Here is a 53,904-nt window from a genome sequence, read left to right as displayed (position 1 = left end):
GCTCGTCGGCTCGGCGTCGCGGGTGTTCTGCTACGGCTGGGGCGTCAACGAGCTGAGCGCGCGCTACCTGGCGCTCAAGCTCAACCGCGCCGGCCAGGCCGCCGACGCCTCGGGCGCCACCGGCGTGGCTTTCGCCGACGACCTGGCGGACCTCTCGCCGGGCCACGTCGTCGTGGCCTTCGCGCCGGGCCGGCTGCTGCCCGAGCTGGAGCTGCTCGCCGCGCACGCGAAGAAGGTCGGCGCCCGGCTGGTCCTCGTCACCGAACACCTCGCCGGGGAGATCCCGGCGGACGTCGTCCTGCGCGACCCGGGCTCGCCGGGCAGCCTCACCGCCGAACCGCTGTGCTCCATGCTCGTCGCCGACCTGCTCGTGCTCGGCGCGCTGGGCGAGGGGCGGGCGAGCGGCACCTACGCGCTGCTGACCGAGCTGCGCGACGAACTCCAGGAGGACCGTCCGTGACCCTGTCCATCGTGGACTTGAGCGAGATCCGCGCCGTGGCGACCAGGGAACTGGTCTTCGGCGCGGTCCGCGAGGCACTCGTGGCGCACGCCGAAGGCCGTACCCAGCTCCCGCCGCCGATCGCGATGGTGTTCCCGGAGGTGGGCGGTGACTGCCACGTCAAGGCGGGGCACCTGACCGGCGCGCCGTACTTCGGCGTCAAGGTGGCCGCGGGCTTCTACCGCAACGCCGAGCGCGGCCTGCCGAGCAACAGCGGGCTCATCCTGGTGCTGGACGCGGCGACCGGGGTCCCGGCCGCGGTGCTGGCCGACGAGGGCTGGCTGACGGCGTGGCGCACGGCCGCGGCGGGGGCGCTGGTCACCCACGCGCTGACGCCGCCCGGCGTCGACGAGGTGGGCGTCCTCGGCACGGGGCTGCAGGCCCGGCTGCAGGTGGAGTGGCTGCACGCGCTGCGGCCCCTGACCCGGGTCCGGGTGTGGGGCCGCCGGCCCGAGGCGGTGCGCGGGCTCTGCGCGGACCTGGACCTGGACGCCCGCCCCGCGACGATCGAGGAGGCGGCGGGTTCCCCGTGCGTCCTCACGGCGACGCCGGCCACGAGCCCGCTCGCCCCGGCTTCGGCGTTCGCGGGCGCGCTGCACGTGACCGGAATCGGCACGGACCTGCCGGGCAAGGGCGAACTGCCGCCGGAGCTGTTCGCCGGAGCGGCGCTGGTGGCGACCGACGACCACGCGCAGTGCCTGGACCACGGCGACTTCGGCAACGCGGTCCGCGCCGGTGTCACGGGGCCGGAGAGCGACCTCGCCGTGGGTGTGGTCCTGCGCGACGGCGTCACGCGGCCGGGGTTGTCGATCGCCGACCTGACCGGGCTGGGGGTCGCGGACGCCGCGGTGGCCTCGGCGGTCTTCACGGCTCTCGCCCGCTGAACAGCCCGCCCCCAACTGCGTTCGGGCGCGCCGGCCCACCTGGCCGCACAACTGGAAAACCTCGCCGGAGCGGGCAGTGGCCAGCCGCTCCGGCGAGGTTGGTTTTGGTGGTTCAACTACTCACGCAACGCTTTCGAGCTCGGGCGCCGGGGAGTCCACCTTGGCCACCCGGGCCCGGCGGCGCCGCCGCGGCGGGCGGTCCAGCAGCTCCGCGATCCGCGACAACCCGAAGTTGATCACGATGTAGAACGCCGCCGTCAACGCGTACGCCTGGATGAAGTTCGCGTTGTACTCGCCGAGCACCTGCCCGTTGCGCAGCAGCTCCGGGTAGCTCACGACGTACCCGAGGCTCGACTCCTTGAGCGTCCGGATCACCTGCGTCACCAGCGCCGGCCGCAGCGCGCGGAACACCTGGGGCAGGATCACCAGGCGCAGGGCCTGGCCGCGCCGGAGGCCGATCGCCGCCGCCGCGTCGAACTGGCCGCGGTCCAGGGAGTTCACGCCCGCGCGGACGATCTCCGCGAACACCGAGCCCGCGTGCAGCACGATCGGGATCGACAGGACCCAGAACGGCGGCAGGTTCCAGCCGAACGCCGGCAGGCCGATCAGGAAGAAGTACACCAGCAGGATCAGCGGGATCGCCCGGAACAGCTCGATCGCCGCCGCGGCCGGCACCGACAGCCAGCGGCGCGGCGAAAGCCGGCCGAGGCCGAACACCGTGCCGAACAGCAGGGACATCGCCGCGCACGACAGGCCGATCCGCAGCGTCATGCCCAGGCCGTCGAGCAGGTAGCGGATGTTGGGCCACGACGCCAGCGGCGACCACAGCCGGCTCGAAAGCTGGCCGACGTGGTCGAGCTGGACGAAGATCGCGACCAGCAGGCCCACGACGACGACCGAGGCGACGATCGTCGCGATGCGCAGCCGCGCCTTGCCGCGTGGGCCGAGCTCGTCGAACAACACGGTGGTCTTCATCGGCGGATCCGGACCTTCCGTTCGATGACCCCGGTCAGCTGGCCCGCGGTGAGCGTGATCAGCAGGTAGCCGATCGCCGCCGCGATGAAGCTCGGGATGGGCTGGGCGTGGTCGAGGTTGAACTGCCGCGCGGAGCCGGTGAGCTCCTGCACGCCGACGGCCGCACCGAGCGCCGACGCGAGGCAGACGTTGATGAAGATGGAACCCAGGGGCTGGGCCATGGACCGGAACGCCTGCGGCAGCACGACCTGCCGCAGGACGCCGGCGAAGGTCAGCCCGAGCGCGCGGGCCGCTTCGATCTGCCCGGTGGGGACGGCCGCGACGCCCGAGCGGACCGTTTCGCAGACGTACGCACCGAAGTACAGCCCCAGGCCGAGGACGACCGAGCCGAACAACGGCACGGTCGCCCCGACGTAGGGCAGCCCGAACACCACCATGACCAGGACGAGCAGCAACGGCGAGTTGCGCAGGCACTGGACGTAGAACCCGGCCACCGCCCGCAGCGGGCCGACCGGGCCGACCCGGCAGACGCCGAGCACGGTCCCGATCAGCACGGCCAGCGGGAAGGCGAGCACGGCCAGCTCGAGGGTCACCAGCAGACCGGTGAGCAGCTCACCGATGTGATCGAACAGGACGGACATGGCGGTGGCCTCTCAGGAACCGGGCACGGAACCGATCTGCGGCGGCTGCGGGGCGGGCGTCTTGATGAGCTTGCCGACGGTGGCCTGCCAGAGCTTGGTCCAGGTGCCGTCGGCCTCGATCGCCTTCAGGAACCCGTTGACGACGTCCCGGAACGCCGGGTCGTCCTTCGGGAGGCCGATGCCGAACGGGTTCGTCCCGAACGTCGCGTCCAGCAGCTTGACGTCGTTCTTCGTGGCGACCACGCCGTAGAGCGACGCGTTGTTGAGCGTCATCGCCTCGGCGCGCCCCTGCTCGACGGCGGCGACGCACTGCGCGGCGGTGTCGAACAGGACCGGCTGCGCGGTCGGGACCGCCTTCAGGAGCGCGTCCTTCGCGGCACCGGACTCGGTGGCCACCTTCTTGCCGGCGAGGTCGTTCGCCTGCGTGATGCCGGTGTCCGACGTCTTCACGACGATGCCGCTGGCCGCCATGTAGTAGGGCCCGGCGAAGTTGACGAGCTTCGCGCGGTCCTCCGTGATGGTGTAGGTCTGGATGGCCGTGTCGATGGTGTGGTTGCCCAGCAACGCTTCCCGGGTGTCGGAGCCACCGCTCTGCAGGCGGGCGTTGGGCTTGCCGATCAGGTACTTCGCCAGCAGCTGGGCGATCCCGGCGTCGAACCCGGACAGCTTGCCGGTGGCCGGGTCGAGCTGGGAGAAGCCGATCGTGTTGCGGCTGCCCGCGAACGACAGCTCGCCCTTCTGGCGGATCTTGTCCAGCATCGGCGTGCTGGGCAGGTTCTGCCCGACCGGACCGGCGTCCACCACGGACGTCTGGTCGATCTGGCCGGCGATCTCCGCGCCGGCCGGCTTGGGGGCGGCGCCGGGGGCCTGGTTGGGGGCGCTGCCGCACGCGGTCAGGGCCGCCAGCAGGGCGGTGGTGACCACCGCGGTGCCTGCCGTGGTGCGCATTCTCATGGTCGCTCCTGGATCTTGCTTCGTCGCACGGATCAGTGCTGGAGAACTTTGGACAGGAAGTCCCGCGCCCGGGCGGTGCCGGTGCGGTCGAAGAACTCTTCGGGCGTGCCCTGCTCGGCGATCCGGCCGTCGCTCATGAACACGACGCGGTTGGCAGCCTTGCGGGCGAAGCCCATTTCGTGGGTGACGACGACCATCGTGGTGCCGTCGGCGGCGAGCGCGGTCATCACGTCGAGGACCTCGTGCACCATTTCGGGGTCCAGCGCGCTGGTCGGTTCGTCGAACAGCAGGAGCTTGGGACTCATCGCCAGTGCGCGGGCGATCGCGACGCGCTGCTGCTGCCCGCCGGAGAGCTCGGCGGGCCGTTTGTCGGCCTGGTCGCCGACGCCGACCCGGTCGAGCAGGCGCCGCGCTTCGGTTTCGGCTTCGCGCTTGGGCAACCCGCGGACCTGGATCGGGCCGAGGGTGACGTTGTCGAGGATGGTGCGGTGGGCGAAGAGGTTGAACGACTGGAAGACCATCCCCACGTCGGCCCGCAGCTGCGCGAGCCGGCGGCCCTCGGCGGGCAGGGGCTCCCCGTCGAGGGTGATGGTCCCCGAGTTGATCTGTTCGAGGCGGTTGATGCACCGGCAAAGGGTCGACTTCCCCGAGCCGGACGGCCCGACGACGACGACCACTTCACCGTGGTGGATGTCGAGATCGACGTCGTGCAGGACTTCGACGTCACCGAAGCTCTTGCACAGTCCGCGGATGCTCACCAGCGGGGTCATCGGCTTCCTCCAAGATTTGGAAGCGTTCGCTACATTTAACGAGATGTTGTAGCATCAGCTACCGATAAGATAGACCGTGCTACCGATATGTCAACACCTGTCGTAGTCGCTACACCCCCGTCGTAACCCCAGCCGAGGAGCAGCCATGTCGAGTCCGCGCCCGAGTGCCGACGCGCGCGTCCTGGATCCGGTCGAGTACTACCACTCGGGCCCGACCGCCTTCTTCGCTTCGCAGCGGGACCAGCGCTTCTCGTACTGTCTTTACGTTCCCGGCGTCCACCGCACGACGACGGCACCGCTGCCGCTGACCGTCGTGGTCCACGGGACGCAGCGGATGGCCGAGCGCTACCGCGACGCCTACCGCGGCTTCGCCGAAGAGAACGAGACGGTCGTGCTCGCGCCGCTCTTCCCGGCCGGCATCGGCGAACCGGGCGACCTGCACGGCTTCAAGCGCCTCAGCTTCCGCGGCGTCCGGTTCGACCGGGTGCTGCTCGACATCGTCGACGAGGTGGCGCAGCGGTACCGGGTCGACGGGACGCGGTTCGCGCTCCACGGCTTCTCCGGCGGCGGCCAGTTCGTCCACCGCTTCGCCTACCTGCACGCGCGCCGGCTGTCCGCGCTGTCGATCGGCGCGCCGGGCCGCGTCACCCGGATCGACCCGCGGGTGCCGTGGTGGCCGGGCACGGCCGACCTGCGCGAGCGGTTCGGCACCGACCTGGACCTCGACGCGCTGCGGGCGGTGCCGGTGCAGATGATCGTCGGCGCGGAGGACACCGAGACGTGGGAGATCGCCGAGCCCGGCGTCGACGCCGGTGGGGACACGCGGGTCGAACGGCTGACCTCGTTGCGGGACAACTTCGAAGCACACGGCGTCGGCGTGCGCTTCGACGTCGTGCCCGGGCTCGCGCACCGGGGCCTGCAGCTGCAGCCGGTCGTCCAGGACTTCTTCGCGGGCGTGCTCGCCGGCCGGTCGTGACCGCCGGTGCCCACTACGATGCGGCGATGCCGAGGGGAGAGCAGATGACCGACGGCGAGGACTTGTCGCTGAGCGCCCGCATCAACCGCAACCTGGCCGGGATGTCCCGGGCGGAGCGGATCGTGGCCGAGTACCTGCGCGACCACGGCCGGCGCGCGATCTTCGCGACCGCCGAGCAGATCGGCAGCGTGACCAAGACCAGTGACGCGACCGTCGTCCGCACGGCGAAGTCCCTCGGCTTCAGTGGGCTGCTCGACCTGCGGCGCACCCTCGCCCAGGAGGTCGTGGTCGCGACCAGCCCGGTGCGGCAGTTCCACGACGAGCGGGAGAACGGCGGTTCGGCGGTCGCCCGGGTGTTCACCGAGGCCGTCGAACGGCTCGAGGCGACCTGGCGGCTGGTCGAGGACGACGAGTTCGCCGCCGCGGTCGGCCTGCTCGACGAAGCGCGCGAGGTGCTCGCCTTCGGGCTCGGCGGGTCCGGGCTGCTCGCCCGCTACCTCGCCCTGCGGCTGACCCGCATGGGCCGGCGCGCCCGCGCGAGCTGGGCCACCGGGTTCCAGCTCGCCGACGACCTGCTGGGCCTGCGCGCCGACGACGTCGTCGTGCTCTACACCCCGGCCCGCCTGCTGGCCGAGATCGAGGTCGTGCTCGACCACGCACACGCCGTGGGCGCCCGGGTGCTGCTGGTCTCCAGCTCGCTGGGGGCGCAGTTCGCCGACCGCGTGGACGTCACGCTCGCCGCGCCGCAGTCGACGAGCAACTTCACCGGGGAGATGCTCAGCGCCGAGGTGCTGACCGACGCCTTGTTGCTGCAGCTGGGTTCCGGCGACGAGGTCCGCGCAACTCGGGCCTCGGAGCTGCTCACGTCGCTGCGCTCGGAGCTGGTCCAGGGCGACGAGCGTTCGGCCGTCCCCAAGCGGCGGCGCAAGAAGCGGGCCTGAAGCGGATTTCCGCACACCGCAAGGCGTTGCCGTGCGGTGGTTCCGTGCTGTCCACAGTGGACTGCGGGGCCGGATTGTAGTGGAAACTTCGTACTTCACTTTCCGGAAGTGTCAGCTACACTCGGGTCACCCCAGTTCCCGCCGAGGAGACCGCCGTGATGTCGTTCCTGCTCGCGCAAGTCCCGGCCGCCGTCGCCAATCCCACCCCCGCGTTGTGGCGGATCGTCACGAAGATGGCCTACTTCGCCGGCCTCATCGGGACGATCGGTGCCACGATGCTGCACCTGCTCGTGCTGCGCCCCGTCCTCAAGCGACAGTCGGTCGAGGAGGCGGACCGCACGGTGCTGCACCGCCGGACGAGCCTGCTGCTCGCGGTCGCCGGCAGCTGGTTCCTCGTCGCGCTGTACTTCCAGATCGCGGGCAAGGCCGCCCGCGTCAAGGGCGTCGAAATCCCGTACGGCCAGGCCTTGCAGCCGGGCAGCATCTGGAAGTACGTCACGGTGCCCGCCAAGAAGGGGGAGTGGCTCTCGACCGGCGCGCAGACGTTCACCCAGTACCTCCTCTGGGCGGCGTCGGCGATCGTGCTCATGCTGCTGTGGTCGCCGCGGGTGCGCGCGCGCCTGACCGCGGTCGCGCTGACCTCGCTCGTCCTCAACTTCGTCGCCTACCAGGTCACCCTGCTGCCGACCGACTTCTCGAAGGAGACCGCCGACACCCTCGTCGACGGCCTGCTGGACCACACGCACGTCTCCGCCGTCTCCACCTGGGTCGGCGGGATCGCCGCGCTCGTCGTGCTCGCGACGGCCCGCCGCCGGCTCACCCCGCGCGCCGGGGCCACGTGGGCGCAGATCTGGACGCGGTTCAGCACCGTCGCCCTGTGCGCCGTCGGCTGCCTGCTGATCAGCGGCCTCTACCTGGCCTGGAGCCTCGTCGGCAGTCCCGGCGAGCTGCTCACGACCAGCTTCGGCCGGTTCCTGCTGGTCAAGGTCTGCCTGGTGGCCACCATGATCGGCGTCGGCGCGCTGAACGAGTTCCTCCTCATGCCCCGCATCGCGCGGGCCCGCGCCGCGGGCGAGGACGGCTCGGTGTTCCGGCTCGCCCTGCGCGTGTTCCCCGCCCTGGTCGGCGTCGAGGTGGTCCTCGCGGTCGGCGTCCTCTTCGTGCTGTCGTTCCTGACCGGCTCGGCCCGCGTCGAAGCCGGCGAACCCGACCCGACACTCAGCGGCGGCATCGTCGGCATCGGCGTCCTGCTGGCCGTGCTGCTCGCGATTTCCTTCGTGACCACGGCGAAGGTGAGCGAACGGCTTTCCCGCACCACTGTCCCCGCTCCGGCCGCCGAAGCGGTGCCGGAGTACTGAACCCCACCGTCCGAGGAGGACACCTCTCCATGACCGGCACGACCGACCTCGCCTCCGAGCGCGCCCACTTCGTCGGTGGCACGCCCTTCTTCGCCTCGCAGCACGACCAGCGCCTGTTCTACGCGCTGTACGTGCCCAAGGACCACACGCCGGACGCCGAACCGCTGCCGCTCGTGGTCATCCAGCACGGCACCGGGCGGTCGGCCGAGCTCTACCGCGACCGCTGGAAGGAGTTCGCGATCGAGCACCGGTGCGTGATCCTCACCCCGCTGTTCCCGGCGGGCCTGATCGAGAAGGGCGAGCTGCACAGCTTCAAGTTCCTGGAGTACCAAGGGATCCGCTTCGACGAAGAGCTGCTGCACATCGTCGACGAAGCCGCCGCCACGTTCAACGCGCGCGGTGACCGGTTCTACCTCCACGGCTTCTCCGGCGGCGGCCAGTTCGCCCACCGGTTCTTCTACGCGCACCCGGACCGCCTCGCCGGCGTGTCGATCGGCGCCCCGGGCCGGATCACCCAGCTCGACGACAGCCTGCCGTGGTGGCTGGGCACCGGCGGCTTCGAGGAGCGGTTCGGGATCCGCATCGACCTCGACGCGCTGCGCCGGGTGCCGGTGCAGATGGTCGTCGGCGCCGAGGACGTCGAAACCTGGGAGATCATGAACCCCGGCGGCCCGAACTGGATGGACGGCGTGGAGAAGACCGGCGACACCCGCGTCGCGCGGCTGGAGACCTTGCGCGACAACTTCGTCTCGCAGGGGATCCCGGTGCGGTTCGACGTCGTTCCCGGCGTCGCGCACCGGGGCGTCGGGGTGGCGCCGGTGGTGCAGGACTTCCTCGGCGGCCTGCTCGCCGAAGCCTGGAGCACGCGGTGACCGGGGCCGTCGGGTCCCTTTTGGACACGCTCGCCGCGCGGGGCATGCGGGTGCACTCCCTGCTCGTGCACCGGCACGGTGAGCTGGTGCACGACCTGTGGCAGTGGCCGCACGAGCCGGAGCTCAAGCACAAGCTGCACTCGGCCACCAAGAGCTTCACGGCCGCCGCTGTCGGGTTCGCCGAGGCCGAAGGTCTGCTGGAGCTCGAAGACCCGGTCGCCGGCTACTTCCCCGGCAGCGATCTCGACACCCGGATGCGCGTGCGGGACCTGCTGACCATGCGGACCGGCCACGCGCGCGGGCTCTCCGGCGCGACGACCCGCCTGCGCAAGACCGGCTGGGCCGGCGAGTTCCTGGAGGAACCCGTCGTCGACCGGCCCGGCCGCGGTTTCCGTTACAGCAGCACGACCAGCCACGTCCTCTCCGCGATCGTGCAGGAGGTCGCGGGCGAGCCCGTCGACGAGTACCTGCGGCCGCGGCTGTTCGAGCCGCTCGGCATCACCGACTACACGTGGGAACGCGACCCGGCCGGCGTTTCCAGCGGCGGCAACGGGTTGTCGCTGCGCCCGCGCGACCTGCTGAAGTTCGGCGTCCTGCACCTGCGGGACGGCGTTCTGGACGGCCACCGCGTCCTGCCGGCGGGGTGGGTGCGCAAGGCGTCGGGCCTGCACGTGCGGCGCGCGGTGAGCGGGGAGTGGACCGGCAAGGAGCTGCTGCCGCCCGGCCCGGACGCCGTCGCCGACTCCGGGTACGGCTACCAGTTCTGGGTCAGCGAGAACGGCATCTACTCCGCGTCGGGCCTGTTCGGGCAGGAGTGCATGGTGTTCCCGGACCACGGCGGGGTCGTCGTGGTCACCGGCGCGATGCCGGACCCGACCTACCACGACCTGCCGGGCATGCTGCGCGAAGCGTTCTGGCAGGCGTTCTCTTCCGACGACGTCGAATCGCTTTCGCCGTGGGTGGCGCGCGCTCGCGAACCCGAGCCTCTGGAGTCCGTTGTGGACAGTTCGCTGCCGCGGCGGGTGTTCGGCTTCGAGCCCAACGAACAGGGCGTCGAATCGCTGTCCGTCGAGGTCGACGCCGGCATCGTGCGGCTCGGCGTCGAAGACGACCGCGGCACGCACAAGATCGAGCACGGCCTGGGGGAGTGGGTGCAGCAGCGCACGGGCGTCAGCGTCTGGCGGCTGCACCACTCCTACCAGGAGGACGCGGCGCCGGTCCTGGCCGGGGCGCGCTGGGCCGAGCCGGACGTGCTGGAGCTGACCTGGCACTTCCTCGAGGGCCCGTTCATCGACCGGCTGACGCTGCGGTTCGAGGGCGACGACGTCGTCCTGGAGCACCGGGTGAACTGCAATTCGGGCCCCACGGTGCTCCCGGCCGCGAGGGGGACTGCCCGTGCTTGACGACGCCCTTCTCGACCAGGCTTGGGAAGTCGTGTCCCGGCACCTGCCGCCGACCCCGCTCATCCCGTACCCGCAGGCCGGGCTCGACGTCCCGGTGTACCTGAAGTACGACGGTGCCCAGCCGATCGGCGCCTTCAAGATCAGGGGCGCGCTGGCAGCGCTCACGGCGTACGCGGGCAAGCCGGTCGTGACGGCGTCGGCGGGCAACCACGCGCTCGGGATCGCCTACGGTTCCCGGCTGTTGTCGTGCGACGCGACCGTGGTGGTGCCGAAGACGGCCGCCGCCGTGAAGGTCGAGGCGCTGCGGCGCTACCCGATCGACCTCGTCCTGGCGGGCGAGGACTTCGACGGCGCCGAGCGGCACGCGCTCGGGCTGCCCGGCCAGTACGTCTCCGCCTACAACGACCCGCACGTCATCGCGGGGCAGAGCACGCTCCTCACCGAGGTGGCCGGCGTTCTCGAGGACGACTTCACGGTCGTCGTCCCGGCCGGCGCCGGTGGCCTGCTCTCCGGGGTGGCGCTGGGCGCCCGCCGCGCGTCGCAGGACGTCCGCGTGGTCGGCGTGGAAGCCGAGGCGTGCCGCGCTCTGTCGACCGCCGGCGCCGCGGGGCGTGTGGTGCCGGTGGAGATGGGGGAGACCATCGCGGACGGGCTGGCCGGCAACCTGGAACCGGAGTCCCTGACCCCGGGGATCGTGCGGGACTGCGGGGTGACCATGGTCGCCGTCGCGGAGGCGGCGATCCGCCGGTCGGTGCGCGAGCTCGTGACGACCGCCGGACTGGTGGCCGAGGGAGCTTCGGCGACGTCGCTGGCCGCGGTCCGCGACGGGCTCGTGCCGCTGGACCGGCCCGTGGTGCTGGTCGTTTCCGGCCGCAACATCGACCTGGGCCTGCTGACCACGATCCTGGGAGAGCGATGATCACGACGACCGACTACCACACGGCCGGAGAGCCCTTCCGGATCGTCACGGCGGGCGTGCCGGACATCCCGGGTGCGACCGTGCTCGAACGCCGGGCCGCCGCGCAGGCGTCCGAGGAGATCGACGCCGTCCGGCAGCTGCTGGTGCGGGAGCCGCGCGGGCACGCCGACATGTACGGCTGCTTCCTCGTCCCGCCCGACGACGACGGCGCCGAGTTCGGCGTCCTGTTCTGGCACAAGGACGGCTACTCGACGGCGTGCGGGCACGGCACGATCGCACTGGGCGCGTGGGCGGTGCGCACCGGCCGTGTTCCGGCTCCTCGCGACGGTGTCGTCGAGGTCGTCATGGACGTCCCGTCCGGCCGGGTAACGGCGGTGGTGACGTGCGTTTCCGGCGTCGTGCGGGAGGTGGCTTTCCGGAACGTGGACGCGTACGTGATCGGCCGGGACATTCCGGTGGGCTCGGTACACGTCGACGTCAGCTACGGCGGGGCGATCTACGCGTCGGTCCCGGCTTCCGCGGTGGGGCTGACGGTTTCGCCGTCGCACTACACGGAACTGATCGCCGCCGGGCGCGAGATCAAGGGCGCGCTGAACTCGACGTCGTGGGCGGCGCACTCGGACAGCCGCTTGAGCGGGATCTACGGCACGATCTTCTACGACGACCTCGGGGACACGCCTTCGGGACCGCACCAGCGGAGCGTCACGATCTTCGCCGACGGCCAGGTCGACCGGTCGCCGTGCGGTTCGGGGACGTCGGCGCGGCTCGCCTTGCTGGCCGCCGACGGCCGGCTGCCTGCCGGCGCGGTGCTGACCCACGACTCGATCATCGGGACCCGGTTCACCGGCCGGGTCCTCTCCGGCGGCTCCGCGGTCGCCACCGAAGTCTCGGGAAACGCTTACCTGACCGGCGAGTGCACGTTCAGCCTCGACCCGGACGACGAGCTGGGAAGGGGGTTCGTGCTGCGATGAGCACGACCATCGTGGGCGGCGGGAACATGGGGGAGGCCCTGCTGGCGGGGCTGGCTCCGGGCGTCACCGTCGTGGAGCAGAACCCTGCGCGGGCTTCGTATCTGGAGACGCGGTACGGCATTGCGATCGGTTCGCTGGAGTCGGCGGTCGCTTCGGCCGACACTGTGTTCGTGGTCGTGAAGCCGTACCATTTCGCGGCTTTGCTGGATTCGCTGGCTCCGCACGTGCGGCCGGGGCAGCTGATCGTGTCGGCGGTGGGCGGGACGCCCATCGCCCGCATGGAGGCGAGTTTGCCGGACGTGGCGGTGGTGCGGACGATGCCGAACCTCCCGGTCTCGGTGGGAGCGGGCACGATCGCCCTCAGCGGCGGCACCCACACGGTGGCGGCCGACATCGACCGGGTGCGCACGATGCTGGCACCGTTGGGCCGGGTCATCGAGGTACCGGAGTCCCAGCTGGACGCGGTAACGGCACTGTCAGGCGGCGGACCGGCGTACTTCGCGTTGCTGGCGGAGGCGATGATCGACGCGGGAGTGTTGGCAGGCTTGCCGCGGCCGCTGGCGGAGGAGCTGGTCCTGACGACGGCGGAGGGAACGGGCCGGATGCTGGGCGCCCCGGACGCGGACCCGGCGGCGTTGCGAGCGGCGGTGTGCAGTCCCGGAGGGACGACGATCGCGGCGATGCGGGAGCTGGAGGGCCGCGCGTTGCGCGCGGCGGTGATGGCCGCGGTGGTGGCGGCGCGGGACCGGTCGATCGAGATGGGCCGCTGAACCATCGCGCCCCCGCTCTCCTTGGCAGGGCTCCGGCGAAGTCGAGTCTGCGTGGCCGGCTCGAGGATCTGTCCGTGCCCGGAGGCCACCGGTGTGCGGTGTGATCGCGCGCTTGCAGGTCATGAAAGACCCTTTCACCGCGTCCGGCGAGGTGAAAGGGTCTTTCATGACGTCCGGGCCAGCGTGAGCCGCACCAGCCGCGTCAGCTACGGCGCGAGCGCATGTCCCGAGGCGCCAACCGGTCCCGCAACTCAGCCAGCAGCGAGGTGTTCGCCGACACCGCTCCCGGGTCGCGCTTGGCCACCGCCAGCAGCAGGCAGTCCACCACCAAAGTCGTGCTGAGCCCCTCCTGGGTCAACCCCGTCTGAGACCGCACCGCCGGCAGTGTCACGTCCACCTGACTGTCCAAAGTGGCCCCCAGCGAGTCCGTCAGCAGCAGGACCCGCGCGCCGGCCGTGCGGGCGTGGCGGACCGCCGTCGTCATGTCCGGCAGCAGGCGCTCGGGGGCGTTGAGCACGAACACGTCGCCCGGCTCCAAAGGCAGGAGCTCGTCGGCGAGGCGGAACCCCGTCGCCGAGGTGCTGCGGGCCCGGCGGCCCAGCCGCTGGAGGCGCGTCGCGAGGTAACGCATCGGGAGCTCCGCGACGCCGAGGCCGTAGGCGAGCACCTCGCGCGCGCCGGCGAGGAGGTCGACGGCTTGGGTGAAGGCCGGCTCGGTGAGCAGCCGCCGGGTTTCGGTCAGGCGGTCGATCGACTCCGTGAGCAGCTGGTCGAGCTGGGAGGCGGTGTCGTCGCCGGCCTCCTCGACCCGGTGCCGCAGCCGGACGGCCGGCGTGTCGGACACGACGTGCTGCCCCACCGCGCGCTTGAGCTCGGGCAGCCCCGAGTAGCCGAGGGACTTCACCGTGCGGATGACCGTGGCGTCGCTGGTGCCGCTCAGCTGCCCGAGCTCCCCGGCGGTCGACAGCACGATCATCCCGGGGTGCTTCCACAGGTATTCGGCCACCCGCCTCTCGGCGGCCGACAGCTCGCCGATCCGCTGCCCGATCCGCTCGGCCAGCGGGCCCTGACCTTCTTCCTGACCGCTCACCCCGGAAGCGTACCCACGACCCCGTGGTCGAGCAGACTCCTGCCACAGTCGACGACGCTCGTCCGCGCCGGCCGCGGCGACCAGCCCAGCACCGAACGCGCCTTCTCGGTGCTGTGGCGGTTGCGCCGCCCCAGACCCGGCATGATCTCGCGCAGCGAACGGTCGAACAGCGACGCCACCCGCACGGCGATGTCCGGCAGCTGCCGCGTCGGCACCTTGCCGGCCGGGGCGCCCAGGCCTTCGCGCAACGCCAGCGCGATGTCCCGCATCCACAGGAACTCACCCGTCGCCAGGAACCGTTCGCCCGCCGCCGCGGGAGCCGTCATCGCGCGGACGTGGACGTCGGCCAGGTCGCGGACGTCCACCACCTCCAGGCCGATGCGCGGCGTGCCGGGCACCGAGCCCGCGAGCAGCCGGGCGATGATCTGCGTCGAGCCGAGCGTGTCCGCGGACAGGATCGGGCCGAACACCGCGCCCGGCAGGACCGTCGCCAAGGTCATCGAGTCTTCGGAAGCCATGAACTCCCACGCCGCGCGCTCGGCGGCCGTCTTGGACCGGCGGTACGCGGGCAGGCCCGGGGCGTCGAGGTCCGTCCACAGTGTCTCGTCGGTGACGCCGTCGGTGGCGTAGGACGACGGGCTCGCCGTGTTGGCCGCCGACGTCATCACCACCCGCCGCACCCCGGCCGCCGCCGCGGCCCGCAGCACGCGCAGGGTCCCGTCGCGGGCCGGGCCGAGCAGGTCCGCGCCGGCCAGTGGCGACGCCACGTGCAGCACGTACGCGCAGCCCTCGGCGGCTTCCTTCCAGCCGTCGTCGGACGTCAGGTCGGCGACCGCGAACTCCAGCCGGTCCGCCCGCGGCGACACCGACGCCACGGCCCGCCGGACCCGTTCGCCCCGGCTCGCGTCGCGGACTGTGGTGCGCACGTCGTAGCCGTCGTCCAGCAGCCGCGCGACGCACCAGCCCGCGACGTAGCCCGTGCCCCCGGTGACCAGGACCGTGTCGGCCATGACTTCGCCTCCCATTTCGCTAGCCGTTCGGCTAACGAAACCAAGTTAGCAGCTAGTATGGGGTCATGTCGACCCGGGCGGCCCAGGCCGAGAAGACGAGGCAGGCGGTCCTCGACACCGCGCGGAAGCTGTTCGTGGACCACGGGTTCGACGCGACCTCGCTGCAGCAGATCGCCGACGCGATGGGCGTCACCAAGGCCAACGTCTACTACTACTTCCGCACCAAGATCGCGATCCTCGAGGCGCTCCTGGCGCCCACGGTCGAGGCGCTCACCTCCCGCCTCGACGACGCCGAGCGCATCGCCGCCCGCGACGAGCGCGTCGAGCACCTCATCACCACGTGGGTCGACCAGGTGGTGGTGGCCTACCGCACGATCGCGCCGATGAGCAGGCACGACCCGATCGTGCGCCGGCACGAGAAGATCGCCCGCGAGCTGGACGACCTGGCCGGACGCGGGCTGCGCCTGATGTTCGGCCCGGCGCCGACGGTCGGCCAGCAGGCCGCCTACTGGCTGATCAGCGACCTCGGCGTGGTGAACCGCCGGCTGGACCACCTGAGCGACGACGAGCTGCGCGCCACCCTGCTCCGGCTGTGCCGGGGCGTGGTCCGCGACGCGGGCTGAGCGCAACCCACGGCGGTCCAGGGAACTGAGACAGGACCCGGGCGTGAGTCTCGGTACCCGGACGTAGCGTCGGGGGGACCAGTGCCCCGGACGAGGAGCGAGGTGCATGCGCGCGGAGCTCGATGCCGCCGACGAGGCGATGCTGTCGACCGGCCGCCGCGCGTGGACGGTGGGCGTGATGTGCACGGCCGTCGGCCTGGTGATCGCCATGGTGACGATCGTGAACGCCGCGCTACCCGCCCTGGCCGCCGACACCGGCGCGACCCAGGCCGGACAGACCTGGGTCGTCGACGTCTACACGCTGGTCTTGGCCGCACTGGTGCTGCCGGCCGGCGCGCTGGGGGACCGGTACGGCCGCCGCGGCGTGCTCGTCGCCGGTTTGGTGGTGTTCGCGGCCGGGTGCGCCGCGCCGGTGTTCCTCGACACGACGGCGTGGATCATCGCGGCCCGGGCCGTCACCGGGCTCGGCGCGGCGATGATCATGCCGGCCACACTCTCGATCATCAACGCGAGCTTCCCGCCGGAGCGGCGCGGCCGGGCCATCGGGATCTGGGCCGCGGTGGCCGGCGTCGGCGGGCTCGGCGGGCTGGTGCTCGCCGGGGTGCTGCTGCAGCACTTCTCGTGGCATTCGGTGTTCCTCGGGCCGGCGGTGCTGTCCGTGGTCCTGGTGGCCGCGAGCCTGACGGTGCCGACGTCGCGCGACGGCCGCCCGCACGCGTTCGACGTCGCCGGCGCGGTGCTCAGCGCCCTGGCGATCGGCGGGGTGGTGTTCGGCATCCTGCGCGTCGCCGATCTGGGCTGGGGCAACGGGATCGTGCTCGGGTCCGTCGCGGGCGGGCTGGTGCTGGCCGCGCTGTTCGTCGCCTACGAGCTGCGGCGCGCGTCCCCGCTGCTGGACGTCCGGCTGTTCGGCAACGCGGCTTTCGCGGCCGGCTCGGTTTCGGTGACCGTGCAGTTCACCGCGGCGTTCGGGATGTTCTACGCGCTGGCGCAGTACCTGCAGCTGGTGCAGGGGTATTCGGCGTTGGAGTCGGGCCTGGCGCTGTGGCCCGTTGCGGTGTCGCTGTTCCCGCTGTCGCTGGCTTCGGCGCCGCTGGTCCGCCGGTTCGGGCTGCGCGCGGTGACGTGCGCCGGGCTCGCGGTCGTCGTCCTCGGCATGGTCCTCATCGGACAGCTGGACGCCGGAAGCGGTTACGGCGCCTTGGCGATCGCGGTGTGCGTGCTGGGCGCGGGGATCGGCGTGACGGCTCCGGCGGCGACCAGCGCGATCCTCGACAACGTGCCGCCGTCGCAGTACGGCGTGGCGTCGGCGGTCAACGACGCGACGCGCGAAGTCGGTGCGGCGCTGGGGATCGCGCTCGTGGGCAGCGTGCTGTCCGCCGGCTACACGGATTCTGTCCGCTCTGCGACGGCATTGCTGGCGCCGCCCGCGCGTGAGGCGGCGGCAGGTTCGCTGGCGGGCGCGCTCGCGGTGGCGGCGGGTCCGGGCGGGGCGGAGCTGGCGGCGTCCGCGCGGGCGGCTTTCGCGCACGGCATGGGGATCAGCATGCTGGCGCTGGCGGCCGTCGTGGTGGCCGGCATCGCCGCGGCCGCGGTGCTGGTCCGGCGGTAGCCGCGCTCACCGGCCGGCGGGCTCGGCGGTCCACGAAGCCAGGATCCGCAACGCTTCGTGCGCCGGCGAACCCGGTTCCGCCGTCAAGACCATCAGCCGCTGCCCGCTGCCGTCGGGGCTTTCCCACATGTCACAGTCCAACGTCAGGTCGCCGACCACCGGGTGGTGATACCGCTTCACCCCGTAGCCCGCGCTCGTCACGTGGTGGGCCGCCCACCACGTGCGGAACTCCGGGTGGTGCACCGCGAGCTCGCCGACCAGGTCCGCCAGTTCCGGTGCGTCCGGGTCGCGCGCGGCCTCGAGGTGTAGCGCCGCCACCGCCGTGCGGGCCGCTTCGTCCCAGTCGACGTGGAGCGCGCGCACCGCGGCGTCCGCGAAGAGCAGGTACACGTAGTTGCGGCGGTTGGCCGGGTAGCGGGCGAAGTCGGTGAACAGCGCTGCCGCCGACTCGTTCCACGCGAGCACGTCCAGGCGGTGGCCCAGCACCATCGCGGGGGTCTCCGCCAGCTGGTCGAGCAGCCGTTTCATGGCGGGACGCAGCTTTTCGGCCGCCCGGCGCCGCGGCCGGCGGAAGGGCTTGCCCGCCAGTTCGTACACATAGGACTGCTCGTCGCCGCTCAGCCGGAGCGCGCGGGCCAGGGTGGCGAGGACCGACGCGGACGCCGCCACGCGCCCCTGTTCGAGCCGCGTCAGGTAGTCGACGCTGATCGCGGCGAGCTGTGCCACCTCCTCGCGGCGCAGCCCCGCCACGCGTCGCGGCGAGGCGGGGTCCGGCAGGCCGACGTCGTGCGGGCTCAGCCGGGCGCGGCGCGCCTTGAGGAAGTCGCCGAGCTCCTTCGGCTGACCGGTGGGCTCCATGCCTCCGATTGTCCCCCGACGGCCGCCGGTCGCGGGTGGGCAGGTTTCTGCCCCCGGTCAGCCGCGCAGTTCGGCCGCCTGCTCGCGAAGGGCGTCGACCACGGCGGTGGCGCCCGCCGAGCGGCCGGGGCGGGTGACGACGACCGCGGCCCGGCCGCGCCACGCCGGGTCCTCGACGGAGACCACCGCGACCCCGGCCGGCACCGACGCCGCCGCGACGCCCGGCAGCAGCGCGATCCCCAGCCCGGCCGCCACCATCCCCAACCGGGTCGTCCAGCTGCTGACGGCGTGGCCGACGCGGGGCTCGTCCAGGGTCGGCCAGGCGCCGAACTGGGGTTCGCCGCGTCCGCCGCGGCCGACGATCCACGTCTCGTCGCGCAGGTCCGCGACGTCCACCCGCCGCCGGTGGGCGAGCCGGTGCCCGAGCGGCACGGCGACGCGCAGGTCGTCCTCGGTCAGGACGTCCTGGTGCAGGCCGGCGAGGTCGTAGCCGGGCAGCCCGTCGCCGACGCCGATCACCACGACCTCGGTGCGCCCGCCGCGGAGCCGGGCGAGCAGCGCCGGGGTCGCCCCTTCTTCGAGCGTGACGGCCAGCCCGGGGTGGCGGGTGCGCAGGACGGCGAGCGCCCGGGGGACCAGGACCGCCGCCGCGGCCGGGAAGACGCCGATCGACAGGCGGCCCGCCAGCCGGTCGCGCAGGCCCGCCAATTCCTGCTCCGCGGTGTCGACCACCGCCAGCGCGGTGGTGGCGTGCCGCGCCAGGAGTGCCCCGGCCGGGCTCGGCCGCACCCCGCGGGCGTGCCGCTCGAACAACGCCGTGCCCGCGGCGGCTTCCATCATCGCCACCTGCCGCGAAATGGCGGACTGCGTGTAGCCGAGGGACGCGGCCGCCGCGGTGAACGAGCCCGTCGCCGCGACCTCGCGGATCACCCGCAGCCCGGTCAGCGTCACTTCTCCCATCCCGGCAGCCTACCCATGAGCGGACCGCATGGGAGTCATGAGAAGACATCGCTGGTGCTCATGCCTCGGCCGGCGCAGCATGGAAGCATGATTTGGTTCATCACAGGATCCTCGAAGGGCTTCGGCCGCCACTGGGCCGAAGCCGCCCTCGACCGCGGCGACCGGGTCGCCGCGACCGCACGCACCCCCGCTCAGCTCGACGACCTCGTCGACCGGTACGGCGACGCGGTCCTGCCGCTCGAGCTCGACGTCACCGACCGCGACGCCGCGTTCGCCGCGGTCCGGCGCGCCGCGGACCACTTCGGCGGCCTGGACGTCGTGGTCAACAACGCCGGCTACGGCCACTTCGGCCGGGTCGAGGAGCTGCGCGAAGACGACGTCCGGGCCCAGCTGGAGACGAACTTCTTCGGCGCGCTCTGGGTGACGCAGGCGGCGCTGCCGATCCTGCGCGCGCAGCGCCGCGGGCACATCATCCAGGTCACCAGCGAAGGCGGCGTGGTCGCGTTCCCGGGCATCGGCGCCTACCACGCCTCGAAGTGGGCCCTGGAAGGACTTTCCCAGTCCCTGGCCCAGGAGGTCGCGGAGTTCGGCATCCACGTCACCAACCTGGAGCCGGGTCCGTACGCGACCGACTGGCTGAGTGTCGGCTCGCGCCGGAGCGCCCCGAACCCGGACTACCCGGCGGTGCCGGAGGGACAGTGGGACGTCGGCGATCCGCACGCCACCCGCGCGGCCGTGCTCGAGCTCGTCGACGCCGCCGACCCGCCGCTGCGGATGTTCCTCGGCAAGTCCCTGCCCGCGGTCACCGAGGAGTACGAGGACCGGCTGAAGACGTGGAACGACTGGCAGGCGGTGGCGGTGCGGGCGTTCGGCTGAGCGCCGCGTGCGGGTCGTCCGCGGGCACCCACCCGGTGTCGAGGTCGAGCGGGCCGACGTCCCGGGTCAGCGCCGCGATCGTGGCCAGGACCGGTGCGCTGGTTTCGTCCCGGCGGGACACCAGCGACCACGTCCACAGGGGCGCGGGGCCGGTCACCGGCCGGCGGGCGAGGTCCTGGGGGACCGGTGTCGTCTGGCCCTTCGGGGAGTTGAGCACCGGGCGCCGCAGCCGGCGGACGTGGTCGAAGAACGCCGGGCCGGTGACGCCGCCGTCGTGGGTGTGCACGACCTGGGCGCCGGTCACCCGCGCGAACTCCTCGGCGTAGACGTTCCACGACGCCCAGCTGGCGGCGTCGGCGTCGACGAGCACGACGACGTCCTTCGCCGGCACTTCGGAGGTGCCGGTGCCGATCGCGTGGAGGCGGTCCGCGCCGAGCAGGTGGGCTTCGAGGTCGTGCTCGGCCAGGTCGGCCGCCCGCGCCCAGCAGATCGCCAGGTCGATGCTCTCCTCGGCGACCCGGCGCAGCTGGGCGTGCGAGGGCAGCACCCACGTGTCGACGTGCAGGTGCGCGACGCCCGCCACGCGGTCGAGCAGGTCGGCGGGGCGCCAGTTGACGTAGCCCAGCCGCACCGGCTCGCGCGCGGCGATCCCCGCCGCCGAGCGGCGCAGCTCGTCCGCCTGCTCCAGCAGCGCGAGCACCCTCGGCAGCAGGGACTCGCCGCACTCGGTGAGCGTCACCGAGCGGCGGTCGCGGTCGAAGAGGCGGACGCCGAGATCGCGTTCGAGCGCCTTGATCTGCTGGGACAGCGAAGGCCCGGCGATGCGCAGCCGCTCCGCGGCCCGGCCGAAGTTCAGTTCTGTGGCGACGGCCACGAAGTACCGAAGCTGGCGGAGCTCCATACCGGCAGCTTAGTGCGGTGGGAGTCCGGGCCTCACAGGTGAGAGCGAACCGGTCGTGGCGGGCGCGGTCCGCCCGGCACATCCTCGGGTCAGGAAGCACACCCACCAGGAGGAACCATGAACACCCAGAAGGTCGCGGTAGTCACCGGCGCCTCGCAGGGCATCGGCGCGGCCGTGGTCGAGGCGTACCGGAAGCTCGGCTACGCCGTGGTCGCGAACTCGCGCTCCATCACCCCGTCGGGCGACGCCGGGATCCTGGCCGTCGCGGGCGACATCGCCGACCCGGCCGTCGGCGCCCGCGTGATCGACCAGGCGCTGGCGACGTTCGGCCGCGTGGACACGCTGGTCAACAACGCCGGTGTCTTCATCGCGAAGCCGTTCACCGACTACACCGCCGACGACTTCGACCTCGTGACCGGCGTCAACCTGCGCGGCTTCTTCGAGGTCACCCAGCGCGCGATCGCCGCGATGCTGGAGGTCGGCGGCGGGCACGTCGTCAACGTCACGACCAGCCTGACCGACCACGCGAACAGCGCGGTGCCCTCGGCCCTCGCGTCGCTGACCAAGGGCGGCCTGAACTCGGTCACGAAGTCCCTGGCCATCGAGTACGCCACGCGGGGCGTCCGCGTGAACGCCGTGTCGCCCGGCATCATCCGCACGCCGATGCACCCGGCCGCGGCGCACGAGGCGCTCGCGGGTCTGCACCCGGTCGGGCGGATGGGCGAGACCGGCGACATCGTCGACGCGGTCGTCTACCTGGAGGGCGCGCCGTTCGTCACCGGCGAGATCCTGCACGTCGACGGCGGCCAGAGCGCGGGACACTGACGCCATGGACATCCTCACCGGAGTGCTGGACGCGTGGAAGTCGGCGGTCGACGCCCACGACCCCGAGCGCGTGGCGGCGTCCTTCACCGAAGACGCGATCTTCCAGGGCCTGCACCCGTACAGCGTGGGCCGCGACGGCGTGGCGAAGTACTACGACTCCCAGCCCCTCGGCATGACGGCGGCGTACCGGATCGTGGAAACCCGGCAGCTGGCCGACGACGTGATCCTCGGGTACGCGAGCGTGGATTTCGCCTTCACCGACCGGCCCGCGATCTCGGTGCACCTGAGCGTGATCGTCCGCCGCGTCGGTGATCAGTGGCTGATCGGGCACTACCAGGTTTCGCGGCTCTGACGGGACACCCCCCGGGGACCCTTCAGTCCATGCCGCGCTTTCCGGGCGTCCAGAAGGGTTTGACGATCGCCGACCGCCGCGGCCAGCCGCGGTCCTGCACCAGGTGGCGGCGGGCGGCCTGGCACGCGCGCGCCTCGCCGGCGAGGTACGCGATGCCCGGCTCGTCCGGCAGCTCGAGCGCGCGGAGCGTGTCGAGCAGGTTGTCCGTCCAGACGACCTCGCGGGGCATCGGCAGCTGGTCGGCCGCCTCGATGACGCAGTGGACCGAAGCGTCGGCGGGCAGCGCGCGCAGCATGGCGCCGAACGCCACCGACGCGGTCGCGTCCCCGGCGAACAGGTGGTACGGCGCGGTTTCCTGCGGCACGAGCCGGCCTTCGGGCTTCAGGAAGGAGACCCGCTGGCCCGGGCGGACCTCCCGGGCCCAGCGGGCGCCCGGCCCGGCGCCGGGGTGGTCGAGGACGCACAGGTCGAGGTGGTCGCCGTACTCCCAGATCGAGTAGGTGCGCAGCGTCAGCGTGCCGACCCGCACGCGGATGTGCTGGCCCGGCGTCCAGCGCAGGTCGGGTACGCCGGTGAGCCGGATCCGGCGCATCCGGGTGGTGACGTCCTCGACCGCGTCGACCGTGCCGGACAGGAAGAGTTTGCTCATGGCCCGTACTGTGCCGGTTAATGTCCACATGAAGTCAAGCGAGCTGACCATCGGGCAACTCGGCCGGCGGTTCGGGCTGGCCACGCACGTGCTGCGGCACTGGGAAAGCGTGGGTCTCCTCGCGCCGGCCCGGGCGGCCGGTGGGCAGCGCCGGTACGGCGAGGACGACCTGTTCCGCATCGCCGTGATCCTGATGAGCAAGGAAGTCGGCGTCGGCCTGCGCGACGTGGCCGAGTTCCTGGCCTCGGGCGGCGACAAGGACGTGCTGCGCCGTCACCTGGCCGTGCTGCAGCGCCGGATCGACGAGGCGCAGGCGGCGAAGAAGCTGATCGAGCACGCGTTGGAGTGCCCGCTCAAGCTGGAGGAGTGCCCGGACGCCCGCGAGGAGATCGCCACCCGCATCCCGCCGCCCTGAGCCTGCTCGCGCCGGTCCGGCGGGAGCGATAATGGCGTCGTGCTAGCCGGAGAGCTGCCGACGGTGGCCCGCGTCGTCCTGGTCGTCAGCGTCGGCGCCTTCGCCGCGGGCGAACTGGTCCAGGCGTTCCGCACGCGCCGCGGCGCGAAGATCGTCGACGTGCGCGCGGAGGTCGTGTTCAGGGCGATGTTCTTCGGGGCGATTCTGCTGTGGCCGATCGGCCGGGCCGTCGTCCCGGCCGCCGCGATCGGCGGAGGCGGGTGGCTGTTCACGGCCGGGACCGCGCTCGGGTGGCTCGGCCTGCTGCTGCGCTGGTGGTCCTTCGCCAGCCTGGGAAAGTACTTCACCGTGACGGTCCGGACCAGCGAAGACCAGCCCGTCGTGGACCGCGGTCCCTACCGGGTCCTGCGGCATCCGAGCTACACCGGCTTGCTGCTCATCTTCACCGGCGCCGGCCTGATCGCGGACAACTGGCTCAGCGCGGCGGGCGCGGTCGCGGTGGTGCTGATCGCCCTGGTCCACCGCCTCCGGATCGAGGAGCGTGCCCTCGACGATGCGCTCGGCAGCCGTTACCGGCAGTTCGCCGCGAACCGCGCCCGGCTCATCCCGTACGTGTGGTGACCTCGCGGCCACCGGCCACGCAGGCCGAAGTTTGTGCCCACCGGGCCCGGGTATCCGGCTGGCAGCGGTGCCCGCTCGTGTTCGAGCTCAGCCCGGTTCCGGGTAGTCGGGCGGGCGCCGCTGCTACCGCCCGGCCGCCGCCATGAGCGGGTGCCACGGGGTCGCGTCGAAGATCAGCGTGATCGCCGTGATCTTGCCGTCCCGCAGCCGGAAGTGCTCGGCCGTGCGCTGCGTGCCGACCGGCGTCGCCGTGTGCACGTCGTAGACCAGCGTGGCCTCCGACTCGCCGTAGAGCTCGCTGAGCATGTCCACGCCGGTGACCACGCTGACGAACCCGCCGAGCCCGGCGAGGTGGCCGCGGGCGTCGTCGGAGCTCATCAGGGGGCTGCGGAAGGTGAACGTGCCGGCCAGCTGCTCGGCCGCTGCGGTCACGTCGCCGGCGAAGCGGGCCTGGGAGTAGGCCTGAACGGTTTCCCGGGTGGTCATCGGTCCTCCAGGTGGCGGGCGAGGTGCTGCTGGTTCTCGGCGAGGCGCAGGCAGAGGTGGCGCAGCTGGGTCGTTTCGGCGGCGGTGAAGCCGCGGAAGAGCGCCGCCATGGCCAGCTGCGACGGACGGCGGAACTCCTCGAGCCACGTCCGGCCGTCGCCGGTGATCCGGACCAGCACCGACCGCCGGTCGCGCGGGTCGGGGATACGGACCGCGTGCCCGGCGCGCTCGAGCGTGTCCACCAGGCCGGTGACGTTGCGCGAGCTGACCCCGGCGGACGCGGCGAGGTCCTTGATGTTCGCTTGCGAGCTGCTCAGCCGGATGAGGATGTCGAGGGCGCCCGGGCTGAGGCCGCGGCTGTCGGTGCCGTGGGCCCGCAGCTGGTCCAGGCTCCTCGCGGCCGTGCGCACCGCCGCGGCGGCTTCGAGCACGCCGGTGTCCTCGCCGCGCGTGAACTCGGCCAGCGCGCCGCGGGTGTCGGGGGAGTAGAGGTGGTCGTCCGGGTCGCGATCGAATACGTCGTTCATAGTGAAGTACTACATTAGTACGTACTTCCGTATTCGTGTCAAGATCATGTCCGTCCGCAGTCGTTTACGAGGGTTTCGCCCGGCGTTAGCCTCGGGCCCGGCAGAGGTTCTCGAAGTCCCGCACATACTGACCCGGCTCTCCACCACGACACCCCCGGAGTCCTCATGACGGACGTCAACCGACGGCGTTTCCTGCAGCTGGCCGGCGGCACCGCCGCCCTTTCCGCACTCTCCACCAGCATCGCCCGCGCCGCCGAAATCCCCGCTCACCGGCGCACCGGGTCCTTGAAGGACATCGAGCACATCGTGGTCCTCATGCAGGAGAACCGGTCGTTCGACCACTACTTCGGCACGTTGCGCGGCGTCCGCGGCTTCGGTGACCCGCGACCGGCGACGCTGGCCTCCGGCAAGTCCGTCTGGGCGCAGTCGGACGGCAAGCGCGACATCCTGCCCTTCCACCCCGAAGCGGACAACCTGGGCCTGCAGTTCATCCAGGACCTGCCGCACGGCTGGAACGACACGCACGCGGCGTGGAACGGCGGCAAGTACGACAAGTGGGTGCCCGCGAAGGGCTCGACCACCATGGCGTACCTGACGCGCGAGGACATCCCGTTCCACTACGCGCTGGCCGACACGTTCACGATCTGCGACGCCTACCACTGCTCGTTCATGGGCTCGACCGACCCGAACCGCTACTACATGTGGACCGGCTGGACGGGCAACGACGGCAAGGGCGGCGGGCCGGTCCTCGGCAACGACGAGAAGGGCTACTCCTGGACGACCTACCCGGAGCGGCTCGAGAAGGCCGGGGTGTCGTGGAAGATCTACCAGGACATCGGTGACGGCCTCGACGCCGCCGGCGGCTGGGGCTGGATCGACGACGCCTACCGCGGCAACTACGGCGACAACTCGTTGCTGTACTTCAACTCCTACCGCGACGCGAAGCCCGGCGACCCGCTGTACGACAAGGCTCGCACCGGCACGAACGCGAAGGCCGGTGACGGATACTTCGACCAGCTGCGCGCCGACGTCAAAGCCGGGAAGCTGCCGGAGGTTTCGTGGATCACCGCGCCGGAGGCGTTCTGCGAACACCCGAACTGGCCGACGAACTACGGCGCCTGGTACATCGCGCAGGTGCTCGACGCGCTGACCGCGAACCCGGAGGTGTGGAGCAAGACCGCGCTGCTCATCACCTACGACGAGAACGACGGCTTCTTCGACCACGTGCTCCCGCCGTACGCCTCGGCCGGCCAGTCCACTGTGGACACGACCGGGGAGATCTTCGCGGGCTCGGCGGCGAACCCAGCCGGCCCCTACGGCCTCGGCCAGCGCGTCCCGATGATCGTGGTGTCGCCGTGGAGCAAGGGCGGCTACGTGTGCTCGGAGACGTTCGACCACACGTCGATCATCCGGTTCATCGAACGGCGCTTCGGCGTGCACGAGCCGAACATCACGGCGTGGCGGCGGTCGGTGTGCGGCGACCTGACGTCGGCGTTCGACTTCGCGCGCACCGACGCCCGCGTGCCCGCGCTGCCGGACACGGCGGGCTATGAGCCGCCGGACCGTGAACGGCACCCCGACTACGTGCCCACTGTGCCCGCGCACAACGTGCTCCCGAAGCAGGAACGCGGGCTACGGCCGGCGCGGGCGCTGCCGTACGACCTCGCGGCCGACGCCCGGCTGGCGGGCGGCACCCTGACGGTCACGTTCGCCAACCACGGCCGCGCGGGCGCGACGTTCTCCGTCGTGACGCCGTCGGGCGAGCCGCGGACCTACACGGCGGGCGCCGGCAAGTCGTTGTCGGCCGCGTTGCCTGCGGCCGGGGCTTACGACTACACCGCCTACGGGCCCAACGGGTTCGTGCGGCAGTTCCGCGGCGGTGCCGCCGGGCCCGAGGTGAGCGTCCGCCAGGAAGGCGGGGACCTCACCCTGGTCCTGACCAACAACGGCACGACGACGGTGCGGCTGAAGGTGTCGGACGCGTACGGCCGGCGCTCGTCGACGCACCAGCTGCGCCCGGGCGCGCGGGTCGTCGAGCACGTGGACACCCGGCGCAGCAACAACTGGTACGACGTCTCGGTTTCGTCGGACCGCGACCCGAAGTTCCTGCGCCGCCTGGCGGGGCACGCGGAGACCGGCCGCCCGAGCACGAGCGACCCGGCGACGCTCACGAGCTGACGTCCTCCCGGCCGCGGCGCCAGTCCGACGGGCTGGCGCCGCGGACCCGTTTGAAGGCCACGCTGAAAGCGAACGGGTCTTCGTAGCCGACCGCCTTGGCGACCGCGGCGACGGTGTCTTCGCTGTCGCGCAACAGATCCGCGGCGAGCGTCATCCGCCAGCCGGTGAGGTAGGTCAGCGGCGGCTCGCCGACGAGGTGCGCGAACCGCGCGGCGAACGCCGCCCGGGACAACCCGGCCCGGTCGGCCAGTGCCGCGACCGTCCACCGGTGCGCGGGCTCGGCGTGCAGCAGGCGCAGGGCCTCCCCGACGCCGGCGTCGCCCAGCGCCCGGTACCAGGCCGGCGGCGTTTCCGTCGCGGCGCACCAAGCCCGCAGGGCGAGGACGAGCACCAGGTCCAGCAGTCGGCGCAACACCGCGTCCTGGCCCGGTTCATCGCACGCGACCTCGGCGGCGAGCAGGTCGAGCGCAGCTGACGTCCGCGGCCCGGCGGGCACGACCGCCAGCGGGGGAAGCATCGCCAGCAGCCGCTCGGCGGCGACGCCGTGGAGTTCGTAGGCGGCCCGCAACATGGTCGTGGCGCCGGGCGCGCCGTCGCCGTAGGTGCGTGGTGCCCGGGGGCGCACTTCTCCGGTGCCGGTGATCGGGTACTTCCGCCCGCCCCGGATCACGACCTGGGGCGCGGTGGCCGGGTCGTCGGCGATCGTGTAGCCGGGCGCACTGATCAGCGCGATGTCCCCGGCGGCCAGGCGCACCGGCGGCCCGGTGCCGAGGTCGAGGAACACGTGCCCGCCGAGCGTGGCGACCAGTGTGAGCGGCGGGGCGTCCGCGAAGGTCAGCGACCATGGCGGCCGCTGGATCAGCTGCCGGACCAGCGCGTCCGCGGCGTGCGCCCGGTGCAGCAGGTCGCTCAGGACGTCCATGGCCCGACCCTAGACGATCACAAAGGAATCATCGACTTTCTCCCATGGATCGTCTTGCCCATCTGCGGTTGCCTGAAGACATGACCACCCTCATCCTCGGCGGCACCGGCAAGACCGGCCGCCGCGTCGCACAGCGCGTCGACAATGCCCGGATCGCTTCGCGCACCACCGGTTTCGACCTCGGCGACCCGTCGAGCTGGGCGTCCGCGCTGGACGGCGTCACGGCCGTTTACCTCGTGGAACCCGATCTGCAGGCCGGACCGCGGCTTCCTCGGTTCGTGACCGAAGCGGTCGCGGCGGGCGCGCGGCGGCTCGTGCTGCTGTCCGCGCCGCGCGCCGGCGAGGAGGGCCATCCGCTGCACGCCGCCGAGCGGGCCGTCCGCGACTCCGGTGTCGGCTGGACCATCCTGCACCCGAACTGGTTCGCGCAGAACTTCAGCGAAGGCCCGTGGGCGCAAGAGCTGCGCGACGGCGTCCTGACCCTGCCGACCGGCGACGGACGCGCGCCGTTCATCGACGCCGAGGACATCGCCGAGGTCGCCGCGGCGGCGGTGACGGACGATCGGCACGACGGCGAGGTCTACGAACTGACCGGTCCGCGGGCGGTCGGCTTCGGGGAAGCGGTCGCCCTGATCGCCCGGGCGACCGGGCGGGAGATCCGGTACGCGGACGTCGACCCCGAAGCCTTCATCGAGCGGCAAACCGCCTACGGCGTCCCGGAAAACGTGGCCCGCCTGCTCACCGGCCTGCTGACGGACCTCCGCGACGGCCGGGGTGCCGACCTCGAGGACGGCGTCGAGCGAGCCCTCGGCCGGCCGCCTCGCGCGTTCGAGGACTTCGTCGCGGTGACGTTCAGGCCAGCCGCTTGACCGTCAGCCGCAGGGAACCGCGGTTGCTCGAGTAACCCAGCCAGCTGTCGTTGGCGTACGCGTAGAAATAGCCCGGTTTCCGGTTGACCCACTTCTCGAGCCGGCCGCCGATCGGGAACGCCCCGTACGGCTGCTGCACGTCGTGGGCGTCGAGGTTCGGGGCCGCCACCGCCCCGAGCAGTGCCATCCACTTCGCGTCTTCGCACCGGCGGCCGCCGAACGCGCGGGCCTGGGCGTCGTTGAGCCGGGCGAGCTGGGTCTGCAACCAGGCCGACGTCGTGGCCAGCGCGTGCAGCACGTCCTGGAAGTCCAGTCCGGCGTCCGCCTCGGTGCCGTCCGGGTGGTGCGCGATCTTCCCGTTCAGCCAGGTGCCCTCGGCGGCGAACTCGTACTCGCCGGGGTCGAGGTAGATGCCCGTCCAGTTCCACGGCTTCCCGGCGTAGACGTCGACCGTCGCCGACTCGCCGGCCGCCAGGCGCCGCCCTTCGCGATAGGGACCCGTGGTGATCGGCGGCGTCGCCTGCCGGTCCACCGCGGACGGGGCGACGCCGGGGGAACCGGCGGTGATGAACGGGAAGGCGCGCGGCGCCGGGCACAGAACCGTGTACACGCTGTGGAGCGAGTTGTGCAGCACGTCCTGGGCGGCCGGCACGATCTGCTTGTACATCGCGTCGTCGAAGACGAGGTCCGGCACGGCCGCGCGGCACTCGTCGATCATCCACTGCAGGGCGGCGTCGGACAGGCCGCTGCTGTCGTGGCCGCCGCCGACGTCGCAGTGGTCGCCCGGGAACCAGACCTGCTTGGCTGTGCGACCCTCGCCCACCTCGTGCAAGTTGGACCACAGGGTCGGCATGAACGGGCCGCGCATCTCGTCGATGGCCAGCGCCTGGCGCGCGTGCTTGACGTGCTCGCCCAGCTTGGTGTCGTGGAACCGGGGGAGGTGCCCGACGTGGTCTTCGACGAGCTTCAGCGGGCCGAGCCAGTCCGGGATGCCGAGCGAGCCGACGGTGTCCCAGACGCCGAGGAACTCGATCGGGACCGGCTCGGGCGCCTCGCCGGCCCCTTCCCGGTAGACGGTGGTGAAGAGCCGGTCGACCTCGGCCCAGAACTCGGTGGACCCGGCGGTCTTGAGGTTCGCGGGCAGGCCGCACCGGCTGATCATGCCGCCGAGGCTGCGGACGGTGAACGCCCCGCGGCTGAACCCGAAGAGGTGGATCGCGTCGCCGGGGGAGTAGGTGCGCGCGAGCCAGCCGTAGGCGCTCTTGATGTTCTCGGAGAGGCCCTTGCCGACCAGCCCGCCCTCGAGGTGGTCGAGCAGCCCGGGCCCGGTGCCGACGCCGGGGTGGTAGTACCGCGGCTGGGTCTCGAGGTTCGCCACGGTGTGGTGGAGCCGCGCGACGTTCGTCGGCGCCGGCCGGCCCTGTTGTTGCTGGTCCGGCGTGTTCCACGTCCCGTCGCAGCAGACGACCAGGTGCCGCCTGGTGCCCTCCGGCTCGCTCATCCGATCACCTTCACTCCACTCGGGACGCTCGAGAGCCACTTCGCTCCCGGCCGCGGTCGACGCCCTGAGGTTAGTAAGAGGCGGTGAGTGGCCGTGGAGATACGGCCTAACCTGTGGGTGTGGACCTGATCGGCTACGTGCGGGCGCAGCGCGCGGGCGTCGTCTCGACGCTCGGGCCCGGCGGGGAGCCCCAGGCCGCGTACCTCACTTTCGCCGTCACCGACCGCGGCGAGCTGGTGTTCGACGCCAAACCGGACTCGCGCAAGGTCGCGAACCTGCGCCGCGACGGCCGGGTGGCGGTGGTCGTCGGCGGCCCGGACGGTACGACCCTGCAGGGCGAAGGCACCGCCGACTTCCCGGCCGGCGCGGACCTCGACCGCTGCACGGCCGCCTACGTCGCGGCGTTCCCGGAGTTCGCCGGCTCGTTCGACGCGGGCGCTGTCGTCGTCGTGCGGGTCAAGCTCGCCTGGGCCCGTTACGGCGACTTCCGCGGGTCCACTCCGGACCTGCGCGAGGTGCCGCTGCCGGGGTAGAGCCCCAGGGCACCCAACCGGCGGCGGCCGCGCGGCGTGACGGCCAGTTCGCGGTCCCCGTCGCCGCGCCGGACCAGGCCGGCCGTGAGGAGCGCGGCCAGCACCTCGTGGCCGAGGACGCCGCCGAGGTGGGGGATGCGGTTGGTCCGGTCCAGGCAGGCGGTCGCGAGCCGGCGGCGGCCGGCGTCCACCGCGGCCGGGTCGACGCCGAGGTCGTGGAACGCCGAGACGTCGCCGCCCAGGGTCAGATCGGCCGCGGAGCCGTCCGGGGGCCGCAGCGCGCCGCGGTCGACGAGCATCGCGAACACGGCCACGCCGAGCCGGCCGGCGGTGTGGTCGTAGCACGTGTGCGCGACGTCCACAGTGGACTCAGCCGGCTGCGGCGGGGTGAGGGAGTCGTTGCCGCCGTAGCGGGCGAGCGCGGTGAGCACCGGCAGGAGGTCGTCGCGGCCGACGCGGTAGAGCGCGTGGCGCCCGGCGTGCTCGACCGTCACCAGCCCGGCGGCCCGCAGCCGCGCCAGGTGGTTGCCCAGCCGTGGCGCGGTGACGCCCAGCGCGTCGGCCAGCTGCACCATGGTGTGCGGGCCTTCGGCGGCCAGGAGCTGCAGTGCCGTGAGCCGCACGGGGTCGGACAGCTCCCGCGTCAGCTCGAGGATCGCGCCCTGGACGGCGTTGCCGGGTTCGATCATTCCGCTCACGCCGCGATCCTAACACCCTTCATGGGTTGCTGAATGGTGATTGCCGTGCCTACCATTCAGGCTCTCGTGAAGGGTGGATGCATGAGAAGTCTCTTGTGGGGCCGCGGGGTGTCCGCGCTCGGCGACGGCCTGTGGTTCACGATCTGGGCGCTGTACTTCACCCGGATCCTCGGGCTGCCCCCGGTGACGGTGGGCGCGGGGCTGGCGGTGGCGAGCGCCGTGGGCATGGTCGCCGCGGTGCCGCTGGGCGCCTTCGCCGACCGCGCCGGCGCCCGGACGGTGCTGGTCGTCGTGACGCTGGTGCGCGCCGCCGCGATGGCCGGGTACCTGGCCGTGGACGGGACCTGGTCGTTCCTGGCCGTGACGGTGCCGTTCACCGCGCTGGCCACCGGCGGGACCGCGGTCCGGACGGCACTGGTCACCGGGCTGGTCGCCGACCCGGCGGACCGGATGCGCGTGCTGGCGCAGCAACGCGTCGCGCAGCACGTCGGGTACGCGGCCGGCGCCGGTCTCGGGGCGCTCGTGCTGACCGCCGACGCGCCGTGGGCGTACACCCTGGCCATCGCGGGCAACGTGGTGAGCTTCCTGGTCCTGGCCGGCACGACGCTGCTGGTGCCCGCGCCCGCCGCGGTCCCGGCACGGCGGTCCGGCGCCCGGGCGGTCCTCCGCGACCGGCCGTACCTGTGCGTCGCCGCGGTCACCGCGGTGCTGTCGCTGTGCTGGGGGATGCTGTCGGCCGGGCTGCCGCTGTGGCTGTCCGGCTCGACGCGGCTGCCGCTGGGGCTGGGCGGGATCGTGGTCGTGCTCAGCTCGGTGGGGATCGCGGTGTTCCAGGTGCCGTTCGCCCGGTTCGGGCGCACCGTGACCCGAGCAGCCCGGACCGCGGTGGTGTCCGGCGTGGCCCTCGCGGCGAGCTGCCTGCTCCTGGCGACGACGTCCGGCGGCGCGGGTGCGGGCGCCGTGACGGTGGTGGTGCTCGCCGCGGTGCTGCACGTCGTGGGCGAGCTGAGCTACGTGGCCGCGAACTGGGGGCTGTCGGTGCGGCTCATGCGCGAAGAGGCGAAGGGCGCCTATCAAGGGGCGAGCGAAGCGGCCACGGCGACGGTCCAGATGGTCGGGCCCGGGGTGTTCACGCTCGCGATCGGCGGGCTCGGTGCCCTGGGGTGGGTGCTGGTCGCGGTGGTGTTCCTGGTCGCGGTCGCGCCCCTGCCGCGGCTGACCCGCTGGGCGGTCCGGACCCGCGAACCGGCGCTCGCCCGCCAGTGATCGCGGCCCGGCTCGCGGGCTGGGTCGTCGCGGCGCGGCCAGCCGGACGTCATGAAAGACCCTTTCACCTCGTCCGGCGCGGTGAAAGGGTCGTTCATGACGTCCCAACCGCGCGGTGACTATGCTCCGGAGCCGTGCCGGACACGCGCCTCGACCTCGACCGGATCCGGGCCGCCCGCCGGGTGATCGACCCGGTCTTCCTCGACAGCCCCCTTTACCGCTGCGAACCCCTGGAACGCGCGCTCGGCTGCCGGGTGAGCGTCAAGCTCGAAACCGCGAACCCCGTCCGCAGCTTCAAAGGCCGCGGCACCGAACTCGTCGTGGACGGCCTCGCCGGGCGCGCCGCCGTGTGTGCCAGCGCCGGCAACCTCGGCCAAGCCCTCGCCCTGTCCGCGCGGGGCCGCGGGATCGACGTCACCGTCGTGGCGTCGCGGTTCGCGCCCGCGGCGAAGCTCGAGCGCATCCGGGCGCTCGGTGCCCACCTGGAACTGGTGGACGGCGACTTCGAGCTGGCTCGCGAGCGGGCGGTGGCCCTCGCGCGGGAGCGGGGTGTCCGGCTGGTCGAGGACAGCCTGGACGTCGAGACCTGCGAGGGCGCGGCCACGATCGGCCTGGAGCTGGCGGACGCCGGGCCGTTCGACGCAGTTCTCATCGCCCTCGGCGGCGGCGCGCTGGCCACCGGCGTCGGCCACGTCCTGAAGACCCTCGCCCCCGGCACCGAGGTGATCGCCATCCAGCCCGAAGGCGCACCGGCGATGGCCCGGTCGTGGCGCGAGCGGCGCGTCGTGACCACGGAGTCGGCCGACACGATCGCCGACGGCGTCGCGGGCCGGTTCCCGATCCCGGAGGTCCTCGACGACCTCCTCGCCGTGGCCGACGACGCCGTCCTGGTGCGGGAGGCGTCGATCATCGCGGGGATGCGGCTGTTCCTGGAGCACGCGGGCCTGGTGGTGGAGCCGTCCGCGGCGCTCGGCCTCGCGGCGATCCTCGAAGACCGTGACCGCTTCGCCGGGCGCCACGTCGTCACCATCGTGTGCGGCGGCAACGTCGACCTGCCCGACTACCGCCGGTGGCTAGACCTTTGAGCCGGCCAGCAGGCCCTTCTCGCGCATCGCGGTCCGGAACACCTCGGTCTGCGTGGCGTCCAGGGCGTCCGCCGGGAACGCGACCTTGCCCTCGGCCTCGAGCTTCAGCACCCAGAACCCCCGGACCAGCGCGACGCTCGTGAAGGTGGTCCAGCCCCGGGTCATCGTCCGCCCGGGTGATTCGGCCGCGTACTCGGCGTCGGTCAGGACGATCCGGCTGGTCGCGGGCTCGGCGAACGGCCGCAGCAGCCGGGCGACCCGCCGCGCCTGGAGGACCGGCCAGGCGACGCCCAGCAGGAGGAACGCGCTGCCGAGGACCAGCCCGATCGGGTCCGGCTTCGAGCGCTGCAGGGCGATGGTCAGCACCACGACGCCGAACACGACGTAGATCCCGGCCGGCAGCCACCGGGCTACCGGGGCGCTCGGGTGGCAGGCGCGGAAGGACCGTTTCGCCATTTCGGGCGTGAAGACGAACGAAGACGAGATGTCCACGGAAAGGTTCCCCCAGGGTGGTGATCGGGCGTGGTGATTCTGGCACGGCGCCCGGCGTGTCATCATGACCCTGGCCCGATCGGCAAACCGAACGGAGGCGGGGCTCAATGGACGCTTTACCGAACGGTGGGACGCGGGTGGCCGAGGACGGCGGGCCGTCGATCCGGGACATGCTCGCCGTCAACCTGCGGGCCGCGCGAGCGGCGCGGGGCCTGTCGCTGTCCGAGCTCTCGCGGCGGTCCGGGATCGGCAAGGCCACCCTCTCGCAGCTGGAGGCCGGCACCGGCAACCCGACCATCGAGACCGTCTTCAGTCTGTCCCGGGCGCTCGAAGTCGCCATCTCCGACCTGCTCGACCACCGGCCTCGCGGCGGGCTGACCGTCGTGCGCGCGGCCGACGTCGAAGTCCTCCGCGGCGAGGGCATCGACCTGCGGCCGCTGCGCCGGATCGAGGCCGAGAGCAGCGTTTTCGAGGTCTACGACCAGGTCGTCCGCGGGGACGCGCCGCAGCGGTCGCAGGGGCACGTCGGGGTCGAGCACACCGTCGTGCAGACCGGCGGCCTGCGCGTCGAGGTCGGCGGGCGCACCGTCGATCTCGGGCCGGGGGACTACGTCGCCTTCGACGCCCGCGAGCCGCACAGCTACACCGCGCTCGAGGCGCCCGTCCACTCGGTGCTGCTCCTGCAGTACCGCGCGGACGAACGCCTTGACGGGCAGCCGCACCCGTTGACATCTCCGGCTCAGGAGACTTAACCTCCGATCGTTCGCTTTACCGAACACCGGAGGGTCGATGAACCGAACGCGGGTGGTGGTGATCGGGGCCGGCGTCATCGGGGCGGCGTGTGCCCGGGAGCTGAGCCTCGCCGGGTTCGACGTCGTGGTCCTCGACCGCGGCCGGCCCGCCGGCGGCACCACCTCGCACGGCGAAGGCAACCTCCTCGTCTCGGACAAGGGGCCGGGCGCGGAGCTCCGGCTCGCGCAGCTCTCGGCCCGGCTGTGGCCGGAGATCGCGGCCGAGCTCGGCGACGCCTGCGAGTTCGACCCCAAGGGCGGCATCGTCGTGGCCACCACCGAAGCCGGCGCCCGCGCGCTCACGGCGTTCGCCGCCGAACAGGCCGAAGCCGGGGTGCGCACCGAAACTCTGTCCACAGTGGACGTCGCGGCGGCCGAACCCGCGTTGACCCGCGAGGTGACCGCCGCGGTCCGCTACCCGGAGGACGCACAGGTCCAGCCGGCCGGCGCGACCCTGGCCCTGCTCGGCTCGGCCCTCGCGCACGGCGCTCGCCTGCTTGTCGACACGGAGGTCACCGGCGCCGTCGTCCGCGGCGGCCGGATCACCGGGGTTCGCGTCCCGGGCGAGGTCCTCGACGCCGACGTCGTCGTGAACGCGGCGGGCCCATGGGCCGGAGAGGTCTCGGCGCGCCTGGGCGCCCCGATCGCGGTTCGGCCCCGGCGCGGCGAGGTGCTGGTGACCACGCCGATGCCCGGCGTGGTGCGGCACAAGGTCTACGACGCCGACTACGTCGGGGCGGTCGGCTCCGGCGACGGCGAGTTGCAGACCTCGGCTGTCGTGGAGTCGACGCGCGGCGGCACGATCCTGATCGGCTCGTCCCGCCGCCGGGTGGGCTTCGACGACGCGATCGTGCCGGACGTGCTGAGCGTCATCGCGGCCACGGCGCTGCGGCTGTTCCCGTCGCTGGCCGACGCGGCGGTGATGCGCGCCTACGGCGGTTTCCGGCCCTATGTGGACGATCACCTCCCGGTCCTGGGCGAGGACCCGAGGCTGGGAAACCTTTGGCACGCAACGGGACACGAGGGTGCGGGCATCGGCCTGAGCGTCGGCACGGCGAGGCTGCTGCGCGAACTGCTGACCGGGGCGTCGCCGTCGATGCCGGTGGAGGAGTTCACTGTGGACCGTCCGGCGGTGGTCGCATGATCGAGATCACGGTCGACGGCGAGCCTCTTTCCGGCACCGCGGGGCAGACCGTGGCCGGGGTGCTGCTGGCGGCCGGGCGGATGTCGTGGCGCACCACCCGATCCGGTGCGCCGCGGGGTGTCTTCTGCGGGATCGGCGCGTGCTTCGACTGCGTGGTGACGGTGAACGGAGTGCCCGACGTCCGCGCGTGCCGCCGCCGCGCAATGGACGGCGACGAGATCCGCACCCAGTCCCGCGAGGAGGAAGCATGACGCGGGTGGTCGTGGTCGGCGCCGGGCCCGCGGGGCTCGCGGCCGCCGAAGCCGCGCTGCGGGCCGGGGCGGAGGTGACGGTCCTGGACCAGTCGGACGCCCCGGGCGGGCAGTACCACCGGACGCTGTACGGGGCACGGCAGCCCGGCTTCGAGAAGCTGTTGGAGCGGTGCGACTGGTGGCCGGAGAGCACGGTCTGGGCGCTCGAAGCCACCCCTTGTGCGGTCGGCGATCCCGGAGCTGCCAGCTGTGCGGCGGGCGTTGCCGGGGCAGGTGATCCCGCGGCCGGCGCCCCCGGAGCCGGAAGCCAGGGAGTGCGGCTCCGGATCCATGTCCTGCGCGGCCCGGCCGACGGCTCCGGCCGCGAGCGGCACACCCTCGAACCCGATGCCCTGATCCTCGCCACCGGCGCGCACGATCGCACGCTGCCCTTCCCCGGCTGGCAGCTGCCCGGCGTCTTCACCGCGGGCGCCGCCCAAGCGCTGGCCAAGGGCGAACGGGTCGCCGTCGGAAAGCGCGTGCTCGTTGCCGGGGCCGGGCCCTTTCTGCTGCCCGTCGCCGAATCGCTCTTGGGCGTCGGGGTCGAAGTGGCCGCCGTCCTGGAGACCAACCCCGCCGCCACCGTCCTCAAAGGATGGGGGCTCCACCCGCGCAAAGCCGGTGAACTGGCCCGCTACGCCGCCACCCTCGTCCGCCACCGCGTCCCGTACCACCTGGGCCGCACGGTCGTCGAAGCGCGCGGGGACGATCGGGTCCGCGAGGTCGTCACCGCCCGGGTCCGTGCGGACTGGTCCGTCGTGCCCGGCACTGAACGCACCTACGCGGTGGACGCCGTCTGCGTCGGGCACGGCTTCACGCCGCAACCCGAACTCGCCGTCGCCGCCGGGTGCGTGCTCGACGGCGGGTTCGTGCAGGTCGACGAGCATCAACGCACCAGCGCGACCAGGGTTTTCGCCGCCGGGGAGATCACCGGGATCGGCGGCGCGGATGCCGCAAGGGCAGAGGGCGCCGTCGCCGGTTGGGCCGCCGCCGGGGGTACGCCGGGCCGGGCGCTGCTGCGCGAGCGTGACCGCACCCGAAGGTTCGCGCACCGGTTGAAGACCGCCCACCCCATCGGCGCGGCTTGGCACGGCTGGTTGCGCGACGACACGATCGTCTGCCGCTGCGAGGAAACCTCTTACGGGGAGCTGAAAAGCGCCGTCGCCGACCCGGTCACACCGGGCCCGCACGCCCTCAAGCTCGGCACCCGCGCCGGCCTCGGCCCGTGCCAGGGCCGGATGTGCGGGCCCACCGTCGCCGAACTCTGCGGGGGCACCGAACGCCACCACCGCCCGATCGCCCAGCCGATCCGCCTGGGCGAGCTCGCCGACCCGAAGGAGACCCCAGCATGAGCACCCGCGACCTCGGCGGCGTGGTCGTCGCCGCCGCACTGCCGTACAAAACCGACGACAGCGCGCCCGCCGGGCTGGCCGTCGACTACCACGCCTACGCCGAGCACTGCCGCTGGCTCGTCGAGAACGGCTGCCGCGGCGTCGGCCCGAACGGCTCCCTCGGCGAGTACTCCTCGCTCACCGACGACGAACGCCGCCGCGTCGCCCGCACCGCCATCGAGGCCGTCGGCGAAGACGGGATCGTCGTCGTCGGCGTCCACGGACCCGGCGCGCACCAAGCCAAGCAGTGGGCGGAAGCGGCGGCCGAGGACGGCGCGCACGGCGTGCTCTGCCTGCCGCCGACGCTCTACCGCGCCAACCGCGGCGAGGTGCTCGCCCACTTCGAGGCGGTCGCGTCGGTCGGACTGCCGGTGATGGTCTACAACAACCCCTTCGACACCAAGGTCGACCTCACCCCGGACCTGCTGGCCGAGATCGCCCAGATCGACAACATCGTGGCCGTCAAGGAGTTCTCCGGCGACGTCCGGCGCGTGCTGGAGATCCGCGAGCGCGCCCCGGAGCTGGCCGTGATCAGCGGCGCGGACGACGTCGTCCTGGAGAGCCTGCTGATGGGCGCGACCGGCTGGTTCGCCGGGTTCCCGAACGTCTTCCCGGCCGAGTCGGCGCGCCTGTTCGAGCTGGCCACGGCGGGCAAGCTCGACGAGGCCCGCGCGCTGTACGAGCCGCTGGTGGCCGCGTTCCGCTGGGACTCGCGCACCGAGTTCGTCCAGGCCATCAAGCTCGGGATGGACATGGTGGGCCGCTACGGCGGGCCGTGCCGGCCACCGCGGGGGCCGCTGTCGGACGTCCAGCGCGAGCAGGTCCGCGCCGACATGGGCCGCGCGCTGGCCTCGCTGGGGGTGGCGTAGGTGCGGTCGTCACGGGCGATCACGGCGGTCGACTCGCACACCGAGGGCATGCCGACGCGGGTGGTGACCGGCGGCGTCGGCACGATCCCCGGCGCCACCATGGCCGAGCGCCGCCGGTACTTCATGGAAAACCTCGACCACATCCGGCAGTTCCTGATGCACGAGCCGCGCGGGCACTCCGCGATGAGCGGCGCGATCCTGCAGCCGCCGTGCCGCGACGACGCCGACTGGGGCGTCGTGTACATCGAGGTGTCCGGCTGCCTGCCGATGTGCGGCCACGGCACCATCGGCGTCGCGACGGTGCTGGTCGAGACCGGCATGGTCGAGGTGATCGAGCCGACGACTGTGGTGCGCCTGGACACCCCGGCCGGGCTCGTGCACGTCGAGGTCACCGTCCGCGACGGCCGCGCCGAGCGGGTCAAGCTGCGCAACGTCGCGTCGTTCCTGCATGAGCGCGACGCCGTCGTGGACGTACCCGGCCTCGGCGAGGTGCGCTACGACCTGGCCTACGGCGGCAACTTCTACGCCATCCTCGACCTGTCCCGAGTGGACATTCCGTTCGAACGGTCCGAAAAGGACCGCATCCTGAGCGCGGGCCTGTCGATCATGGGCGCGATCAACGAACAGCGCCCGCCGAAGCACCCCGCCGACCCGCTGATCGGCGGCTGCAAGCACGTCCAGTTCCTCGCCCCGGGCTCGGACGCGCGGGCGTCGCGCAACGCCATGGCGATCCACCCGGGCTGGTTCGACCGGTCGCCCTGCGGCACCGGCACGTCCGCCCGGATGGCCCAGCTGCACGCGCGCGGCGAGCTGCCGCTGCACACGCCGTTCGAGAACAGCTCCTTCATCGGCACGACGTTCACCGGCGAGCTGGTGGGGGAGACCGAGGTGGGCGGGGTCCCGGCGGTGATCCCGGAGTTTTCGGGCCGGGCGTGGATCACCGGCACGGCCACCTACCTCCTCGACCCGGACGACCCCTTCCCGACTGGGTTCGTGCTCTAGGGCCGCAAAAAGGCCGGGTCACCTCAGTCCGCGGCCGCCTTCCGCGTGAAGGCCCGGCGATAGGTGTCCGGGCTGGTGTCGAGAACTTGCCGGAAGTGGCGCCGCAGGGCCGCGGCGGTGCCGAAGCCGACCTGTCCCGCGATGGACTCGACGCTGTCGCCGGTCCGCTCGAGCAGCTGCTGTGCCCGGCGGACGCGCTGAGCCTGCAGCCACCGCGACGGATTCGTGCCGACCCGGGCGTGGAAGTGCCGGTTCAGCGTGCGCACGCCGAGATTGGCGCGCTGGGCCAGCTGCTCGATCGTGATGGACCGGCCGAGGTTGTCGAGCGCCCAGTCCATGACGGGCGCCAGCTCGTCGTAGGACGTCTTGGGGCTCGACGACGCCACGTACTGCGCTTGCCCGCCTTCGCGGTGCGGGGCCGTCACGAGCCGCCGGGCGATCTCGTTCGCGACGGCGGCGCCGTGGTCGAGCCGGACGACGTGCAGGCACAGATCCGTGCCGGCGGCTTTTCCCGCCGAGGTGAGGACCTGCCCCTCGTCGATGTACAGCGCGTTCGGGTCGACCGTGATGGCCGGGTACCGCCGCGCGAGGGTCTCGGCGTGCAGCCAGTGGGTGGCTGCCCGGCGCCCGTCGAGCAGGCCCGCCGCCGCGAGCACGAACGCGCCGGTGCAGATCGAAATCACCCGCGCACCGCGGTCGGCGGCCGCTCGTACCGCGTCCACCAGGTCACCCGGAGGCCGCATCGCGCCGTCATGGCACGCCGGCACCACGACCGTGTCGGCGGCCACGAGGTCGTCGTAGGTGAATTCGGTGGTCGTCCGGAACCACCGGTCCACCCGCGCGTCCGCCGGCGCGCACACCTGGAACCGGTACCACGGCGAGCCGGTGAGGTCCGAACGGTCGGTCCCGAAGATCGCGCAGGGTGCCGCCAGCTCGTACAGCGGTACCCCGTCACTCAGGGCGAGCGCCACCACGGTCATGTCCGAAAGTGTACGCAGATTGTCGGATCGGACACTCGTGGAGACGGGTGCCGGTCGGAGACCGTGACCAGGTGACCTCGACGGAACTTTCTCCCCCGGCGGCCAGGCCGGCCCGAGCGTGGCTGGGCGCCGGCCTCGCCCTGACCGCGATCGGGTGGGGCGCGAACCAGTTCGCCCCCTTGATCGTGCTCTACCAGCAGCGCCTCGGCCTGCCGCCCACGGTCGCCGGTGCCGTGTTCGGCCTGTACGCACTGGGACTGATCCCGGCCTTGCTCGCCGGGGGGAAGTGGTCGGACGTCGCGGGTCGCCGGCCGGTCGTGCTGACCGCGTTGGCCGTGTCGTTCGCCGCGACCTGCCTGCTGATGGTCGGTGGCACGCTCCCGGCCTGGCTCTACGCGGGCCGGCTGCTGGCCGGCGTGGCGAGTGGCCTCGCGTTCGGCACGGGAGCCGCGTGGCTGAAGGAGCTGTCGGTGGGGGCGGGCGACGCCGCGGCCGGCCCCCGGCGGACGACCGTGTCCATGACCGTCGGGTTCGCGGCCGGCCCTTTTGTCGCCGGGCTGTGCGCCCAGTGGCTGCCGGCGCCCGAAACAACCGCCTATGTGCCGCATTTGCTGCTGCTGCTCGCCGCGACGATCGGGGTGCGGCGGACACCGGACCCGGGGCGCCCGGCGGCCGCGCGTGCCCGGCCGTCGGGAAACCCCGTCGTGGTCAAGCCCTTCCTGGTGGTGCTGCTGCCGTTCGCACCCTGGGTGTTCGGCACCGCCGCGATCGCCCTCGCCTACCTGCCCGCGCTGGTCGCCGGCCAGGTGACCGGGCACGCCCTGCTCTTCAGCGCCGTCGCCACCGCGGTGACCGCGTTGACCGGGATCCTCGTCCAGCCGATGGCGAAGAAGATCCACCGCGCCGGCGGATCCCGCCTGCTCCCGGCCTCGATGCTGTCGGTCGTCACCGGCATCGGCTGTGCGGCCTGGGCCGCCTCGGTGGTGTCACCGGTGGCCGTGCTGCTCGCCTCCGCGATGCTCGGCGCCGCCTACGGCCTCACTCAGTTCGCCGGTCTCGTCAAGGTCCAGGAGATCGCGGCCGACCGTGCGCTCGGCACGGCGACCGCGGTCTACCAGGTGCTGAGCTACCTCGGCTTCGCGTTGCCGTTCCTGATGTCCTTCGCGCAGGCGCGCACGCGGGTGGCACCCGCGGTCCTTCTGCTCGTCGTGCTCGGCGCGGCCGTGGTGGCCACCGCCTGGATCGCCGTGGCCACTCACGCACAGCGCCGCTCAGGTCACTAGGACGTGATGCTGGCGACCGCGTCGACGCCGTAGTTGTTCGCGTACCCGTTCTCGACGCCGACCAGGATCTCGGCGACCTCGAACCAGCGGTCCCAGAACGGGGTTTCGCGGAGGGCGTCGACCAGGCGCTGATAGGCCTCGTGGTCGACGGCCTCCCACACCCACACGTCGGTCACGCGCGCCGAGTAGAACTCGGTGTCGTAGAAGCGCGATCGGACGCCTTTCGCCTTCTCCTCGATCGCCGGGACGACCTCGGTGCGGAACGCTTCGATCCGCTGCTCGACGGTCAAGGCCAGCCACTCGGGCGTCGTCTTGACCAGCATGAAGGCGGTCACGGTCGGGGTCACGCGTACGCACCCCCTTCGATGTCCTCGACCAGCGTCGGCCCGGACGGGGTCCAGCCGAGCAGTTCGCGGGTGTGCGCGCTCGACGCCGACATGTCCAGGCCGAAGAACCGGCCGATGAACCCGAAGTGCTCGACGGCGTTCTCCGGCGCGACCGACACCACCGGCAGGTCGAACGCGCGCCCGATCGCCTCGGCGATTTCCCGCGTCGTGACGGCTTCTTCGGCCACGGCGTGCAGCCGGGAACCGGCAGGTGCGCCTTCGACGGCGAGCCGGACGAGCCGGGCCGCGGCCGGGCGGTGGACCGCGGCCCACGCCGCCTCACCCTCGCCGAGGTACGCGGACACCCCGTGCCGGCGGGCCGCCGCTGTGATGGCGGCCAGGAACCCGGGGTCGCCGACGCCGTGCACCGACGGCGCGAAGCGGACGCTGGCCACCCGGACGCCTTTCTCGACGTACTCGAGCGCGAGGTTCTCGCCGCCGCCGCGCATCGAGTCCGGGCCGACCGCCGGGGACACGTCGGTCTCGGCCGCCGGCCGGCCCTGGGCCACGCCCGCGAGCGCGCCGGCGAGCACGAACGGCCGGTCGGTGCCGGCGAGCGCGCCCGCCATCGTGTCGATCGCCGCGCGCTCGGTCCGGTTGTTCTCCGCCGGGTTGCCCCAGTCGTGCTTGTTGCCCAGGTGGACGACGGCCTGGGCGTCGATCGCGCCGTCGCGGAGGCCGTCGAGGTCGTCGAGGTCGCCGCGCCGGACCCGGGCGCCCGCCTGGGCGAGCTTGAGGGCCGCGGCGTCCGAGCGGGCGAGGCCGGTGACCTCGTGCCCGGCGCCGAGCAGGTCGCCGACGACGGCCGAGCCGATCCACCCCGTCGCTCCGGTGACGAACACGTGCATGGTGCTGCTCCTTCTTCGGGATACTCGTTACGAGTACGAAGCTAGGAGCCACGGTGCTGTTCGTGCCACGCAACTTCGGCAACCTACGATTGCGTCAGGCGCAAGTCGTCGTCGTCCCGGTGCCGGTTCCGGTGCCCTGGTAGCCGAACTCCACCGACTGGCCGGGGGACAGGGCGCCGTTGAAGCCCACGTTCGTGAACCGGACCGTGCCGGTGTCGCCACTGCGTCCGGCGTTCCACGCGGACGTGATGGTGGCTCCCGCGGGCAGGGCCGCGGTGACCGTCCAGCCGGTGACGGCGGCGGCTCCGGCCGTGACGCGGACCGTCGTGACGAACCCGCCGGTCCACTGGTTCACCGACACCGAAGCCGTGCAGGTGCCATCCGGCGGCGGCGTGGTCGGAGTCGTCGGCGTGGTGGGCGTGGTGGGCGTGGTCGGAGTCGTCGGGGTGGTGGGCGTGGTCGGGGTCGTCGGGGTGCCCGGGCCGTCGGTGAGGACCGGCGTCGACCAGTCGCGCCACTCGGCCAGGTTCCCGGCCTTCTTGCTCGAGATCCGGAAGGTCCCGGCGGCATTGCCCGTCTTCAGCAGGAACTTCTGGATGTTCTGCTGCAACGGAGTCCGCCATTCGGACCGGGACGCGCAGTGCGTGCCGTCCTGGACGTCGGACCAGTAGGTGATGTTGTCGCCCGCGCCGAGCGCCTTGTAGACCTCCGCGCCGGCGAGCGCCGCGACGCTGCCGGAGCGCGCGCCGAGCCAGTCGATGTGCGGGTTCTCCATGACGAACAGCCCGCGCGGCGCGACCATGCCGATCATCTCGTGCGTGTCCACCGGCAGCGCGGCCGGGTTGCCGGTGTACGCGCTGAAGGCGTCACCGAACCACGGCTGTTCCCCGTAAGCGTTGCTCAGCGGCTGGGAACCGCTTTCACCGGGGATGCCGCGCAGGATCGGCGCGCCGGCCGTGCCGGACTCGATCGGCATGGTGAGGGCGATGCGCTGGTCGAACGCGCCGATCGCGAAAGCGCTCTTCCCGTACCGCGAACACCCGGTGACACCCAGCGCGTCCGCCTTGAGCACCTGGCCGCCGGACTGTTCGACGACGTCGATGATCCGGCTCACGCCCCACGCCCAGGCGGCCAGCAGCCCGGTGCTGCTCGACGAGCCGTAAATGCTGTAGAACGCGCCTTGTTTGTTGTTCCTCGGGGTGCCTTCCTTGCCCACGGCCAAGGGGTCGTAAGTGATGACGGCGGCCCCGGCGGCTTTGATGGTGGCGGTGTCCGCCCCGAATCCGCCGACCACCACCACGGCCGGGAACGGACCGGTACCGCCGGGCAGCTGGACGCCCGCGGAGAAACTGGCGCTCCGGCCGTTTTCGCTCACGTTCACGCTGATGTTCGTGGTCGAGACCGTGCCGGTGACACTGGCCGGCTTCGCGTGCTTCTCGCCGTAGACCGTGCGCTCCGCGAGCTTCTTGATCTCCTCCCGCCGGCACCGCCAGTCGGACTTGGCGGTGATGCGGGTGCCGTCGATCTTCTTGAAGGGATCGGGAAGTTTCGCGGTGCTGGGCCACGAGGCGGGTACGGAGACGGGGCAGTCGGCCCCGTCGTCCTCGACCGCCGCGGCCGCGCCGGAGGCCATGGTGACCACCCCGGCGAGGCCGATGGCGGTGGCCGCGAGGAGGACGAGGGCAGGACGGAGCCGGAAAGCGCGCACCGGGATTCTCCCTTCCGGGGAAAACGGAATGATGAAACGTTAGAACCATTCCGTTTCCGCCGTCAAGAAGGGGGCGCCTTTCGAAACTTTCGTATTCAGGCCGATTTCGAAAGTTTCGTGTGTTCGGCGTCGACCCGGTTCGTCACGCCCGTCTCGACGATCGTCCTCGTCGCTTCCACCGACGCGTACGTCCACAGGATGCGCATCGGCTCGGTCGCCGACGCGTTGCGGAACCGGTGCGGGGTGCCCGCGTCGACATACGTCGTGTCGAACTGCTCGAGGTGGTGCTCGGTGCCGTCGATCTCCACGATCGCCGAGCCTTCGAGGATCACCACGCTCTCCGGGCAGTTGTGCGTGTGCAGCGGGATGCCCGCGCCACCCTCGAAGTGCGTGGTGCCGTTGAGGAACACCTGCGCGCCGATCGCCCGGGTCACCAGCGGCACGGTGCTCGCGCCGCCACCGCGGTTGTGCGCCGGCAGGGACGCCGGGCGCAGGACGGAGGGGGTGAACGACGTCGAGCCCGGGCCGCGCCACACGGTCTTGGTGTTGGTGAACTCGCGGATCCCTTCGGCGCCGAGTTCCCGGCCGTACCCGGACTTCTTGATGCCGCCGAACGGCAGGCGCGGGTCCGAGGCGACCATTCCGTTGACGAACACCGCGCCGGCTTCGAACCGGCGCACGAGCGTGGCCGCGCGGTCGAGGTCGCGTGTCCACAACGCCGCGCCGAGGCCGAACTCCGTGCGATTGGCCATCGCGATCGCCGCGTCCGCGTCGGGCACCCGGGTGATCGCGGCCACCGGACCGAACGTCTCCTCGTCGAACGCCGCCATGCCCGGCGTCACGTGGTCGAGCACCGTCGGCGGGTAGAAGTACCCGGGCCCGTCCGCCGGTTTCCCGCCCAGCAGCAGGGAAGCACCGGCCTCGACGCTCCGGCGGACCTGGTCGTGCAGTGTCTCGCGCAGGTTCTCCCGCGCCAGCGGGCCCAGCTCCAGCGCGGCGGCCGCCGCGGTGAACTCCCGGACGAACTCGTCGGCCACGGCCTCCTCGACGATGAACCGCTTGGCGTTCACGCAGCTCTGGCCACCGTTGACGAACCGGGCCTTGACGGCGGTGGCCGCGGCGGCGGGCACGTCGGCGTCGGCCAGCACGACGAACGGGTCGGACCCGCCCAGCTCCAGGACCTGCTTCTTCAACGCCGCCCCGGCCTGCGCGGCGATGATCGAGCCGACCTCCGTCGACCCGGTGAAGGTGACCGCCGCGATCCGGTCGTCCGCGATGAGCCCGGCGACCGCGCCGGACTCCACGAGCAGCACCTGGACCAGGCCCTCGGGCACACCGGCGTCGCGCACGACGTCGGCGATGGCCAGCGCGCACTGCGGCACGTTGCCCGCGTGCTTGAGGACGATCCCGTTGCCCGCGGCGAGCGCGGGCGCGGCGAAGCGGAAGAACTGCCAGAACGGGTAGTTCCACGGCATCACGGCCAGCACCACGCCGAGCGGGTCGTGCACGACCACGCTGTCGGGCGGGATCGGCCGGTCGGCGAGGTAGGCGCCCGCCTGCCCGGCGTAGTGCTCGCACGTCACCGCGCACTTCTCGATCTCGGCTTCGGACTCGGCGAGCGGCTTGCCCATCTCCGCGGTGATCAGCCGCGCGTACTTCTCCTTGCCGGCGCGGAGAACACGGGCCAGGTCCCGCAGCAGCCCGACCCGCCCGGTGAGGTCGAGGGTGCGCCAGCGCGCCTGGGCCCCGGCGGCCGCGTCGAGCGCCGCCTCGACGTCCACAGTGGACTGCGGGGTGAACCGGGCCAGCTCGGTGCCGGTGGCCGGGTCGACGGAGAGGATCATCGGACTCCAGTCTTGGTGAGGGCGTTCGCGACGGCTTCGGCGAGCTCGGCCGTGCCGAGGGAACCGCCGAGGTCGCGGGTGCGGGTGGCGGGGTCGTCGAGCACGGTGTCGACGGCCGCGGTGATCAGTGCGGCCGCCTTGAGCAGGCCGGGGTCGTCGTCGCGGCGGCCGCGCCAGTCGAGCAGCATCGCCGCGGAGAGGATGAGCGACGTCGGGTTGGCGACGCCGAGCCCGGCGATGTCCGGCGCGGACCCGTGCTGGGCCTGCCCGACGCAGATGTCGTGCCCGGCGTTGATCGACCCGCCGAGGCCGAGGCCGCCGGACAGCTCGGACGCTTCGTCGGACAGGATGTCGCCGAACATGTTGGTGGTGACCAGGACGTCGAAGCGGTCCGGGGTGCGGATGAGCAGCGCGGCCGTCGCGTCGACGATCAGCTCTTCGAGTTCGACGTCGGGGTAGCGCTCGGCGACCTTGCGGACCTCCCGCAGGAACAGCCCGTCGGACAGCTTGAGCACGTTGGCCTTGTGCACCGCGGTCACCTTGCGGCGGCGGCCACGCGCCAGGTCGAACGCGGCGACGGCGACCCGCTCGGCGGCCTTCGCGCTCACCTTGCGGACCGACAGCGCGAGGTCGGGGTCGGGCATGAACTCGCCGGTGCCCGCGTGCATGTTGCGGTCGGAGTAGAAGCCTTCGGTGTTTTCGCGCACGATGACCAGGTCCATCGGCTTGCGCAGCAGGCTCAGCTCCGGCCGCGAGCGGCACGGCCGGACGTTGGCGAACAGCTCGAACACCGTCCGCAGCTCGGCCGACGGGTTGATGCCGCCCTCGGCGCGCGGCGGGTACTCGTAGTGCGACACCGGGCCGAGCAACACGCCGTCGACCTCCGGGATCCGGGTCATCACTTCGGCGGGCAGCGTGGTGCCTTCGGTTTTCAGCGACGCCAGCCCGATGTCACGGGTCTCGATCTCGAGGCCGAGACCCAGGAGCCGGTCGGCGGCGGTGAGGACGTCGAGGGTGGCGGCGGTGATTTCGGGGCCGATGCCGTCGCCCGGCAGGACGAGGATCTTCATGGGTGGCGTCCTTCGGTTTCGGGGAGCAGCGCGGCGAGGTGCGGCCGCAGCCGGTCGGCGATGAGGCGGTAGCCGTCGGCGTCCGGGTGCAGGCCGTCGGCGAGGAGCCCGGCGTCGGCCGGGCCGAGGATCGACGTGCCGTCGACGACGGGCAGGCCGTGGGCGGCGTTCGCGACCTCGGCCCGCACGTCGGCGAGGGTGAGCCCGAGCGCGTTGGGCTGCTGTTCGCGCTCGGGGGCGTGCAGGGGAGTGGTGAGCAGGATCGGGGTGTCCGGGTGGCCTTCGCGGATCGTGCGGACGAAACCTTCGAGCGCGGGCCCGAGCGAGCGCGCGGAGAACGACGCGGCGCCGTGGATGTTGACGCCGACACACAGGCTGATCACGTCCGCCTCGGTGTCGCGGATGTACCGCGCCACCACGGGATCGAGGTGGCATTCGCCCGCGAAACCCAGGCAGCGCAAGGACCAGCCCAGTTCGGTCGCCACGAGGGCGGGCCAGGTCTCGGACGGCCCGGCGGCCAGCCGGCACTGCGTGATCGAGCTGCCGTAGGCGATCCAGCGCGGGCCTTCCGGCACCGCCTTGGTTTCTCCCTCGATGCTGAGCTCGCCGAGGCTGACGTGGCTCGACTGCGGCAGCCAGACCCGCACGTGCTTGCGGCCGGCGGGCAGGTCGTCGACGCGCACCGTGCGGGAGCGGCTGACCAGCTTGTCGTCGACCACGACGTCGACGTCGCCGGTCCCGGCGATCCGCACGTCCCAGCCGAACCCGCGGGCGTCGGTCTCGAACTCCAGCCGCACCCCGGCGGGCATCCGCGCGACGTCGTCGAGCCGCGGGTGCAACGCTCCCGCGGGCAGCCGGCGGGGGACGAACCGGCCCTCCTCCTCGACGAGCTCCGCGTGGCCGCGCAGGAAGTCCTTCACGAGCCGAGCTCCTCGGCCAACTGCGCGACCGCGTGCCGCAGGTCCTCCTCGTCGATCACCAGCGGCGGCGCGAGCCGGATCGTCGAGCCGTGGGCGTCCTTCGCGAGCACGCCCCGCCGAAGCAGCCCTTCGCAGACGTCGCGGCCGCTGCGGCCGACGACGTCGACGCCGGCCCAGAGGCCGAGCGTGCGCACCTCGCGCACGTTCGGCAGGCCGGTGAGGAGCCCGGCGAAGACCGCGCCCAGCTCGGCGGCCCGGCGCTGCGGTTCGCCGGTGGCGAGCTTGCGGACGACGGCGGTGCCGACGGCGCACGCGAGGGGGTTGCCGCCGAAGGTGCTGCCGTGCTGGCCCGGCTGCAGCACGCCGAGGACGTCCCGGCGCGACACGACCGCCGACAGCGGGACCAGGCCGCCGCCGAGCGCCTTGCCGAGCAGGTAGACGTCCGGCACCACGCCGAAGTGCTCACAGGCGAAGGTGCGCCCGGTGCGGCCGAGCCCGGACTGGATCTCGTCGGCGATCATCAGGACGTTGCTCGCGGTGCAGGCTTCGCGGACGGCGGCGAGGTAGCCCTCCGGGGGCAGGAGGACGCCCGCTTCCCCTTGCACCGGCTCGATCAGCACCGCGACGGTGTCCTCGGTGATGGCCGCGCGCAGGGCCTCGGCGTCGCCGAACGGGACGGTGTCGAACCCCGGCGTGAACGGGCCGAAGTCCGCGGTGGCGACCGGGTCGTCGGAGAAGCTCACGATGGTGGTGGTGCGGCCGTGGAAGTTGCCGCCCGCCACGACGATCCGCGCGCGCCCGGCCGGCACGCCTTTGACCGTGTAGCCCCACTTGCGGGCGACTTTGATCGCCGTCTCGACGGCTTCGGCGCCGGTGTTCATCGGCAGCACCAGCTCCATGCCGGCCAGCGCGGCCAGCTCGGTGCTGAAGGTGCCGAGCCGGTCGTGGTGGAACGCGCGGCTGGTCAGCGTGAGCCGGTCCAGCTGCTCGTGGGCCACCGACAGGAGCTCCTTGTCGCCGTGGCCGAAGTTCAGGGCGCTGTACCCGGCGAGCAGGTCGAGGTAGCGCCGGCCTTCCACGTCGGTGACCCAGGCACCCTGTCCTTCGGTCAGCACGACCGGCAGCGGGTGGTAGTTGCGGGCGGTACCGGCCTCGACGCGGCTGATTTCTTCGGTCGTCGCGCTCACGGGCTCTCTTTCCGGGTTCGGCGGGTGGTTCGGGTCTGGCTGAGTTCGGATCGCAGCCCGGTCAGCAGTTCGGCGCGTTCGGTGGCGCGGGCCTCGTCCGCCGCGCGCACCCCGAGCACGAGGGCGTCGGTGAGCACTTGGGACGGCAGGCTTTCGCCGGTGGATCCGGTGGTGCTGTCCACGGAGAACAGCGAGACGTGCACGCGTTCGGCGTACACGGGCACGAGCGTGTCGGAGATCAGCACGGCCCGGGCGCCGACGGCGGCGGCGTGGTCGAGCACGACCTCCAGTTCGGCGAGCAGCCGGCCGGGGGAGTACAGGACGACCACGTCGCCGTGGTCGAGCTCGAGGAGGTCGTCGGCCAGGCGGAAGCCGGTCGCGCCGCTGACCCGGGCGCGCCGGCCGATCCGGCGCAGCCGCAGGGCCAGGTAGGCGGCGACCGACTCGGACGGCCCGATCCCGAAGGCGAGCACGTCACGGGCGCCGGCCAGGGTGGCGACCGCCCGGTCGAACGCGGGTTCGGTGGTGAGCCGCCAGGTGTCCGCGAGCCGCTGCGCCGCCTCGGTGAACACCCGTTCGAGCAGGGCGGCGGTGGCCGAGACCTGCTCCTCCGGACGGCCGGGCGGCGGCGACGGGCTCGTGGCCCGCACCACCTGCCGGGTGAGGCTGTGCCGCAGCTCCAGCAGGCCCGCGTAGCCGAGCGAGCGGGCCGTCCGGACGACGGTCGCGTCGCTGGTGCCGGCGGCCGCCGCGATCTGCTCGGCGGTGGCGAAGATGGCTTCGCCGCTGTGGGTGCGCAGGTATTCCGCGACCTTCCGTTCCGCCTTCGACATCATCGCCAGCCGGCCGGTGATCCGGTCCTGCAGCGACAGCTCTGTAGCGTCCATATCAGTGGTTGACTTCCTTGTAGGAATGACTACATAGTAACGCGTCAGTCATCCATTGCAAGGTCTGTAGTGGTCATTACATCCACTCGGAGGAGCTGCCCGTGCCGACCGTCCCGCTGCTGGAGCTCAGCGGCTCACCCGCCGAACGCGGCCGCCACCACGGTGAGGCGGCGCGGGCGGAGATCGCCCGCTCGCTCGACCACTACCGGCGCTCGTTCGCCGTCAAGCCCGGCTTGGCCTGGCCCGACGTGGTCTCGCGGGTCGGGCCGTGGCGCAGGCTCGTCGCCGCCCACGCACCGGACCTCCTGGAGGAGATGGACGGCATCGCGGCGGGCGCCGGTGTGCACCCGGACGAGGTGCTCGCGCTCAACGCGCGCGGCGAGATCGCGCGCAACCACGCCAGCGGCTTCACGGAGATGGACGGCTGCTCGTCGTTCGCGCTGCTGCCCGAAGCGACCGGCGATGGCCATGTCTACTGTGGACAGAACTGGGACTGGCGGGCCGAGACCGAGGCCACGACCGTCCTCGTCCGGATCGTGCAGCCGCCCAAGCCGACGGTGATCATGCAGGTGGAGGCGGGGCAGGTCGGCCGGCACGGAGTCAACTCGGCGGGCCTCGCGCTCAACGCCAACGGCCTCGACGGCGCGTTCGGCACCCCGCCCGGCCTGCCGCAGCCGGTGCTGCGCCGGCTGATCCTCGACAGCCCGACGATGCGCGACGCCTTGCGCGTGCCGTACACGTATCCCCAGCACATCGCCACGAACCTGCTGTTCACCCACCGCGACGGCTTCGCGGTCGACCTGGAGACCACGCCGCTCGACCACCGCTGGGGCTACGCGTCGGACGGGGTGCTGGTGCACGGCAACCACTACCAGTACGGCGTCCCGGCGGCGCTGGCCGGCCGGTACCGGCCGGCCGCGGTCGACTCGCTGTACCGGGTCCCGATCATCGAACGCGGGCTCGCGCGGGCGGCGGACGCCCCGGACTCCGGCGGCGTGCGCAAGGTCGTGCAGGAGACGATGAGCGACCACTTCGGGCACCCGCACGGGGTGTGCGCGCACGCCCGGGAAAGCGATCCGGACGTGCGCCGCTACAAGACGACCATGAGCAGCCTGGTCGACCTCACCGCGGGGGAGTACCGGGTGCTGCGCGGGAACCCGTGCGAGGGTGACTACCAGCTGCTGCCGTGGAACATCGCCGACGGTCCCGGCGGGTCATGAGCCGGTCTCCACATGGTCGAGGACGCCGAGCGCGTCCGGGACCAGCACGGCGGCGGAGTGGTAGGCGCTGACCAGGTAGGACGTCACCGCGTGGTCGCTGATGCCCATGAACCGGACGTTCAAGCCGGGCTGGTACTCGTCCGGCAGCTCCTTGGGCCGCAGGCCGATGACCCCCGCGTCGTCTTCGCCGGTGCGCATGGCCAGGATCGACGTCGTGCCGGTGTCGGTGACGGGGATCTTGTCGCAGGGGAGGATCGGGACGCCACGCCAGGCCATGACGCGCTTTCCGTCGAGGACCGTCGTGTCGGGGTAGACGCGTGCTCGGGTGCATTCGCGCCCGAACGCGGCGATGGCGCGGGGGTGGGCGAGGAAGAACTTGGTCTTGCGGCGGCGGCAGAGCAGGTCGTCGAGGTCGAGTGGGGTGGGTGGTCCGGTGCGGGTGGTGAGTCGGTGTTTGAGGTCGACGTTGTGCAGGAGCCCGAAGTCGGTGTTGTTGACGAGTTCGTGTTCTTGTCGTTCCCGCAACGCTTCCACGGTGAGACGCAGCTGTTGTTCGAGCTGGTTCATGGGGTTGTTGTAGAGGTCGGTGACGCGGTTGTGCACGCGTAGCACGGTTTGCGCGACGGCGAGGTCGTATTCGCGCGGTGAGGGGTCGTAGTCGACGTAGGTGCCGGACAGCATCGGTTCGCCGTCGTGGCCGGCGGAGAGGTCGATGCTGGCTTCGCCCTTGCCGTTCTGGGGTTTGCGCGGGCGTCCGACGGCTTCGGCGACGTGCGCGCGAAGCGACTCGGACCGGCCGTTGAGCCGGGCGTAGGCGCTCGCGGGCAGGACCAGGGCGATGACGTGGGTGGCGGCCTTGGCGGTGAAGCTCCACCTGGCGTCGTCGCGGGCGAGAAGCTCGGCGCCGAAGTGGTCGCCGTCGGTGGCGGTGCCGAGGTGGGTCTCGTCGCCGTACTCGCCGCGGCCGTGGCGGCTGACCTTGCCGTGGGCGATGAGCACCAGGGTGTCGAGCGGGGTGCCCGCGTCGGCGATCGTCGCGCCCGGTTCGTACTCGCGTTGCTCGAAGGCCTCGGCCAACGCACTCAGGGCTTGTTCGTCGCTGAAGCCGCGCAGGAGTTCGAGTTCGGTGAGTTCGGCGGGGACGACCTGGACGCGGGCGCCGGTGGTGAAGAAGCTGACTTTGCCGTCGCCGATGGTGTAGGTGAGGCGGCGGTTGACGCGGTAGCTGCCCGCGGGCACGTCGACCCAGGGCAGCTGGGAGAGCAGCCAGCGGGTGGTGATGCCGCGCATCTGCGGCAGCGTCTTGGTCGTCGTGGTGAGTGTCCGCGCGGCCGTGACGCTCAGGGACAGCTGAACGGACGTCGTTTCCTCCGTGACCGTCACGGTTCTCAGCCCTCCCGGCCGAGTTCGGCGCTTTCCAGTACGGCGAGCGCGTCCGGGACCAGTACGGCTGCGGAGTAGTAGGCCGACACGAGGTAGGAGAGGATGGCCTGCTCGGAGACGCCCATGAACCGGACGTTCAGGCCCGGCTGGTACTCGTCCGGCAGCCCGGTCTGGTGCAACCCGACCACGCCCTGGGCCTGCTCCCCAGTGCGCATCAGCAGGATCGAGCTGGTGCCGGTTTCGGTGACGGGGATCTTGTTGCAGGGCAGGATCGGCACCCCCCGCCACGCCGGAACGTGATGCCCACCGAGGTCGACGGCGTCGGGGTAGACGCCGGCTTTGGTGCATTCCCGGCCGAACGCGGCGATCGTCTTCGGGTGGGCCAGGAAGAACCCGGGGTCCTTCCACACCAGGGCGAG

Annotated in this window: 56 protein-coding genes and 1 pseudogene (1 of these 57 only partly in view); 30 read left to right on the top strand and 27 right to left on the bottom strand. The window is 72.4% G+C overall.

The genetic code is table 11. From position 1 onward, the window contains the following. Together AB0C38_RS38580 and AB0C38_RS38575 are read left to right on the top strand one after the other, a co-directional pair. A protein-coding gene (locus AB0C38_RS38580; protein ID WP_360682742.1) for a MurR/RpiR family transcriptional regulator crosses the window boundary here: on the top strand, positions 1-460 show its 3' portion. The gene continues 392 nt to the left of window position 1, outside the view; 460 of the gene's 852 nt are visible here — the last part of the coding sequence; the start codon falls outside the window, past its left edge; the stop codon is at positions 458-460. Continuing rightward, a complete protein-coding gene (locus AB0C38_RS38575) occupies positions 457-1,383 on the top strand; it encodes a hypothetical protein (protein ID WP_360682740.1) in 927 nt (308 codons plus the stop codon). Before AB0C38_RS38580 ends, AB0C38_RS38575 begins: the two co-directional genes overlap by 4 nt. A 120-nt stretch (positions 1,384-1,503) precedes the next feature. Here AB0C38_RS38575 and AB0C38_RS38570 read toward each other — a convergent pair whose 3' ends face one another. Genes AB0C38_RS38570 through AB0C38_RS38555 form a run of 4 tightly spaced genes read right to left on the bottom strand, consistent with a single transcriptional unit; the run spans position 1,504 to position 4,723 of the window. Then, positions 1,504-2,358 (bottom strand): amino acid ABC transporter permease, encoded by an 855-nt coding sequence (locus AB0C38_RS38570; protein ID WP_360682738.1) that lies wholly within the window; start codon positions 2,356-2,358, stop codon positions 1,504-1,506. Continuing rightward, entirely contained in the window at positions 2,355-2,999 is a 645-nt protein-coding gene (locus AB0C38_RS38565) for an amino acid ABC transporter permease (protein WP_360682736.1), read from the bottom strand. The genes AB0C38_RS38570 and AB0C38_RS38565 overlap by 4 nt, the downstream gene beginning before the upstream one ends. 12 nt (positions 3,000-3,011) lie before the next feature. Beyond that, positions 3,012-3,953 (bottom strand): transporter substrate-binding domain-containing protein, encoded by a 942-nt coding sequence (locus tag AB0C38_RS38560; RefSeq protein WP_360682734.1) that lies wholly within the window; start codon positions 3,951-3,953, stop codon positions 3,012-3,014. Positions 3,954-3,985: 32 nt separating this feature from the next. After that, entirely contained in the window at positions 3,986-4,723 is a 738-nt protein-coding gene (locus AB0C38_RS38555) for an amino acid ABC transporter ATP-binding protein (RefSeq protein WP_360682732.1), read from the bottom strand. Between the two features lie 145 nt (positions 4,724-4,868). Here AB0C38_RS38555 and AB0C38_RS38550 point away from each other — a divergent pair, with 145 nt between their 5' ends. The 8 genes from AB0C38_RS38550 (at position 4,869) to proC (ending at position 12,933) form a co-directional block, all read left to right on the top strand. After that, positions 4,869-5,699: an alpha/beta hydrolase gene (locus AB0C38_RS38550; protein WP_360682730.1), complete on the top strand. Its 831-nt coding sequence runs from the start codon at positions 4,869-4,871 to the stop codon at positions 5,697-5,699. A gap of 26 nt (positions 5,700-5,725) precedes the next feature. Beyond that, complete coding sequence (locus AB0C38_RS38545; RefSeq protein ID WP_360682728.1) at positions 5,726-6,640, top strand: MurR/RpiR family transcriptional regulator; 915 nt, start codon at positions 5,726-5,728, stop codon at positions 6,638-6,640. Between the two features lie 158 nt (positions 6,641-6,798). Continuing rightward, positions 6,799-7,998, top strand: coding sequence for a DUF4149 domain-containing protein (locus AB0C38_RS38540; protein WP_360682726.1), 1,200 nt, complete (start codon positions 6,799-6,801; stop codon positions 7,996-7,998). Between the two features lie 29 nt (positions 7,999-8,027). Next, complete coding sequence (locus tag AB0C38_RS38535) at positions 8,028-8,870, top strand: PHB depolymerase family esterase (RefSeq protein WP_360682724.1); 843 nt, start codon at positions 8,028-8,030, stop codon at positions 8,868-8,870. Then, positions 8,867-10,273 (top strand): serine hydrolase, encoded by a 1,407-nt coding sequence (locus AB0C38_RS38530; RefSeq protein WP_360682722.1) that lies wholly within the window; start codon positions 8,867-8,869, stop codon positions 10,271-10,273. Before AB0C38_RS38535 ends, AB0C38_RS38530 begins: the two co-directional genes overlap by 4 nt. Continuing rightward, positions 10,266-11,192, top strand: a complete 927-nt coding sequence (locus AB0C38_RS38525; protein WP_360682720.1) for a pyridoxal-phosphate dependent enzyme — start codon at positions 10,266-10,268, stop codon at positions 11,190-11,192. The genes AB0C38_RS38530 and AB0C38_RS38525 overlap by 8 nt, the downstream gene beginning before the upstream one ends. Continuing rightward, on the top strand, positions 11,189-12,163 hold the full coding sequence (locus tag AB0C38_RS38520) for a proline racemase family protein (RefSeq protein ID WP_360682719.1): 975 nt from the start codon (positions 11,189-11,191) through the stop codon (positions 12,161-12,163). The genes AB0C38_RS38525 and AB0C38_RS38520 overlap by 4 nt, the downstream gene beginning before the upstream one ends. After that, on the top strand, positions 12,160-12,933 hold the full coding sequence (gene proC, locus AB0C38_RS38515) for a pyrroline-5-carboxylate reductase (protein WP_360682718.1): 774 nt from the start codon (positions 12,160-12,162) through the stop codon (positions 12,931-12,933). Before AB0C38_RS38520 ends, proC begins: the two co-directional genes overlap by 4 nt. Positions 12,934-13,135: 202 nt before the next feature. Here the strand turns inward: proC and AB0C38_RS38510 are convergent, their stop codons facing one another. Together AB0C38_RS38510 and AB0C38_RS38505 are read right to left on the bottom strand one after the other, a co-directional pair. Next, positions 13,136-14,023 carry a MurR/RpiR family transcriptional regulator gene (locus AB0C38_RS38510; RefSeq protein ID WP_360682717.1) on the bottom strand — a complete coding sequence of 296 codons (888 nt, stop codon included), beginning with the start codon at positions 14,021-14,023 and terminating at the stop codon, positions 13,136-13,138. Further along, the gene (locus AB0C38_RS38505) at positions 14,020-15,033 is read right to left on the bottom strand and encodes an NAD-dependent epimerase/dehydratase family protein (protein ID WP_360682716.1); all 1,014 of its coding nucleotides are present in this window, start codon (positions 15,031-15,033) and stop codon (positions 14,020-14,022) included. The genes AB0C38_RS38510 and AB0C38_RS38505 overlap by 4 nt, the downstream gene beginning before the upstream one ends. A gap of 65 nt (positions 15,034-15,098) precedes the next feature. Between AB0C38_RS38505 and AB0C38_RS38500 the strand changes: the two genes are divergently transcribed. Both AB0C38_RS38500 and AB0C38_RS38495 read left to right on the top strand, forming a co-directional pair. Next, positions 15,099-15,656: a helix-turn-helix domain-containing protein gene (locus tag AB0C38_RS38500; protein ID WP_360682715.1), complete on the top strand. Its 558-nt coding sequence runs from the start codon at positions 15,099-15,101 to the stop codon at positions 15,654-15,656. Between the two features lie 106 nt (positions 15,657-15,762). Then, entirely contained in the window at positions 15,763-17,268 is a 1,506-nt protein-coding gene (locus tag AB0C38_RS38495) for an MFS transporter (RefSeq protein WP_360682714.1), read from the top strand. Between the two features lie 6 nt (positions 17,269-17,274). Here AB0C38_RS38495 and AB0C38_RS38490 read toward each other — a convergent pair whose 3' ends face one another. Then, the gene (locus AB0C38_RS38490) at positions 17,275-18,126 is read right to left on the bottom strand and encodes a helix-turn-helix domain-containing protein (RefSeq protein WP_360682713.1); all 852 of its coding nucleotides are present in this window, start codon (positions 18,124-18,126) and stop codon (positions 17,275-17,277) included. A gap of 57 nt (positions 18,127-18,183) precedes the next feature. Further along, the gene (locus AB0C38_RS38485; protein ID WP_360682712.1) at positions 18,184-19,086 is read right to left on the bottom strand and encodes a LysR family transcriptional regulator; all 903 of its coding nucleotides are present in this window, start codon (positions 19,084-19,086) and stop codon (positions 18,184-18,186) included. 87 nt (positions 19,087-19,173) lie between these two features. Here AB0C38_RS38485 and AB0C38_RS38480 point away from each other — a divergent pair, with 87 nt between their 5' ends. Beyond that, on the top strand, positions 19,174-19,962 hold the full coding sequence (locus AB0C38_RS38480; protein WP_360682711.1) for an SDR family NAD(P)-dependent oxidoreductase: 789 nt from the start codon (positions 19,174-19,176) through the stop codon (positions 19,960-19,962). On the opposite strand, the gene AB0C38_RS38475 is transcribed toward AB0C38_RS38480, so the two are convergent. Then, the gene (locus tag AB0C38_RS38475) at positions 19,889-20,863 is read right to left on the bottom strand and encodes a LysR family transcriptional regulator (RefSeq protein WP_360682710.1); all 975 of its coding nucleotides are present in this window, start codon (positions 20,861-20,863) and stop codon (positions 19,889-19,891) included. The two genes, AB0C38_RS38480 and AB0C38_RS38475, sit on opposite strands and share 74 nt — an antisense overlap. Positions 20,864-20,980: 117 nt before the next feature. Here AB0C38_RS38475 and AB0C38_RS38470 point away from each other — a divergent pair, with 117 nt between their 5' ends. Further along, positions 20,981-21,688 (top strand): SDR family oxidoreductase, encoded by a 708-nt coding sequence (locus tag AB0C38_RS38470; RefSeq protein ID WP_360682709.1) that lies wholly within the window; start codon positions 20,981-20,983, stop codon positions 21,686-21,688. Positions 21,689-21,692: 4 nt separating this feature from the next. Continuing rightward, positions 21,693-22,040, top strand: a complete 348-nt coding sequence (locus tag AB0C38_RS38465; RefSeq protein WP_360682708.1) for an SgcJ/EcaC family oxidoreductase — start codon at positions 21,693-21,695, stop codon at positions 22,038-22,040. A gap of 22 nt (positions 22,041-22,062) precedes the next feature. On the opposite strand, the gene AB0C38_RS38460 is transcribed toward AB0C38_RS38465, so the two are convergent. Continuing rightward, positions 22,063-22,689 carry a siderophore-interacting protein gene (locus AB0C38_RS38460; protein ID WP_360682707.1) on the bottom strand — a complete coding sequence of 209 codons (627 nt, stop codon included), beginning with the start codon at positions 22,687-22,689 and terminating at the stop codon, positions 22,063-22,065. A 28-nt stretch (positions 22,690-22,717) separates the two neighbouring features. Between AB0C38_RS38460 and AB0C38_RS38455 the strand changes: the two genes are divergently transcribed. Next, complete coding sequence (locus tag AB0C38_RS38455) at positions 22,718-23,104, top strand: MerR family transcriptional regulator (RefSeq protein ID WP_360682706.1); 387 nt, start codon at positions 22,718-22,720, stop codon at positions 23,102-23,104. Positions 23,105-23,143: 39 nt separating this feature from the next. Beyond that, on the top strand, positions 23,144-23,725 hold the full coding sequence (locus AB0C38_RS38450) for an isoprenylcysteine carboxylmethyltransferase family protein (protein ID WP_360682705.1): 582 nt from the start codon (positions 23,144-23,146) through the stop codon (positions 23,723-23,725). A 123-nt stretch (positions 23,726-23,848) separates the two neighbouring features. On the opposite strand, the gene AB0C38_RS38445 is transcribed toward AB0C38_RS38450, so the two are convergent. Together AB0C38_RS38445 and AB0C38_RS38440 are read right to left on the bottom strand one after the other, a co-directional pair. Next, the gene (locus AB0C38_RS38445) at positions 23,849-24,211 is read right to left on the bottom strand and encodes a hypothetical protein (RefSeq protein WP_360682704.1); all 363 of its coding nucleotides are present in this window, start codon (positions 24,209-24,211) and stop codon (positions 23,849-23,851) included. Further along, positions 24,208-24,738, bottom strand: coding sequence for a MarR family transcriptional regulator (locus AB0C38_RS38440; RefSeq protein ID WP_360682703.1), 531 nt, complete (start codon positions 24,736-24,738; stop codon positions 24,208-24,210). The genes AB0C38_RS38445 and AB0C38_RS38440 overlap by 4 nt, the downstream gene beginning before the upstream one ends. Before the next feature lie 165 nt (positions 24,739-24,903). Here AB0C38_RS38440 and AB0C38_RS38435 point away from each other — a divergent pair, with 165 nt between their 5' ends. Beyond that, positions 24,904-26,916, top strand: coding sequence for a phosphocholine-specific phospholipase C (locus tag AB0C38_RS38435; protein ID WP_360682702.1), 2,013 nt, complete (start codon positions 24,904-24,906; stop codon positions 26,914-26,916). On the opposite strand, the gene AB0C38_RS38430 is transcribed toward AB0C38_RS38435, so the two are convergent. Then, positions 26,906-27,838, bottom strand: coding sequence for an AraC family transcriptional regulator (locus AB0C38_RS38430; protein WP_360682701.1), 933 nt, complete (start codon positions 27,836-27,838; stop codon positions 26,906-26,908). The genes AB0C38_RS38435 and AB0C38_RS38430 overlap by 11 nt on opposite strands. 80 nt (positions 27,839-27,918) lie before the next feature. Between AB0C38_RS38430 and AB0C38_RS38425 the strand changes: the two genes are divergently transcribed. Next, the gene (locus AB0C38_RS38425; protein WP_360682700.1) at positions 27,919-28,707 is read left to right on the top strand and encodes an NAD(P)H-binding protein; all 789 of its coding nucleotides are present in this window, start codon (positions 27,919-27,921) and stop codon (positions 28,705-28,707) included. On the opposite strand, the gene AB0C38_RS38420 is transcribed toward AB0C38_RS38425, so the two are convergent. Further along, positions 28,691-30,208, bottom strand: coding sequence for a DUF2235 domain-containing protein (locus tag AB0C38_RS38420; protein WP_360682699.1), 1,518 nt, complete (start codon positions 30,206-30,208; stop codon positions 28,691-28,693). The genes AB0C38_RS38425 and AB0C38_RS38420 overlap by 17 nt on opposite strands. A gap of 119 nt (positions 30,209-30,327) precedes the next feature. Between AB0C38_RS38420 and AB0C38_RS38415 the strand changes: the two genes are divergently transcribed. Further along, complete coding sequence (locus AB0C38_RS38415) at positions 30,328-30,741, top strand: pyridoxamine 5'-phosphate oxidase family protein (protein WP_360682698.1); 414 nt, start codon at positions 30,328-30,330, stop codon at positions 30,739-30,741. Here AB0C38_RS38415 and AB0C38_RS38410 read toward each other — a convergent pair. After that, a complete protein-coding gene (locus tag AB0C38_RS38410; RefSeq protein ID WP_360682830.1) occupies positions 30,684-31,430 on the bottom strand; it encodes a helix-turn-helix transcriptional regulator in 747 nt (248 codons plus the stop codon). The genes AB0C38_RS38415 and AB0C38_RS38410 overlap by 58 nt on opposite strands. A gap of 90 nt (positions 31,431-31,520) precedes the next feature. On the opposite strand from AB0C38_RS38410, the gene AB0C38_RS38405 reads away from it, so the two are divergent. Both AB0C38_RS38405 and AB0C38_RS38400 read left to right on the top strand, forming a co-directional pair. Then, on the top strand, positions 31,521-32,705 hold the full coding sequence (locus tag AB0C38_RS38405; protein ID WP_360682697.1) for an MFS transporter: 1,185 nt from the start codon (positions 31,521-31,523) through the stop codon (positions 32,703-32,705). A gap of 134 nt (positions 32,706-32,839) precedes the next feature. Further along, positions 32,840-33,790: a pyridoxal-phosphate dependent enzyme gene (locus AB0C38_RS38400; protein ID WP_360682696.1), complete on the top strand. Its 951-nt coding sequence runs from the start codon at positions 32,840-32,842 to the stop codon at positions 33,788-33,790. Here AB0C38_RS38400 and AB0C38_RS38395 read toward each other — a convergent pair. Then, positions 33,779-34,282 carry a hypothetical protein gene (locus AB0C38_RS38395; protein ID WP_360682695.1) on the bottom strand — a complete coding sequence of 168 codons (504 nt, stop codon included), beginning with the start codon at positions 34,280-34,282 and terminating at the stop codon, positions 33,779-33,781. The two genes, AB0C38_RS38400 and AB0C38_RS38395, sit on opposite strands and share 12 nt — an antisense overlap. A gap of 107 nt (positions 34,283-34,389) precedes the next feature. On the opposite strand from AB0C38_RS38395, the gene AB0C38_RS38390 reads away from it, so the two are divergent. From AB0C38_RS38390 to AB0C38_RS38365, 6 genes are read left to right on the top strand one after another with little or no spacing between them, the layout of a single operon-like run. After that, positions 34,390-35,034 carry an XRE family transcriptional regulator gene (locus tag AB0C38_RS38390; RefSeq protein ID WP_360682694.1) on the top strand — a complete coding sequence of 215 codons (645 nt, stop codon included), beginning with the start codon at positions 34,390-34,392 and terminating at the stop codon, positions 35,032-35,034. A gap of 37 nt (positions 35,035-35,071) precedes the next feature. Further along, entirely contained in the window at positions 35,072-36,217 is a 1,146-nt protein-coding gene (locus AB0C38_RS38385; RefSeq protein ID WP_360682693.1) for an FAD-dependent oxidoreductase, read from the top strand. Then, entirely contained in the window at positions 36,214-36,468 is a 255-nt protein-coding gene (locus AB0C38_RS38380; RefSeq protein WP_360682692.1) for a (2Fe-2S)-binding protein, read from the top strand. The genes AB0C38_RS38385 and AB0C38_RS38380 overlap by 4 nt, the downstream gene beginning before the upstream one ends. Further along, positions 36,465-37,859 (top strand): NAD(P)/FAD-dependent oxidoreductase, encoded by a 1,395-nt coding sequence (locus tag AB0C38_RS38375; protein ID WP_360682691.1) that lies wholly within the window; start codon positions 36,465-36,467, stop codon positions 37,857-37,859. Before AB0C38_RS38380 ends, AB0C38_RS38375 begins: the two co-directional genes overlap by 4 nt. Further along, the gene (locus tag AB0C38_RS38370) at positions 37,856-38,767 is read left to right on the top strand and encodes a dihydrodipicolinate synthase family protein (protein ID WP_360682690.1); all 912 of its coding nucleotides are present in this window, start codon (positions 37,856-37,858) and stop codon (positions 38,765-38,767) included. Before AB0C38_RS38375 ends, AB0C38_RS38370 begins: the two co-directional genes overlap by 4 nt. Next, positions 38,768-39,769 (top strand): proline racemase family protein, encoded by a 1,002-nt coding sequence (locus AB0C38_RS38365; protein ID WP_360682689.1) that lies wholly within the window; start codon positions 38,768-38,770, stop codon positions 39,767-39,769. It abuts the gene before it with no gap. Between the two features lie 23 nt (positions 39,770-39,792). On the opposite strand, the gene AB0C38_RS38360 is transcribed toward AB0C38_RS38365, so the two are convergent. Then, positions 39,793-40,749, bottom strand: coding sequence for a helix-turn-helix domain-containing protein (locus tag AB0C38_RS38360; protein ID WP_360682688.1), 957 nt, complete (start codon positions 40,747-40,749; stop codon positions 39,793-39,795). Between the two features lie 71 nt (positions 40,750-40,820). Between AB0C38_RS38360 and AB0C38_RS38355 the strand changes: the two genes are divergently transcribed. Further along, entirely contained in the window at positions 40,821-42,032 is a 1,212-nt protein-coding gene (locus AB0C38_RS38355; RefSeq protein ID WP_360682687.1) for an MFS transporter, read from the top strand. Here the strand turns inward: AB0C38_RS38355 and AB0C38_RS38350 are convergent. The 8 genes from AB0C38_RS38350 to AB0C38_RS38315 all read right to left on the bottom strand — a co-directional run bounded on the left by AB0C38_RS38350 (position 42,029) and on the right by AB0C38_RS38315 (position 50,882). Further along, positions 42,029-42,355: a darcynin family protein gene (locus AB0C38_RS38350; RefSeq protein ID WP_360682828.1), complete on the bottom strand. Its 327-nt coding sequence runs from the start codon at positions 42,353-42,355 to the stop codon at positions 42,029-42,031. The genes AB0C38_RS38355 and AB0C38_RS38350 overlap by 4 nt on opposite strands. Positions 42,356-42,375: 20 nt before the next feature. Further along, positions 42,376-43,266, bottom strand: coding sequence for an SDR family oxidoreductase (locus tag AB0C38_RS38345; RefSeq protein WP_360682686.1), 891 nt, complete (start codon positions 43,264-43,266; stop codon positions 42,376-42,378). A 94-nt stretch (positions 43,267-43,360) separates the two neighbouring features. Continuing rightward, positions 43,361-44,974, bottom strand: coding sequence for a cellulose binding domain-containing protein (locus tag AB0C38_RS38340; protein ID WP_360682685.1), 1,614 nt, complete (start codon positions 44,972-44,974; stop codon positions 43,361-43,363). A 95-nt stretch (positions 44,975-45,069) separates the two neighbouring features. Next, positions 45,070-46,818: an aldehyde dehydrogenase family protein gene (locus AB0C38_RS38335; protein WP_360682684.1), complete on the bottom strand. Its 1,749-nt coding sequence runs from the start codon at positions 46,816-46,818 to the stop codon at positions 45,070-45,072. Beyond that, complete coding sequence (locus AB0C38_RS38330) at positions 46,815-47,888, bottom strand: isocitrate/isopropylmalate family dehydrogenase (protein WP_360682683.1); 1,074 nt, start codon at positions 47,886-47,888, stop codon at positions 46,815-46,817. The genes AB0C38_RS38335 and AB0C38_RS38330 overlap by 4 nt, the downstream gene beginning before the upstream one ends. Then, positions 47,885-48,808, bottom strand: coding sequence for a GDSL-type esterase/lipase family protein (locus AB0C38_RS38325; protein ID WP_360682682.1), 924 nt, complete (start codon positions 48,806-48,808; stop codon positions 47,885-47,887). Before AB0C38_RS38325 ends, AB0C38_RS38330 begins: the two co-directional genes overlap by 4 nt. Then, complete coding sequence (gene rocD / locus AB0C38_RS38320; protein WP_360682681.1) at positions 48,805-49,995, bottom strand: ornithine--oxo-acid transaminase; 1,191 nt, start codon at positions 49,993-49,995, stop codon at positions 48,805-48,807. The genes AB0C38_RS38325 and rocD overlap by 4 nt, the downstream gene beginning before the upstream one ends. Then, the gene (locus tag AB0C38_RS38315; RefSeq protein WP_360682680.1) at positions 49,992-50,882 is read right to left on the bottom strand and encodes a MurR/RpiR family transcriptional regulator; all 891 of its coding nucleotides are present in this window, start codon (positions 50,880-50,882) and stop codon (positions 49,992-49,994) included. The genes rocD and AB0C38_RS38315 overlap by 4 nt, the downstream gene beginning before the upstream one ends. A gap of 101 nt (positions 50,883-50,983) precedes the next feature. Between AB0C38_RS38315 and AB0C38_RS38310 the strand changes: the two genes are divergently transcribed. Then, the gene (locus AB0C38_RS38310) at positions 50,984-52,102 is read left to right on the top strand and encodes a C45 family peptidase (protein ID WP_360682679.1); all 1,119 of its coding nucleotides are present in this window, start codon (positions 50,984-50,986) and stop codon (positions 52,100-52,102) included. Here the strand turns inward: AB0C38_RS38310 and AB0C38_RS38305 are convergent. Both AB0C38_RS38305 and AB0C38_RS38300 read right to left on the bottom strand, forming a co-directional pair. Then, a complete protein-coding gene (locus tag AB0C38_RS38305) occupies positions 52,097-53,485 on the bottom strand; it encodes a family 2B encapsulin nanocompartment shell protein (protein ID WP_360682678.1) in 1,389 nt (462 codons plus the stop codon). The two genes, AB0C38_RS38310 and AB0C38_RS38305, sit on opposite strands and share 6 nt — an antisense overlap. A 5-nt stretch (positions 53,486-53,490) precedes the next feature. Then, positions 53,491-53,904, bottom strand: a pseudogene (locus AB0C38_RS38300) (Crp/Fnr family transcriptional regulator); the annotation flags it as partial.

This window comes from Amycolatopsis sp. NPDC048633, assembly GCF_040650695.1.
Taxonomy (GTDB): Bacteria; Actinomycetota; Actinomycetes; order Mycobacteriales; family Pseudonocardiaceae; genus Amycolatopsis.
This window is presented reverse-complemented; position numbering and strand designations above follow the sequence as displayed.

Excerpts from the sequence above, each read along its gene's own strand:
- AB0C38_RS38570 (WP_360682738.1), bottom strand. The coding sequence starts at position 2,358 with ATGAAGACCACCGTGTTGTTCGACGAGCTCGGCCCACGCGGCAAGGCG.
- AB0C38_RS38565 (WP_360682736.1), bottom strand. The coding sequence starts at position 2,999 with ATGTCCGTCCTGTTCGATCACATCGGTGAGCTGCTCACCGGTCTGCTG.
- AB0C38_RS38560 (WP_360682734.1), bottom strand. The coding sequence starts at position 3,953 with ATGAGAATGCGCACCACGGCAGGCACCGCGGTGGTCACCACCGCCCTG.
- AB0C38_RS38555 (WP_360682732.1), bottom strand. The coding sequence starts at position 4,723 with ATGACCCCGCTGGTGAGCATCCGCGGACTGTGCAAGAGCTTCGGTGAC.
- AB0C38_RS38550 (WP_360682730.1), top strand. The coding sequence starts at position 4,869 with ATGTCGAGTCCGCGCCCGAGTGCCGACGCGCGCGTCCTGGATCCGGTC.
- AB0C38_RS38545 (WP_360682728.1), top strand. The coding sequence starts at position 5,726 with ATGCCGAGGGGAGAGCAGATGACCGACGGCGAGGACTTGTCGCTGAGC.
- AB0C38_RS38540 (WP_360682726.1), top strand. The coding sequence starts at position 6,799 with ATGTCGTTCCTGCTCGCGCAAGTCCCGGCCGCCGTCGCCAATCCCACC.
- AB0C38_RS38535 (WP_360682724.1), top strand. The coding sequence starts at position 8,028 with ATGACCGGCACGACCGACCTCGCCTCCGAGCGCGCCCACTTCGTCGGT.
- AB0C38_RS38520 (WP_360682719.1), top strand. The coding sequence starts at position 11,189 with ATGATCACGACGACCGACTACCACACGGCCGGAGAGCCCTTCCGGATC.
- proC (WP_360682718.1), top strand. The coding sequence starts at position 12,160 with ATGAGCACGACCATCGTGGGCGGCGGGAACATGGGGGAGGCCCTGCTG.
- AB0C38_RS38505 (WP_360682716.1), bottom strand. The coding sequence starts at position 15,033 with ATGGCCGACACGGTCCTGGTCACCGGGGGCACGGGCTACGTCGCGGGC.
- AB0C38_RS38500 (WP_360682715.1), top strand. The coding sequence starts at position 15,099 with ATGTCGACCCGGGCGGCCCAGGCCGAGAAGACGAGGCAGGCGGTCCTC.
- AB0C38_RS38495 (WP_360682714.1), top strand. The coding sequence starts at position 15,763 with ATGCGCGCGGAGCTCGATGCCGCCGACGAGGCGATGCTGTCGACCGGC.
- AB0C38_RS38490 (WP_360682713.1), bottom strand. The coding sequence starts at position 18,126 with ATGGAGCCCACCGGTCAGCCGAAGGAGCTCGGCGACTTCCTCAAGGCG.
- AB0C38_RS38485 (WP_360682712.1), bottom strand. The coding sequence starts at position 19,086 with ATGGGAGAAGTGACGCTGACCGGGCTGCGGGTGATCCGCGAGGTCGCG.
- AB0C38_RS38480 (WP_360682711.1), top strand. The coding sequence starts at position 19,174 with ATGATTTGGTTCATCACAGGATCCTCGAAGGGCTTCGGCCGCCACTGG.
- AB0C38_RS38475 (WP_360682710.1), bottom strand. The coding sequence starts at position 20,863 with ATGGAGCTCCGCCAGCTTCGGTACTTCGTGGCCGTCGCCACAGAACTG.
- AB0C38_RS38470 (WP_360682709.1), top strand. The coding sequence starts at position 20,981 with ATGAACACCCAGAAGGTCGCGGTAGTCACCGGCGCCTCGCAGGGCATC.
- AB0C38_RS38465 (WP_360682708.1), top strand. The coding sequence starts at position 21,693 with ATGGACATCCTCACCGGAGTGCTGGACGCGTGGAAGTCGGCGGTCGAC.
- AB0C38_RS38460 (WP_360682707.1), bottom strand. The coding sequence starts at position 22,689 with ATGAGCAAACTCTTCCTGTCCGGCACGGTCGACGCGGTCGAGGACGTC.
- AB0C38_RS38455 (WP_360682706.1), top strand. The coding sequence starts at position 22,718 with ATGAAGTCAAGCGAGCTGACCATCGGGCAACTCGGCCGGCGGTTCGGG.
- AB0C38_RS38445 (WP_360682704.1), bottom strand. The coding sequence starts at position 24,211 with ATGACCACCCGGGAAACCGTTCAGGCCTACTCCCAGGCCCGCTTCGCC.
- AB0C38_RS38440 (WP_360682703.1), bottom strand. The coding sequence starts at position 24,738 with ATGAACGACGTATTCGATCGCGACCCGGACGACCACCTCTACTCCCCC.
- AB0C38_RS38435 (WP_360682702.1), top strand. The coding sequence starts at position 24,904 with ATGACGGACGTCAACCGACGGCGTTTCCTGCAGCTGGCCGGCGGCACC.
- AB0C38_RS38430 (WP_360682701.1), bottom strand. The coding sequence starts at position 27,838 with ATGGACGTCCTGAGCGACCTGCTGCACCGGGCGCACGCCGCGGACGCG.
- AB0C38_RS38425 (WP_360682700.1), top strand. The coding sequence starts at position 27,919 with ATGACCACCCTCATCCTCGGCGGCACCGGCAAGACCGGCCGCCGCGTC.
- AB0C38_RS38420 (WP_360682699.1), bottom strand. The coding sequence starts at position 30,208 with ATGAGCGAGCCGGAGGGCACCAGGCGGCACCTGGTCGTCTGCTGCGAC.
- AB0C38_RS38410 (WP_360682830.1), bottom strand. The coding sequence starts at position 31,430 with ATGATCGAACCCGGCAACGCCGTCCAGGGCGCGATCCTCGAGCTGACG.
- AB0C38_RS38405 (WP_360682697.1), top strand. The coding sequence starts at position 31,521 with ATGAGAAGTCTCTTGTGGGGCCGCGGGGTGTCCGCGCTCGGCGACGGC.
- AB0C38_RS38390 (WP_360682694.1), top strand. The coding sequence starts at position 34,390 with ATGGACGCTTTACCGAACGGTGGGACGCGGGTGGCCGAGGACGGCGGG.
- AB0C38_RS38385 (WP_360682693.1), top strand. The coding sequence starts at position 35,072 with ATGAACCGAACGCGGGTGGTGGTGATCGGGGCCGGCGTCATCGGGGCG.
- AB0C38_RS38380 (WP_360682692.1), top strand. The coding sequence starts at position 36,214 with ATGATCGAGATCACGGTCGACGGCGAGCCTCTTTCCGGCACCGCGGGG.
- AB0C38_RS38375 (WP_360682691.1), top strand. The coding sequence starts at position 36,465 with ATGACGCGGGTGGTCGTGGTCGGCGCCGGGCCCGCGGGGCTCGCGGCC.
- AB0C38_RS38370 (WP_360682690.1), top strand. The coding sequence starts at position 37,856 with ATGAGCACCCGCGACCTCGGCGGCGTGGTCGTCGCCGCCGCACTGCCG.
- AB0C38_RS38360 (WP_360682688.1), bottom strand. The coding sequence starts at position 40,749 with ATGACCGTGGTGGCGCTCGCCCTGAGTGACGGGGTACCGCTGTACGAG.
- AB0C38_RS38350 (WP_360682828.1), bottom strand. The coding sequence starts at position 42,355 with ATGCTGGTCAAGACGACGCCCGAGTGGCTGGCCTTGACCGTCGAGCAG.
- AB0C38_RS38345 (WP_360682686.1), bottom strand. The coding sequence starts at position 43,266 with ATGCACGTGTTCGTCACCGGAGCGACGGGGTGGATCGGCTCGGCCGTC.
- AB0C38_RS38335 (WP_360682684.1), bottom strand. The coding sequence starts at position 46,818 with ATGATCCTCTCCGTCGACCCGGCCACCGGCACCGAGCTGGCCCGGTTC.
- AB0C38_RS38330 (WP_360682683.1), bottom strand. The coding sequence starts at position 47,888 with ATGAAGATCCTCGTCCTGCCGGGCGACGGCATCGGCCCCGAAATCACC.
- AB0C38_RS38315 (WP_360682680.1), bottom strand. The coding sequence starts at position 50,882 with ATGGACGCTACAGAGCTGTCGCTGCAGGACCGGATCACCGGCCGGCTG.